This is a genomic window from Nocardia tenerifensis NBRC 101015, assembly GCF_000308715.1.
Classification (GTDB): domain Bacteria; phylum Actinomycetota; class Actinomycetes; order Mycobacteriales; family Mycobacteriaceae; genus Nocardia; species Nocardia tenerifensis.
Map to the genome: position 1 here is coordinate 1 of NZ_BAGH01000177.1, position 57671 is coordinate 57671.

56 protein-coding genes (1 of these 56 running past the window's edge) are annotated in these 57671 nt (G+C 67.9%); 29 read left to right on the forward strand and 27 right to left on the reverse strand.

Annotated elements, in window-relative coordinates:
• Positions 1–541 (forward strand): amidohydrolase family protein (locus ON39_RS14110; protein WP_040734414.1); only part of this gene is annotated, 541 nt, incomplete at its 5' end.
• Positions 529–1686, forward strand: coding sequence for an imidazolonepropionase (hutI, locus tag ON39_RS14115; RefSeq protein ID WP_040734415.1), 1158 nt, complete (start codon positions 529–531; stop codon positions 1684–1686). The genes ON39_RS14110 and hutI, both read left to right, overlap by 13 nt.
• Positions 1687–1969: 283 nt before the next feature.
• Here hutI and ON39_RS14120 read toward each other — a convergent pair whose 3' ends face one another.
• On the reverse strand, positions 1970–3088 hold the full coding sequence (locus ON39_RS14120) for a PQQ-dependent sugar dehydrogenase (RefSeq protein ID WP_051186596.1): 1119 nt from the start codon (positions 3086–3088) through the stop codon (positions 1970–1972).
• A gap of 118 nt (positions 3089–3206) precedes the next feature.
• On the opposite strand from ON39_RS14120, the gene ON39_RS14125 reads away from it, so the two are divergent.
• The 3 genes from ON39_RS14125 (at position 3207) to ON39_RS14135 (ending at position 6254) form a co-directional block, all read left to right on the forward strand.
• Positions 3207–4106, forward strand: a complete 900-nt coding sequence (locus ON39_RS14125) for a LysR family transcriptional regulator (protein ID WP_040734416.1) — start codon at positions 3207–3209, stop codon at positions 4104–4106.
• A 73-nt stretch (positions 4107–4179) separates the two neighbouring features.
• Positions 4180–4764 (forward strand): TetR/AcrR family transcriptional regulator, encoded by a 585-nt coding sequence (locus tag ON39_RS14130; protein WP_051186597.1) that lies wholly within the window; start codon positions 4180–4182, stop codon positions 4762–4764.
• A gap of 11 nt (positions 4765–4775) precedes the next feature.
• Positions 4776–6254 (forward strand): FAD-dependent monooxygenase, encoded by a 1479-nt coding sequence (locus ON39_RS14135; RefSeq protein ID WP_174412526.1) that lies wholly within the window; start codon positions 4776–4778, stop codon positions 6252–6254.
• Here ON39_RS14135 and ON39_RS14140 read toward each other — a convergent pair whose 3' ends face one another.
• The 4 genes from ON39_RS14140 to ON39_RS14155 form a co-directional block, all read right to left on the reverse strand.
• On the reverse strand, positions 6255–7160 hold the full coding sequence (locus tag ON39_RS14140; RefSeq protein WP_040734419.1) for a dienelactone hydrolase family protein: 906 nt from the start codon (positions 7158–7160) through the stop codon (positions 6255–6257).
• A gap of 53 nt (positions 7161–7213) precedes the next feature.
• Entirely contained in the window at positions 7214–8134 is a 921-nt protein-coding gene (locus ON39_RS14145) for an LLM class F420-dependent oxidoreductase (protein WP_040734512.1), read from the reverse strand.
• 252 nt (positions 8135–8386) lie between these two features.
• Positions 8387–8833: a hypothetical protein gene (locus tag ON39_RS14150; protein WP_083894435.1), complete on the reverse strand. Its 447-nt coding sequence runs from the start codon at positions 8831–8833 to the stop codon at positions 8387–8389.
• A gap of 125 nt (positions 8834–8958) precedes the next feature.
• Positions 8959–11436, reverse strand: coding sequence for an ATP-dependent Clp protease ATP-binding subunit (locus ON39_RS14155; protein WP_040734420.1), 2478 nt, complete (start codon positions 11434–11436; stop codon positions 8959–8961).
• 492 nt (positions 11437–11928) lie between these two features.
• On the opposite strand from ON39_RS14155, the gene ON39_RS14165 reads away from it, so the two are divergent.
• Positions 11929–13308 (forward strand): hypothetical protein, encoded by a 1380-nt coding sequence (locus tag ON39_RS14165; protein ID WP_157195462.1) that lies wholly within the window; start codon positions 11929–11931, stop codon positions 13306–13308.
• 330 nt (positions 13309–13638) lie between these two features.
• Here ON39_RS14165 and ON39_RS14170 read toward each other — a convergent pair whose 3' ends face one another.
• Entirely contained in the window at positions 13639–14751 is a 1113-nt protein-coding gene (locus ON39_RS14170) for an FAD-dependent monooxygenase (protein WP_040734516.1), read from the reverse strand.
• A gap of 135 nt (positions 14752–14886) precedes the next feature.
• On the opposite strand from ON39_RS14170, the gene ON39_RS45885 reads away from it, so the two are divergent.
• Positions 14887–15585, forward strand: coding sequence for a GntR family transcriptional regulator (locus ON39_RS45885; protein WP_169335883.1), 699 nt, complete (start codon positions 14887–14889; stop codon positions 15583–15585).
• Positions 15586–15696: 111 nt separating this feature from the next.
• Here ON39_RS45885 and ON39_RS14180 read toward each other — a convergent pair whose 3' ends face one another.
• The 3 genes from ON39_RS14180 to ON39_RS14190 form a co-directional block, all read right to left on the reverse strand.
• Complete coding sequence (locus ON39_RS14180; protein ID WP_051186600.1) at positions 15697–16044, reverse strand: hypothetical protein; 348 nt, start codon at positions 16042–16044, stop codon at positions 15697–15699.
• Between the two features lie 224 nt (positions 16045–16268).
• Complete coding sequence (locus tag ON39_RS14185; protein WP_040734426.1) at positions 16269–16655, reverse strand: hypothetical protein; 387 nt, start codon at positions 16653–16655, stop codon at positions 16269–16271.
• 280 nt (positions 16656–16935) lie between these two features.
• On the reverse strand, positions 16936–17373 hold the full coding sequence (locus ON39_RS14190) for a winged helix-turn-helix transcriptional regulator (RefSeq protein WP_083894436.1): 438 nt from the start codon (positions 17371–17373) through the stop codon (positions 16936–16938).
• A gap of 106 nt (positions 17374–17479) precedes the next feature.
• On the opposite strand from ON39_RS14190, the gene ON39_RS14195 reads away from it, so the two are divergent.
• Positions 17480–17947, forward strand: coding sequence for a TIGR03618 family F420-dependent PPOX class oxidoreductase (locus ON39_RS14195; RefSeq protein WP_040734427.1), 468 nt, complete (start codon positions 17480–17482; stop codon positions 17945–17947).
• Positions 17948–18325: 378 nt separating this feature from the next.
• Positions 18326–19447, forward strand: coding sequence for an alpha/beta hydrolase (locus tag ON39_RS14200; RefSeq protein WP_040734428.1), 1122 nt, complete (start codon positions 18326–18328; stop codon positions 19445–19447).
• 32 nt (positions 19448–19479) lie between these two features.
• Here the strand turns inward: ON39_RS14200 and ON39_RS14205 are convergent, their stop codons facing one another.
• The 3 genes from ON39_RS14205 to ON39_RS14215 form a co-directional block, all read right to left on the reverse strand.
• On the reverse strand, positions 19480–20040 hold the full coding sequence (locus tag ON39_RS14205) for a TetR/AcrR family transcriptional regulator (RefSeq protein ID WP_040734429.1): 561 nt from the start codon (positions 20038–20040) through the stop codon (positions 19480–19482).
• Between the two features lie 260 nt (positions 20041–20300).
• Complete coding sequence (locus tag ON39_RS14210; RefSeq protein WP_051186601.1) at positions 20301–20903, reverse strand: Clp protease N-terminal domain-containing protein; 603 nt, start codon at positions 20901–20903, stop codon at positions 20301–20303.
• An 88-nt stretch (positions 20904–20991) separates the two neighbouring features.
• Positions 20992–21984, reverse strand: coding sequence for an aldo/keto reductase (locus tag ON39_RS14215; RefSeq protein ID WP_040734433.1), 993 nt, complete (start codon positions 21982–21984; stop codon positions 20992–20994).
• Positions 21985–22386: 402 nt separating this feature from the next.
• Between ON39_RS14215 and ON39_RS48760 the strand changes: the two genes are divergently transcribed.
• The 4 genes from ON39_RS48760 (at position 22387) to ON39_RS14235 (ending at position 25018) form a co-directional block, all read left to right on the forward strand.
• Positions 22387–22545: a hypothetical protein gene (locus tag ON39_RS48760; RefSeq protein ID WP_157195463.1), complete on the forward strand. Its 159-nt coding sequence runs from the start codon at positions 22387–22389 to the stop codon at positions 22543–22545.
• A 14-nt stretch (positions 22546–22559) separates the two neighbouring features.
• Positions 22560–23456, forward strand: a complete 897-nt coding sequence (locus tag ON39_RS14225; protein WP_157195464.1) for a TIGR03621 family F420-dependent LLM class oxidoreductase — start codon at positions 22560–22562, stop codon at positions 23454–23456.
• Between the two features lie 189 nt (positions 23457–23645).
• Positions 23646–24113, forward strand: coding sequence for an NUDIX hydrolase (locus ON39_RS14230; RefSeq protein ID WP_040734436.1), 468 nt, complete (start codon positions 23646–23648; stop codon positions 24111–24113).
• A 167-nt stretch (positions 24114–24280) separates the two neighbouring features.
• Entirely contained in the window at positions 24281–25018 is a 738-nt protein-coding gene (locus ON39_RS14235) for a hypothetical protein (protein WP_040734437.1), read from the forward strand.
• 7 nt (positions 25019–25025) lie between these two features.
• On the opposite strand, the gene ON39_RS48765 is transcribed toward ON39_RS14235, so the two are convergent.
• Together ON39_RS48765 and arsM are read right to left on the reverse strand one after the other, a co-directional pair.
• Positions 25026–25265, reverse strand: coding sequence for a hypothetical protein (locus ON39_RS48765; RefSeq protein WP_146251293.1), 240 nt, complete (start codon positions 25263–25265; stop codon positions 25026–25028).
• A 187-nt stretch (positions 25266–25452) separates the two neighbouring features.
• Positions 25453–26262, reverse strand: coding sequence for an arsenite methyltransferase (arsM, locus tag ON39_RS14240; protein ID WP_040734440.1), 810 nt, complete (start codon positions 26260–26262; stop codon positions 25453–25455).
• A 105-nt stretch (positions 26263–26367) separates the two neighbouring features.
• Here arsM and ON39_RS14245 point away from each other — a divergent pair, with 105 nt between their 5' ends.
• The 3 genes from ON39_RS14245 (at position 26368) to ON39_RS14255 (ending at position 28035) form a co-directional block, all read left to right on the forward strand.
• Positions 26368–26742, forward strand: coding sequence for an ArsR/SmtB family transcription factor (locus ON39_RS14245; protein WP_040734441.1), 375 nt, complete (start codon positions 26368–26370; stop codon positions 26740–26742).
• A 76-nt stretch (positions 26743–26818) separates the two neighbouring features.
• Positions 26819–27565 carry a helix-turn-helix domain-containing protein gene (locus tag ON39_RS14250; protein ID WP_051186602.1) on the forward strand — a complete coding sequence of 249 codons (747 nt, stop codon included), beginning with the start codon at positions 26819–26821 and terminating at the stop codon, positions 27563–27565.
• Positions 27566–27618: 53 nt separating this feature from the next.
• Positions 27619–28035, forward strand: coding sequence for a VOC family protein (locus ON39_RS14255; protein WP_040734442.1), 417 nt, complete (start codon positions 27619–27621; stop codon positions 28033–28035).
• A 161-nt stretch (positions 28036–28196) separates the two neighbouring features.
• Here the strand turns inward: ON39_RS14255 and ON39_RS51415 are convergent, their stop codons facing one another.
• Both ON39_RS51415 and ON39_RS14260 read right to left on the reverse strand, forming a co-directional pair.
• Positions 28197–28622 carry a PASTA domain-containing protein gene (locus ON39_RS51415; protein WP_110293842.1) on the reverse strand — a complete coding sequence of 142 codons (426 nt, stop codon included), beginning with the start codon at positions 28620–28622 and terminating at the stop codon, positions 28197–28199.
• Between the two features lie 21 nt (positions 28623–28643).
• Complete coding sequence (locus ON39_RS14260) at positions 28644–29840, reverse strand: NAD(P)/FAD-dependent oxidoreductase (protein WP_040734443.1); 1197 nt, start codon at positions 29838–29840, stop codon at positions 28644–28646.
• A 95-nt stretch (positions 29841–29935) separates the two neighbouring features.
• Here ON39_RS14260 and ON39_RS14265 point away from each other — a divergent pair, with 95 nt between their 5' ends.
• The 8 genes from ON39_RS14265 to ON39_RS14300 all read left to right on the forward strand — a co-directional run bounded on the left by ON39_RS14265 (position 29936) and on the right by ON39_RS14300 (position 39407).
• On the forward strand, positions 29936–30817 hold the full coding sequence (locus ON39_RS14265; RefSeq protein WP_040734444.1) for a LysR family transcriptional regulator: 882 nt from the start codon (positions 29936–29938) through the stop codon (positions 30815–30817).
• Between the two features lie 56 nt (positions 30818–30873).
• Positions 30874–32313 carry a cytochrome ubiquinol oxidase subunit I gene (locus ON39_RS14270; protein ID WP_040734445.1) on the forward strand — a complete coding sequence of 480 codons (1440 nt, stop codon included), beginning with the start codon at positions 30874–30876 and terminating at the stop codon, positions 32311–32313.
• 70 nt (positions 32314–32383) lie between these two features.
• Positions 32384–33388: a cytochrome d ubiquinol oxidase subunit II gene (gene cydB / locus ON39_RS14275; protein WP_051186603.1), complete on the forward strand. Its 1005-nt coding sequence runs from the start codon at positions 32384–32386 to the stop codon at positions 33386–33388.
• Positions 33389–33441: 53 nt separating this feature from the next.
• Entirely contained in the window at positions 33442–35046 is a 1605-nt protein-coding gene (gene cydD, locus ON39_RS14280; RefSeq protein WP_051186604.1) for a thiol reductant ABC exporter subunit CydD, read from the forward strand.
• Positions 35043–36671 carry a thiol reductant ABC exporter subunit CydC gene (gene cydC / locus ON39_RS14285; protein WP_051186605.1) on the forward strand — a complete coding sequence of 543 codons (1629 nt, stop codon included), beginning with the start codon at positions 35043–35045 and terminating at the stop codon, positions 36669–36671. Before cydD ends, cydC begins: the two co-directional genes overlap by 4 nt.
• Before the next feature lie 94 nt (positions 36672–36765).
• Entirely contained in the window at positions 36766–37239 is a 474-nt protein-coding gene (locus tag ON39_RS14290) for an allene oxide cyclase barrel-like domain-containing protein (RefSeq protein WP_040734524.1), read from the forward strand.
• A gap of 389 nt (positions 37240–37628) precedes the next feature.
• The gene (locus ON39_RS14295; protein ID WP_040734449.1) at positions 37629–38747 is read left to right on the forward strand and encodes an FAD-dependent oxidoreductase; all 1119 of its coding nucleotides are present in this window, start codon (positions 37629–37631) and stop codon (positions 38745–38747) included.
• 153 nt (positions 38748–38900) lie between these two features.
• Positions 38901–39407 carry a gluconokinase gene (locus tag ON39_RS14300; RefSeq protein WP_211336432.1) on the forward strand — a complete coding sequence of 169 codons (507 nt, stop codon included), beginning with the start codon at positions 38901–38903 and terminating at the stop codon, positions 39405–39407.
• On the opposite strand, the gene ON39_RS14305 is transcribed toward ON39_RS14300, so the two are convergent.
• The 7 genes from ON39_RS14305 to ON39_RS14335 form a co-directional block, all read right to left on the reverse strand.
• Complete coding sequence (locus ON39_RS14305; protein ID WP_040734451.1) at positions 39402–39965, reverse strand: type 1 glutamine amidotransferase domain-containing protein; 564 nt, start codon at positions 39963–39965, stop codon at positions 39402–39404. The genes ON39_RS14300 and ON39_RS14305 overlap by 6 nt on opposite strands.
• 67 nt (positions 39966–40032) lie before the next feature.
• Positions 40033–40920: a DUF5995 family protein gene (locus ON39_RS14310; protein WP_083894438.1), complete on the reverse strand. Its 888-nt coding sequence runs from the start codon at positions 40918–40920 to the stop codon at positions 40033–40035.
• Positions 40908–41699, reverse strand: coding sequence for a M50 family metallopeptidase (locus ON39_RS14315; protein ID WP_040734453.1), 792 nt, complete (start codon positions 41697–41699; stop codon positions 40908–40910). Before ON39_RS14315 ends, ON39_RS14310 begins: the two co-directional genes overlap by 13 nt.
• Before the next feature lie 9 nt (positions 41700–41708).
• Positions 41709–43265 (reverse strand): AMP-binding protein, encoded by a 1557-nt coding sequence (locus ON39_RS14320; RefSeq protein WP_246003109.1) that lies wholly within the window; start codon positions 43263–43265, stop codon positions 41709–41711.
• A 46-nt stretch (positions 43266–43311) separates the two neighbouring features.
• Positions 43312–43596: a hypothetical protein gene (locus ON39_RS14325; RefSeq protein WP_040734455.1), complete on the reverse strand. Its 285-nt coding sequence runs from the start codon at positions 43594–43596 to the stop codon at positions 43312–43314.
• A gap of 555 nt (positions 43597–44151) precedes the next feature.
• Entirely contained in the window at positions 44152–45039 is an 888-nt protein-coding gene (locus ON39_RS14330; protein WP_040734456.1) for a bile acid:sodium symporter family protein, read from the reverse strand.
• 112 nt (positions 45040–45151) lie between these two features.
• Complete coding sequence (locus ON39_RS14335; RefSeq protein ID WP_040734457.1) at positions 45152–46201, reverse strand: Gfo/Idh/MocA family protein; 1050 nt, start codon at positions 46199–46201, stop codon at positions 45152–45154.
• Positions 46202–46780: 579 nt separating this feature from the next.
• Here ON39_RS14335 and ON39_RS14340 point away from each other — a divergent pair.
• From ON39_RS14340 to ON39_RS48775, 3 genes are all read left to right on the forward strand, one after another.
• Complete coding sequence (locus tag ON39_RS14340) at positions 46781–48292, forward strand: mannitol dehydrogenase family protein (RefSeq protein ID WP_040734530.1); 1512 nt, start codon at positions 46781–46783, stop codon at positions 48290–48292.
• Positions 48289–48981 (forward strand): HAD family hydrolase, encoded by a 693-nt coding sequence (locus ON39_RS14345; protein ID WP_040734458.1) that lies wholly within the window; start codon positions 48289–48291, stop codon positions 48979–48981. Before ON39_RS14340 ends, ON39_RS14345 begins: the two co-directional genes overlap by 4 nt.
• A gap of 97 nt (positions 48982–49078) precedes the next feature.
• A complete protein-coding gene (locus tag ON39_RS48775; protein WP_157195466.1) occupies positions 49079–49612 on the forward strand; it encodes an LppP/LprE family lipoprotein in 534 nt (177 codons plus the stop codon).
• Between the two features lie 7 nt (positions 49613–49619).
• Here ON39_RS48775 and ON39_RS14355 read toward each other — a convergent pair whose 3' ends face one another.
• Complete coding sequence (locus ON39_RS14355; RefSeq protein ID WP_040734460.1) at positions 49620–49964, reverse strand: winged helix-turn-helix transcriptional regulator; 345 nt, start codon at positions 49962–49964, stop codon at positions 49620–49622.
• Between the two features lie 70 nt (positions 49965–50034).
• Here ON39_RS14355 and ON39_RS14360 point away from each other — a divergent pair, with 70 nt between their 5' ends.
• Positions 50035–50607 (forward strand): carboxymuconolactone decarboxylase family protein, encoded by a 573-nt coding sequence (locus ON39_RS14360; RefSeq protein WP_246003110.1) that lies wholly within the window; start codon positions 50035–50037, stop codon positions 50605–50607.
• Positions 50608–50858: 251 nt separating this feature from the next.
• On the opposite strand, the gene ON39_RS14365 is transcribed toward ON39_RS14360, so the two are convergent.
• The 3 genes from ON39_RS14365 to ON39_RS45895 all read right to left on the reverse strand — a co-directional run bounded on the left by ON39_RS14365 (position 50859) and on the right by ON39_RS45895 (position 56371).
• Complete coding sequence (locus ON39_RS14365; protein WP_157195467.1) at positions 50859–52217, reverse strand: M64 family metallopeptidase; 1359 nt, start codon at positions 52215–52217, stop codon at positions 50859–50861.
• A gap of 185 nt (positions 52218–52402) precedes the next feature.
• Positions 52403–53209, reverse strand: coding sequence for a hypothetical protein (locus tag ON39_RS14370; RefSeq protein ID WP_157195468.1), 807 nt, complete (start codon positions 53207–53209; stop codon positions 52403–52405).
• A gap of 219 nt (positions 53210–53428) precedes the next feature.
• Complete coding sequence (locus tag ON39_RS45895) at positions 53429–56371, reverse strand: AfsR/SARP family transcriptional regulator (protein WP_051186610.1); 2943 nt, start codon at positions 56369–56371, stop codon at positions 53429–53431.
• A 285-nt stretch (positions 56372–56656) separates the two neighbouring features.
• Here ON39_RS45895 and ON39_RS14380 point away from each other — a divergent pair, with 285 nt between their 5' ends.
• Positions 56657–57671, forward strand: the 5' portion of a protein-coding gene (locus ON39_RS14380) for a M61 family metallopeptidase (RefSeq protein ID WP_040734462.1). The gene runs 899 nt beyond the window's last position; 1015 of the gene's 1914 nt are visible here — the first part of the coding sequence; it begins with the start codon at positions 56657–56659; its stop codon lies beyond the right edge, outside the window.

Consider the following 57671-nt stretch of genomic DNA (forward strand, 5'->3'; position numbering starts at 1 on the left):
TGACGCGGTCGCAGTGCACGCGACCCACCTCACCGACGCCGACATCGGCCTGCTCGCGCAAAGCCGCACCCGCGCGTGCTTCTGCCCGACCACCGAACGCGACCTCGGCGACGGCATCGGCCCGGCCCGCGCGCTGGCGGACGCCGGGGTCGGCCTGTGCCTCGGCACCGACAGCCACGCCGTGATCGACGCCTTCGAGGAGTGGCGCGCGCTCGAACTCGGCGAGCGCCTGGCCGCCCGCGCCCGTGGCCGCTTCACCCCGGCCGAGCTGTATCGCGCCGCAACCGATCACGCGTCCATCGGCTGGCCGGAAGCCGGGCGCATCGCCCCCGGCGCCGCAGCCGACCTGGTCACCGTCGACCTCGACTCGATCCGCACCGCGGGCACCGCGCCCGCGGCCGCGCTGTTCGCCGCGACGGCGAGCGACGTCCGCTCGGTGCTCGTCGCGGGCCGCCCCGTCGTCGCCGACCGCCGCCACCTGCGGGTGGACCATCCGGAAACCGTGTTGCGAGAGGAGATCGAGGCCCTGTGTCGACCCTGATCACCGGCATCGCCGAGCTCACCACCAATACCGGGGACGGCCCGCTGCGCGATGCGGCGGTGGTGCTCGACGACGCGCGCTTCGCCTGGATCGGCCCCGCCGGCGCCGCCCCGGCCGCCGACGAGCAGATCGACCTCGACGGCCGCGCCGCCCTGCCCGGCTGGGTCGACAGCCACACCCACCTCGTCTTCGCCGGCGACCGCACCGCCGAGTTCGAGGCCAGGATGGCGGGGCGGCCGTACCGGGCGGGCGGCATCGCCACCACCGTGGCCGCCACGAGAGCCGCCACCGACGACGAGCTGTCGGTCAACCTCGCCCGGCATATCGCCGAGGCCCGCCGTCAGGGCACCACCTGCCTGGAGACCAAGACCGGGTACGGGCTCAGCGTGGCCGACGAACTGCGCTCGGCGCGCCTGGCCGCGGCCGCCGCGGACGAGGTGACCTTTCTCGGCGCGCACCTGGTCCCGCCCGGCGCGAACGCCGACGAGTACGTCGATCTGGTGTGCGGCGACATGCTCGACGCCGTCGCGCCCCACGTGCGCTGGGCCGATGTCTTCTGCGAGACAGGCGCTTTCGACCGGGACCAGTCGGAACGGGTGCTGCGCGCGGCGCGCGAGCGCGGGCTCGGCCTGCGCGTGCACGGCAACCAGCTCGGCGAGGGGCCGGGGGTCGAGCTCGCGGTGCGCCACGGTGCGGCCAGCGTGGACCACTGCACCTACCTGACCGACGCCGACATCGAGGCGCTGGCCGCCTCCGACACCGTGGCCACCGTGCTGCCCGCCTGCGACCTGTCCACCCGGCAGAGCCTCGCGCCCGCCCGCGCGCTGCTCGACGCGGGGGCGACGGTCGCGTTGGCCACCAACGCCAATCCGGGGAGCTCGTATACGACCTCGATGGCCTTCTGCGTCGCCACGGCCGTCCTGCAGATGGGGCTCTCGGTGGCCGAGGCGGTGTACGCGGCGACCGCGGGCGGCGCGCGGGCGCTGCGCCGCGACGACGTCGGCGTCGTTCGTGTCGGTGCGCGCGCGGATCTTCAAGTGCTCGACGCGCCGTCGGTTACGCATCTGGCTTACCGTCCGGGCGTGCCGTTGACCTATGCGGTGTGGCGGCTGGGCCGGCCGGTCGTGGTGCCGGTGTTCGGCTGACCCGGGTGCGGCGGGCTGCTGATCGTGGGCGGTGGCCGCTGACCAGTGGGCGGTGGACCGTTGAGCGGTGGGCGGTGGACCGTTGGTCGGTGGACCGGTGGACCCCGGTGGACCGGTGGACCGGTGGACTGTTGGACTGTTGGGCCGGTGGGCCGGTGGACCGGTGGGCCGGTGGACCGTTGGGCCGGTGGACTGTTGGTCGGTGGACCGGTGGACCGGTGGACCGTTGGGCCGGTGGACCGTTGGTCGGTGGCCGGTGGACCGGCGGGCGGCGGGTCGACGGCTACCGGGCCGGGAAACGCAGGACGCGATCGTCACCGGGCCTGCGGTCGCCGCGTCCGTCGGTGTTGGACGTGGTGAGCCACAGCGCGCCGTCCGGCGCGACCATGACCGTGCGCAGTCGTCCGTAGCTGCCGCGCAACACATCTCGCGCCTGGCCGACCGCGCCGTCGCGCAGCGGCACCGTCCATAGTCGTTCGCCGCGCAGTGCCGCGGCGTACAGCGTGTCCCCGGCGATCGCTAGGCCCGAGGGGGAGGCCTCCGCCGTCGTCCAGGTGGTCAGCGGGTCGGTGAAGCCGCGATCGGCGCCGCCGATGCCCTCGACGGTCGGCCAGCCGTAGTTGTTGCCCGGCTCGATCAGATTGATCTCGTCGAACCGGTTCTGCCCGAACTCCGCGGCGAACAGCCGCCCGGCGCGATCCCAGGCCAGGCCTTGCACATTGCGGTGACCGACGCTGTACACGGGCGATCCCGCCGTCGGATTGCCCTGCGCTGCTTCACCTTCCGGGGTGAGTCGGAGGATCTTTCCGTTGGGGCTCGTCGGATCCTGTGCCCGCGCACTCTGTCCCGCGTCCCCGGTGCCGACGTACAGCAGGCCGTCCGGGCCGAACGCGATCCGCCCGCCATTGTGGATGCTGGACTTGGCGATTCCGTCGAACAGCAGCTCGGGCGTTCCGTCCAACCGGAATCGCACGAGCCGATTGTCGGACTCGGCGGTGAAATAGGCGTAGACGTACCGATTTTCGGCATATTGCGGCGACAGCGCCAAGCCGAGCAGCCCACCCTCGCCGCCCGCGACGACGCCGGGCACCCGATAGACCTGCTCCGGCGCGTGACCGGGACCGATGCGCAGCACGCGCCCGCTGTCGCGCTCGGCCACCAGCGCGTCGCCCTCGGGCAGGAAGGCCAGGCCCCACGGCGCGTCGATGCCCTGGGCGATCTCCTCCGCCGCGCCGAGATCGGGCGAGCCCGCCGGTTTACTCGGCGCCGTGCTGCGCACGGTCGAGGGGGAGGGCTCCGGCCGGTCGCTCGCGCATCCCGCGAGCGCGCCGAGGGCCACTATGACGGAGATCGCGACACCGGCGATGCGACGCCGCGCAGACCTGACTTCCGGATAACTCACGCGAGCACCTCCGACGATATTCCTGTGCACGCGGCGCGCGGGATGCGGCCGCATCGGTAGACCGCGCGCCACGAGCGGTAGCCTGACCCCAGTCTTGTCCCCGAACCACGCTGAGGTCATGGAACTTCGTCAACTGAGGTATTTCGTCGCGGTGGCCGAGGAGCTACATTTCGGCCGCGCGGCGGAGCGACTGATGATTGTGCAATCGTCGGTCAGCCAGCAGCTCGGCCGGCTCGAACGCGAGCTCGGTGTCGTGCTGTTCGAACGGTCGCCGCGTAGCGTCCGGCTCACCGAAGCCGGGGCGGCGTTCCTGCCTGCCGCGAAGAAGGTGCTGGCCGCCGAGCGCCGCGCCCGGACCAGCGTGGCCGAGTTCCTGACCCCGCCGACCGTGCTGCGCATCGGGACCAGCCGCGGCATGGGCGAGCGGCTCGAGCGGTTGCTCGTCGCGCTCAAGCGGCACGCGCCGGGGGTGAAGGTCGAGCTGACGTCGGCGGCGCTCGGGCAGCGGCTGCGCAAGGTGTCCGAACACGAGTGGGATGCGGCGTTTTTGCGCGGCGAGGTGGCGGCGCCGGAGGGCGTGCGCCAGATTCCGGTCTGGCACGACGAACTCGTCGTCGCGCTGCCCGCCGACCACCCGTCGGCCACCGACCGCTGCGTCGATCTGGCCCAGCTGGCCGAGCTGCCGCTCTACCTGACCAACCGGCTGAACAACGCGCTGCTCGACGATCTCGTGCTGACCGCCTGCGCCAAGGCGGGTTTCGAGCCCGTCTTCGGCCCCGAGCAGATCTCCATTCAAGACACCCTGGCCGCCCTGGGGGCGGGCGCCGCCGGCTGGACCGTGCTCTACGCGCCGCACGCCCGGCTGTTGCGCAGCAGCCGGGTGGCCTTCCTGCCGGTGTGCACGCCCGGCGTGCTCGCGCTGCCGACGGTGCTCGCGGTGCGCGACAACGCCATGGAGCGGCTGGAACCGCTGCTGGCCGCCTGCCGCGACGTCGCGCTCGGCGATCGAACCGCCTGATTCCGCTTGTCCTCCCGTTCGTTCTCCGCTATCGTCGAAGTGAACGAAACCGTACCGTTCACTTGGAGGGATCGTGATCAGGGGCGCGGAACGCGAGCAGGCGATACTCGCGGCCACGATCGAGCTGCTCGGCGAGATCGGTTACGCCGCAATGACAATGGACGCCGTCGCGGCGCGGGCGCAGGCGAGCAAGGCGACCATCTACCGGCGGTGGCCGGGCAAGCCCGCGCTGGTGAAGGCGGCGATGGACGCGCACGACGCCGCGTACGTCGCGGACATCCCCGACACAGGGACGGTGCGCGAAGACCTGATCGCGGCGCTGCTCGCCCTGACCGCGCAGGTCGACGACCACTACGTGACCATGATGACCGGCCTCATGCACGCCATGCGGGTGGACGCCGAGCTCGGGGCGGCGCTGCGCGAGCACGTCGCCGACGAGGACCTCGGCCCGTTCCGCACCGTGGTCGATCGCGCCGTCGCGCGCGGCGAGCTCCCCGAGGGCACGGCGACCGAACTGGCACACCAGGTTTCGGAGGGGCAGATCATGCGCCGGATGTTCCTCGGCGAGCCGCTCGACCGGGCGTTCCTCACCGAACTGGTCGACGAGCTGCTGCTGCCGATCCTCACCCGGACATTCTCGACGAAGGAAGATAAATGACGACAACGGAGCTGCCCGTGCTGATCGTCGGAGCGGGGCCGACCGGGCTGACCCTCGGCTGCGACCTGGCGCGGCGCGGGATCGACTGCCTGGTGGTGGACAAGGCGACGGAGCTGTTCGTCGGCTCGCGCGGAAAAGGCTTGCAGCCCAGGACATTGGAGGTCTTCGACGATCTCGGCCTGATCGAGGACGTGCTCGCGAACGGTGCGCCGTTTCCGTCGTTCCGCATGTACGCCGACACCGAGGTGCGATGGACGCGCACGCTGCACGAGATGCTCGGGGTCGCGCCGCTCGAGCGGGACCACGGCGTGCCCTATCCGGACGTGTGGCTGCTTCCGCAGTGGCGCACCGACGAACTGCTGCGCGACCGGCTGCTCGAACTCGGCGGCCGCCTCGAATTGGGCACGGAGGTGGTCGATTTCGAGCAGGACGACACCGGGGTCACGGTGACGCTGCGCCGCGACGGCGCGCTCGAGCGGCTGCGCGCGCAATATCTGGTCGGCGCGGACGGCGGCGGCAGCTTCGTGCGCAAGGCGCTCGGCGTCGGGTTCGAGGGCGAGACCTTCGAGACGGAGCGGACGTTGATCGGCGACGTCAGGGCCGAGGGCCTGACCGGCGACTACTGCCACATCCTCACGACCGGCGATGTGCTGGAACGCTTCTCGCTGTGGTCGATGCCCGGGACGGAGTATTACCAGTTCGTCGCCTCGATGACCACGGACGAGGTGCCGGAGCTGACGCTGGAAGGCGTGCAGAAGCTGTTGGACGAGCGGTCCGGTCGCTCGGACATCCGGCTGTTCGATTTGCACTGGATCTCGGTGTATCGCGTGAATGTTCGCATGGTCGACCAGTTTCGGGTCGGCCGCGTCTTCCTGGCCGGGGACGCGGCGCACGTGCACTCCTCGGCCGGCGGGCAGGGGCTCAACACCAGCGTGCAGGACGCCTACAACCTGGGGTGGAAACTGGCGGCCGTGCTGTCGGGCGGGCCGGACGCGCTGCTGGATACCTATGAGGCGGAGCGCTTTCCGATCGCGGCGCGGGTTCTCGACGTGACGACCCGGTCGCATCGGCGCGACTTCCGCGACGCCGAGCCGGGGCACGAGGCGCCGGATATCTTCCAGTTGAGGGTGAACTATCGTGGGGGACCGCTGGCGGTGGACGCGCGGGAGAAGCCGGGCACTGTGCGGGCCGGAGACCGGGCTCCCGACGCTCGGTGCGGTGATTCCACCCTCTTCGATCTGTTCCGCGGGACGCATTTCACGGTGCTCGGATTCGGTGCGGAGACTGACCGGGCGGTCGCCGAAATAGTTGGCGCGCAAGGCGAGCGGGTTCGGGGTCAGATGCTCGAAGTCGGCGACAGCGCGGCTTTCCGCAACTACGACATCGATCCGGCGGGCCCCGGCACGCTGGTGCTGGTCCGTCCCGATGGATACATCGGCGTGGTCGCCGCGGATCCGGGCCCGATCCAGGACTACCTCGCTACCTGGTGATCAGCCCAGATGCGCTGCGTACCAAGCGAGTACCCGCCGCCATGCCTCCTCGGCGGCGGCCGGCGCGTAACGCGGCCCGGTGTCGTTGAAGAACGCGTGGTCGGCGTTCGGCGCGACCCATATCTCGTGGGGCGCGGCGGTGCGTTGGAGGGCGGCCTCGGCGGCCGGGCGGGTGGCGCCGACGCGGGCGTCCGCCTCGGCGTAGATGCCCAGCACGGCGGCCTTGGCGGCGGACAGGTCGCCCTTGTCGGGGAACGGGCCGTAGAACGGCGTCGCCGCGTCGAGGGGAGACGGGCCCGAGGCGAGCAGCAGCCAGACCAGGCCGCCGCCGAAGCAGAAGCCGGTCGTGCCGAGCCTCCCGCCCGGCACCCGCCGCCCGAGTTCGTCGAGGCCCGCGCGCAGGTCGGCGAGGAACTGCTCCTGCGGGGTGTTGCTCAACTCGGCGGTGGCCTGCGCCGGGTCGGTGAACGCGGCGGTGCCGCCCTTCTCGGAGAGCAGGTCCACCGCCAGGGCCGAGTACCCCGCTCCGGCGAATCGTCCTGTCACCGAACGGATGTGGTCGGTCAGGCCCTTGTTCTCGTGCACGACCAGCACGCCGCCGCGCGGCTGTGCGGCCGCCGCCCAGGCGCCCTGGAGTTCGCGATTGCCGGGTCCCGCGAAGGTGATCGGCGTCGCCATTAGCGCGGTGCTCATCCCCGGCGGCGTCGAAGGTGTTGCGGCGGAAGGGGCTTGGGTGGTGACCGGCGGCTCGGTCTGCTCGCTCGCGCACGCGGCCAGCAAGGCGGCCGCCGCCGGAACGCCGAACCCGAGCAGGCCGAGCCGCCGCAGCGCCTCGCGCCGATTCAGCAGGCCGTCGGCGTGATCGGCGGCGATCTCCTCCGCGATATAGCGCTGCAGCGGCGTCATGCCCACCAAGGTAGGCTTCGACGCCGCCGCGCGCGTGGCTTTCGGCTCCGCGGCTAGAGCTTCGCCTGCACCTGGTCGGCGATCAGCTCCAGGTGGTCGAGGTCCGACAGGTCGAGGATTTGCAGGTAGATGCGCTGGGTGCCGATCTCGGCGTAGCGGCCGATCTTGTCGACCACCTCGGCGGGCGAGCCGGCCAGGCCGTTCGACTTCAGCTCGTCCACCTCGCGCCCGATCGCCGCGGCCCGCCGGGCCACCTCGGCGTCGTTCGCGCCGACGCAGGCGACCAAGGCGCTGGAGTAGACGAGGTCGTCGGGGTTGCGGCCGCGGGCTTGGGCGGCCGCGCGGACCCGGCCGAACTGGGCGGCGTTGTCCTCTATCGAGGCGAAGGGCATGTTGAACTCGGTCGCGTACTGGGCGGCCAGTCGCGGCGTGCGGGTGGCGCCGTGGCCGCCGATCAGCACCGGGATCGGATCCTGCACCGGCTTGGGCAGGGCGGGGGAGTTGCTCAGCTGGTAGTACTGACCGTCGAAGTCGAACGTGTCGCCCGGCTTGGTCGACCACAGACCGGTGATGATCGCGAGCTGCTCCTCGAAGCGCGCGAATTTATCGGCGGGGAAAGGGATTCCGTAGGCGGCGTGCTCCTCGGCGAACCAGCCGCTGCCGAGGCCGAGCTCGACGCGCCCGCCCGACATCTGGTCCACCTGCGCGACCTGGATCGCCAGCGGTCCGGGCAGCCGGAAGGTGGCGGCGGTGACCAGCGTGCCCAGCCGGATCCGCTGGGTCTCGCGGGCCAGCGCGGCCAGGGTGAGCCAGGCGTCGGTGGGGCCGGGCAGCCCGTCCGCGTCGCCCATCGCCACGTAGTGGTCGGAACGGAAGAACGCGTCGAATCCCAGATCCTCGGTGGCTTTGGCGACGGCCAGCAACGTGTCGTAGCTCGCGCCCTGCTGCGGCTCGGTGAATATGCGCAATTCCATGATCACCATGGTGCCCCAGGACGCTTCCGATCGGTACGACCGGGCCGTGTGGCGCATCCCCACTGTGCACCGCGCCACCGCGACTGTGCACCGCGCCACCGCGACTGCGCACCGCGCCACCGCGACTGCGCACCGCGCCACCGCGACTGCGCACCGCGCCACCGCGCGACCTGAGACCGCAGCTGCTGGCGGTCGATGCCGCCACGCGTCGAGAGATCGCCGAACTCATCGCCGCTGCCGACGGACGAGCCGTCAGCCGCAGCGAGGCGGCGGGGCAGGCAGATCCACCGCGCCGTCGATCACCTCGCCGGTCTCGTGACGTATCGCGTGGACCGTCATGTGATTCGGTATGCGCGTCACCGGATTCGGGTGCACCTCGCGGATTCCGGTGGCGGTCGACACGTCGTCGTCATTGGTGAAGAACGGTGTGCCGTTGTCGGCGAAGGTCACCGACCAGTGCTGGCCCGCGCCGGTGGTAGCGATCTCGAACTCTTCCCCGGCCACCAGCCGGTTCGGTGCCGGTCCGTCGTCGTCGTACATCGACTTCAGCGTCCACGGTGTTCCCAGGCTGCCTTTGCCGCTGTCGGACCCTCCACGACCACACGGACGGTCCATCGCTTGGGCCGCACCTCCGGTGACCACCCCCGCCGCCACCATCAGCCCACTCAGCAACACCACCGCTGGAACACGTACAGACATCGCGAATACCCCTCTCGGAATTGTTCTTTCACCAATCGATAGGGAGGGGGGTTACACGGTGCGGAACTGAAGCGGGCGGTCGAACTTTCCGGCCACCCGATGTCGCGATAGTCGCCGGCGGCGAATCACCTGCCGGCGGACGCCGTTTCGGTGGCGACGGATCGGCTCGTGCCGTCCGGGGCTTGCGCACTCACCAGGATGCCGGAATCGTCGGCGTCCACTCGCACGGTACTGCCCGCGGTCAGCTCCCCGCCGAGCACCATGGTCGACAGCCGGTTCTCCAGCTGCTTCTGCACGGTCCGCTTGAGCGGGCGGGCGCCGAACTCGGGCTGGTAACCGTTGTCCGCCAGCCAATCCCGCGCGGCGTCGCTGACGTCCAGGCTCATGTCCTGGGCGCGCAACCGGCGCCGCGGCCCGTCCAGCACCAGATCCACGATGTGCCGCAGCTGTTCCCGGTCGAGGCGGTGGAAGACGATGGTTTCGTCGATGCGGTTGAGGAACTCCGGCCGGAAGTGCTCGCGCAACCGCCGCATGAGTTCCGGGGTGATCGAATCCAGGTCCCCCGCAGGAGCTTTGAGGATCACCTCGGAGCCGATATTGCTGGTCATGATGACGATGGTGTTCTTGAAGTCCACCGTGCGGCCCTTGGAGTCGGTCACCCGCCCGTCGTCGAGCAGTTGCAGCAGCACGTTGAAGACGTCCGGGTGCGCCTTCTCCACCTCGTCGAACAGGATCACCGAATAGGGTTGGCGCCGAACCTTGTCGGTGAGTTGGGCCGCGTCGTCGTAGCCGACGTACCCGGGAGGCGCCCCGACCAGCCGCGAGACGGTGTGCTTCTCCTGGAACTCGCTCATGTCGAACCGGATCATGCGGTCTTCGTCGCCGAATACCGCCTCCGCCAAGGCCTTTGCCAGTTCCGTTTTACCCACGCCGGTGGGCCCCAGGAACAGGAAGGAGCCGATCGGGCGATTCGGGTCCTTCATCCCGGCGCGGGCCCGGCGCACCGCCTCCGCGACGGCGACGACCGCCTCCTCCTGCCCGACGACCCGCTCGCGCAGCACCTCCTCGAGCCGCAGCAGCCGTTCACGTTCCTCGGAGGTCAACTCCGACACCGGAATTCCGCTCTGCCGCGACACCACCTCGGCGATATCGGTCAGCGTCACCGTCGCCGGATTCTCGCCCCGGGTGTCATCGACCCGTTGCTCGGCCGCCTCGATCTCGGACTTGAGATCCCTGGCCTTCTCGAAGTCCTCGGCGGCTACCGCGGCGTCCTTCTCCCGCCGCAACCGCGCCAGCTCCTCCTCGGCGGCACGCACATCCGGATCGGGCATCCGGGTGCGCAACCGGACGCGCGCGCCCGCCTGATCGACGAGATCGATCGCCTTGTCCGGCATGAATCGGTCCGTGATGTAGCGATCGGACAGCTCGGCGGCCGCGACCAGCGCCTCGTCCTCGTAGCGCACCTGGTGATGTTCTTCGTAGGCGTCGCTGAGCCCGCGCAGGATCTCGATGGTGTCGGCGACCGAGGGCTCCGACACCATCACCGGCTGGAAGCGACGCTCCAGGGCGGCATCCTTCTCGATGTACTTGCGGTATTCGTCGATGGTGGTCGCACCGACGGCATGCAGCTCGCCGCGCGCGAGGGCGGGCTTCAGCAGATTGCCCGCGTCCATGGACCCCTCGCTCCCGCCGCCCGCGCCGACGATGGTGTGCAGTTCGTCGATGAACAGCACCAGCTCGTCGGAGTGCGCGCGCACCTCGTCGAGGATCTTGGTCAAGCGTTCCTCGAACTCGCCCCGGTATTTACTGCCCGCCACCAGCGAGCCGACGTCGAGCGCGATCAGTCGGCGATCGGCCAGGTTGCTCGGGACGTCACCGTTGACGATGCGCTGGGCCAGGCCCTCCACGATCGCGGTCTTGCCCACGCCGGGATCGCCGATCAGCACCGGATTGTTCTTGCGGCGGCGGGACAGGATCTCGACGGTCTCCTCGATCTCCTCCGCTCGCCCGACCACCGGATCGATCTTGCCCGCGCGCGCCTCCGCGGTCACATCGCGACCGTATTCGTCGAGGGTGGGGGTATCGCTCGGCGCGGAAGAACCACCACCGGGAAGTTTGGCGCCCATCAAGGCTTGCGCCGCCGGCGTCTCCGACATCGTGGCGATACCCAGCAGGATGTGTTCGGGCCCGATGTAGCTGCTGCCTGCCTCGGCGGCACCGCGTTGCGCGTGGCGCAGCGCAAGCTTCGCTCCCGGGCTCAACGCGACACCCCCGCCGGCCGTGGTCGCCGACGCCTGGCCGCTGCCCGCCGCAGCGCGCATCTGCTCGCCGATCTGGTCTGGATCGAGATCGAGCTCAGCGATCGTGCCGCGCGCGGGTTCGACCTGCGTGGCCGCGTACAGCAGATGCTCCGGCGTCACCTCGGCATTGCCCCAGTCGCGCGCCGCCTGCTGTGCCTTCGCGATCAGCTCCTTGGCGTTGTCGCTCAGCAGCCGGTTCAGATCGATGCGCTGCACCGGCGGCTGCGCGCTCATACCGGAACCGAAGAAGCGTTGAAAGATGTCGTCGAAGGAATCGAACGAGTTCGGCCAACCCTGGGTCATCTCCACCTCACTGCGTCGGCGGCGCCCCTGCCGGGATACGCCACGTGATCACGATCGGACAGGACGAGCTGGACCCGGCCCAGACTACGGGCCGAAAAACCAACCATCCGGTCCTGATGCGCGATAGCAATCGAACAGTGATGCGCGATCACGTGCCGGTTCGGATACACGCTGCTGTGTCGAGTAGTGACCTCCTCATCCCACTGGGTGCCCCACACGCCTGCGGCCGACATGACATGCTGCACGGTCAGCACGCCACGGGGCGGTGCTCGGTCGCGCCGGGCTGGCCCCGGCCTCGGGAAGGCGTGCAGCCGCGTCACCGACGAGCTACGTCCAGCCGCTTGATCTGCACGTAGACGGAGCACCGCCTGGTGGATGGGTCGGCCGAATGCTCGCCCGGCGGCGGTTGCCGGGAATGTCGCTGGCGCCCAATACGATCGAGCGGATCGCCTGCCGAGGCTTGCGGCAGGCGGAGTGTGACGTCAGGAGTAGATGGTGGGCGCGGAGTCGATGGGGGCACTGGATATCGGAGCTGCGCTGGCAGTGCTGGGCGACGGTACGCGAGGTGCCGAATGGGCTCAGGCCGAGACGGTCTTGCGGCAGGCCGGCCCCGCGGCGTGGCCTGGTTTGGCCGAATTGATTGTGGTCGGTGCCGATGAGAGCGCGCAACGCGCTGGCGCGTTGCTCGGATTCACACATATCACCGACGAAATCCGCATGCGAGTGTTGTCTCTGCTGGACGAGGACCCGGGCGAACGCCGCGAGAGCGTCATCGATTTCGGCCTAGGGGGCGCCGCGATGGTGCCGTTCGCGCGTGTGCTGGCCACGAGTCTCGACGATCCGGACCCGTCCGTGGTCGCTGCGGCTGTGGGCGCGTTCGCGAGCATCGGTCGCGCGACAGTGCCGGTCCTGAGGGAAGTCCGGCAATCGAGGCTGCGATCGCGGCGCGCGGCCTTGGCGGCGCTCGCTGAAATTGGTTGGGATGCGATCGATCCGCGTGACGCGCGCCTACTCACCCGGCTGATCGCAAGCAAATCCCGGACCGAGATCCCCCAATCGTTCTATCCCAACGCCGAGTGGTACGCGCTGCGATCCACCGACCGCGATGCGGTGTTGCGTGCGTTCGATCTGTCGGATCCGGTGCCGGTCACCATGCGCGCCGGATTCGAACGCTGGTCCACCCGGCGCACGAAGCCGTCGGGGCACTGGCTTTTCGGCGGGTGGGCCGACCACCGTCAGTGCGGCCAGATGTTCGTCTCGCCGGCTATCGACGGTTGGACATTGGTCTTCGGCAAGCCGAAACAGATGTACCACGAGTATGAGTACGAGCACGACGCCCAGCAACGCCGATGTGTGGATTTGAGCCGTGAGTTCGGGACGGTTTACTGGTATGTGCAGATCCAGAACGGAGGCTGCGGTGACTGGATGAGCTGGTGCGCGGCCGAACATGGCGCGCTGACTCGCTACTACCACCACGATTTCTACGGAGACGCTGTCGAAGTCGGTGAACCGTTGGCGGCCGAAGCAGGTCTGAGAGACCCCGATGCTGCCGGGTTGTGGGGCCTGATGAACAGCCATCTGCCCCACGAGCGGATGCTGTCGCTGATCCGCGCACAGCCCGATTATGACGATCAAGACCTCGATGACGCGGCTTTCGATGCGGCGCAGCAGATCTGGGTCGGCCGGGTACGGGCCGCGCTCGCCGAGGTCGGCATAGATATTCCGCCGACCCGCAGCGCCGCCCTCATCGCGCAACGTACGACCGTCGGCCTCGGCGAGCTCGGAGCCGACTCTCAGGTCGAGGGCCACGGCGTCTTGGCCCTGACCGAATGTGGAAGACGATGGGGGCACCGCGGCGCGTTCCCCCTGTAGCAGGGGGCGCATCCCCGAAGTGCTGTCGGCATTCCCATCGATTCGGTCTTCGTCTGGTACATCCGGACCGCCACCTGGCCTCGCAAACGATATCGTCTGCTCCGCGGCGATTCATCTGACCCGATAACCCTGCGGGACAAAGGTTCTCGAACGAGTGAGCACGGGCGTGACCTGCGCAGAGCAGCCCCGTCGACGCACCGTGTCGCCGCGACCCGCGCGGACCGAAGTGGTCGGCGCGGGCCTGCGGAAGATCAACGGGCGGACCGCATCTCAGCGTCCGCGATGTACTGAAATGCCGATGAGCGAGTTCATGTAATAGCGAAGCTGCAATCACAGTATCGGGGGCCACTGCCGGTTGCGGGCTTCGATCGCTTCCCGGTTTGCAGGCAGGAGGCGGTCCCGTGCCTGTGGAACGCCGCCCTGGGCGCGGTCCACCTGAGGTCGCATCGCCTGTTCGTAGCGGCCGAACGCTTGGGCAATGTTTCCGTCGCAGGTGGCCCATGCGGTGGCCAGGACGTCGGCGCCGATCATCGCCAGCGATGTTCCCTGGCCGGAGAAGAACGACGGTGCGAACGCCGAGTCACCGAGCAGCACCACCCGGCCACTCGACCACCGGTCCATATGCACCTGGCTGGCCGAGTCGAGATAAAAGTCTTCGGACCTTTTGAGTGCGTCCAGCAGCTCGGCGACCTTCCAGCCCCGCGCGGAGGAGTACTCGTCGAACACCAGCTGCCGTTGTTGCTCGACGTCGTGGTAGTCGTAGGCGATTTCCGGAGAACGGAAGAGGAAGCCGCCCATCGTCCGGGCCGCGTAATCAGCGATCAAGACCGACCGGCCGGGCATGCTGAACAGGAAGGCCTCTCCGTCGGCACCGAGTTCGGCCGGCAGGGAAAGGATGGCGTAGTACACACCCAGGTGCCGCCGGAACCGCTCCTCCGGCCCGAAGACCAGACGCCGGGTGCCGGAGTGGATCCCGTCCGCCCCCACCAGCACCTCGTACCGGCCGCGCCGGCCGCTGGCGAATCCGACCGCCACCGCGTCACCGGTGTCGGTCACCTCCTGGATGGAGTCCTCGTAGATAAAGGTGGCCTCCGAGCCGACCGCCCCATGCAGGATGTCGATGAGGTCGCTGCGGAAGATCTCCAGGTCGTCCGGGCTGTCCTGGGGAAGTTCGGTCGGCAGTGCGCCGACCTTCTCGCCGTTCTCGTCCACGATGTGGGTGAACGCGCTCCGCTGGGCGGCGCCGGTCTCATGGGCGGCGAGTACGTCGAGGATGCCCATGTCGGCTGCCACTTGGAGTGCGGCACCCCGGACATCGATCGGTGCTCCGCTGCGGCGCAGCTGCGGCGCCCGTTCCACCACGGTGACCTCGACGCCCCGTGCGCTGAACCGCTGCGCTGCGGCCAAACCTGCGACGCTGGCTCCGCTGATCAAGATGGACATGAAGACCACTCCCTTCATAGAATTGCATGCAATCTAGTCCATATTGCATGAAAAGTGGTGTGTGGTCGACTTACGGTGCTCAGGGCGAGCGCAGGCACGGTCGATACGCGAGTGATGATCGAGGAGAGGGTGAGGATGTCGGACAACGACCGCACGCGGCAGAGTGTGCAGATCGTCGAAGACCTGACGGCATCGCTGGCGGACCGGATCGCCAACGGGGAGTTCCCGCTCGGTACCTGGATGCGCCAGGCGAAGGTGGCGCAAGACTACGGCGTGAGCCGGACGCCGGCGAGCCTGGCGCTGAGCAGGCTCGAGGCAATGGGTGTCCTGGAACGCGTGCCCAACCGCGGGTTCCGGGTCCGTTACCCGTTAGTCCAGGAGATCATGGAGCTGTTCGAGGTTCGCGCGGTACTGGAGGGACACGCCGCTTACCGCGCGGCGAGCCGGATCACCGATGCGCAGCTCCAGCAACTCTGGGACCAGGTAGCCGGCTTCCGGTGGGCCGTGCAGATGATTCGCGACGGTGCGGACCCCGAGGCCGTCGGCGCGCCATGGCAGCAGTCGTTCAGCACCTTTCACCGAATGGTCTTCGAGGCCGCGGGCAACAGACAGCTGCACGAGGCGGCCGACGCGTTGTACCGCAAGCTGCCACGCATGGTCTCCTGGCGGGCACTGCGAGGCGACCCCAGGTCGCTCGCCCAGCACGCCGACGAGCACGAACACATCGCCAAGGCCATCGAAACGCGCGACGGGGCGCAAGCCCGGGAACTGACCGTCGCGCACATCGAGGCAGCACGCGAGCTCATCATCGCGCACCTGCCGATTCCGGACTGAACCGCCCGTCCAGATCTGCTGCCCGGCAAGGCCTTCCAAACGCGCTTTCGTGCCGATTATTTGATGTAGTAGATGCAGTATGTAGAAGTCTCCGACTTCGGGGACGACACCTCACCACAGATGCAAGAAGCTGCGGACATCGTCGTAACCGTCGAGCGCTCGACCGTCGACATCCGAAGGATCGGCCTCGGCCCGGGCCGCTAACAACTGCACCAGCGCCAAGGCTTCGTCGCTGAGATACCCGAAACGACGGGCGGTGTGTCCCAAACACAAACCGGCGAGGCCCAGCAGCGGACTACCGGAGACAGCCCGTGTCCCGACTTGCACACACCAGTGCTCGATGAACTGCGCGTCCGCACAGTTCAATGCGGTCCCGACCAGGGCGGTCGCAGCCTCTCCTTCGGCCGTGCGGTCGCGCAAGGCCCGCTCCAGCGTCTCGATCACCGCGGCGTGCGTCATCGCGGGAGGGTTCTCGAAACGCGGCTCAGAGGGCACTGTGCGAGGTTACGTGCCCGGTCCGCGCCGCATCAGATGCGGTGCCAGGCAACCGCTTCGAACATCTTGTATCGCCACCTATCGCGCGGTCCCGAACACGCGCTTTGCCGTAGAGTGCCCGGCTGGTTGGCTTGAGCCGCCGCGGTGGCGAATCGATGTACGCGCCGCCGAGCGAACGCGGGGCGAGATCAGAGACCGCAGGGTGTGCCGGCCGCGTCCAGGGCGGCGGTGAGAGCGGGATCCTTCATCACCGTGTCGAAGTCGTCGAGGTTTGTCGCGGTCTCGAGCCGACTCAGGTGTGTCGCAGCAGTATTCAGCGCGTCTTTGAGCGCGCCCGGGTCTGCGGTGTCCGCCACGGCGCGGAGGTCTCCGGCGGTGTCGAGGTAGATCTGGCGCAATTCGGAGAACGAGCCCGCGCCGCCGAGTGCTCCGAGCCGGTTGTTCAAATCGGTCCAGGCCTCGTTGAAGGCAGCGCACGTCGCCTCGTCGTCGACCGCTCCCGCGGTACTGGCAACCGCGGTGAGTCCGCAGGTGACGACCATCAGCGCCGACACGACAAGAGTGGTTCCTCGCATGGGTGTGTCCCTTCTCCCGAGGCGATCCCCGGCACCGGACATCTTCTCAGCACAGCGAGCTGGTGGTTGGGCCTTACCGACGCTGTTGTGCCACCAGATCGAGAAACGATGCGACGAGCGTTCTGGTCCGAAGACGCAGTCGACCCGTCCCGCTGCTCGCCGATCGGCTCGAATCGGACACGGATGTCCGTCGGCAAACGGACTGTATTGCCGCTGGGCGGGCGTTCCGCGCGCCGAGATCGACTGCCGCGCAGGACATCCGGCATTGCCGATGAGCGAATCATGCTGATCCGGTCGATGTGACACCGGATGCGTCCCGATCGTCGTCGTAGGTTCTGCGGGCCGCGGCGATCGCGTTACGGTTGCGGTCGGCCCACCCCGTCAGCGCCAGCAGAGTCTGATACAGCTCCCGGGCCATCGGTGTGGCTTCATACTCGGTCTTCGGAGGAGCCACGGGATACACCGTGCGGCTCAGCAGGCCGTCACGTTCGAGGTTACGCAGCGTCAGTGTGAGCATGCGCCTACTGACACCGTCGATTTCGCGTTCGAGTTCGGTGAAACGCATCGGCCGGCGAGAGGTCAAGAGCAGGACTCCGATAGCCCATTTGCCACTAACCCGGTTGAGGACTTCCAGCACCGAACAAGCCTGCCCGAGCGGCGAATCATCCTCGCCAACCGCCTCGACCTGCACTGGAACATCGCTGTCACCGTGGAACATGAAAGTGCCTTCTTCCGCCCGGCATGACCGTGACAGATCATGCTCTCAGTAACAAATAGTGCACCAAGACAACGGAAGGGGCACCATGTCCGATATCCGAGAACCGATGTATGAACCAGGTCGGGGAGCGGCTCCGACCCGGCTACCCGCGGAGCGGCTGGACCGGCTTCTCGCCGAGCATCGGATGGGAGCGCTGGTGACCGTCAAGCGCGACGGGAACCCACACTTGTCGACCGTTGCCTACCAATGGAATCCGGGCACGCGTGTGATTTCGATCGGCTCGACCGCCGATCGTGTCAAAGTCCGTCACCTCACCCGAGATCCACGCGCCGCGCTGTATGTGAGCCGTTCGGATCATCTCGGCTTCGCGGTGGCCGAGGGCATTGCGGAGATCTCTCCGCTCAGTACGGTTCCCGGCGACGCGACAGGCCGCGAAATGCTGGCTATGTTCCCTGAATTCGACAACCCCGACGACGCCCCGACCTTCCTTCGGAACATGGTCACCGACAACCGGCTTGTGATCAGGCTCCGGGTCGCGAAGCTGTACGGCGACACACTTGCTGCCCAGCTCTGACCTGCAGCAGCTCAATTGTCAGGAACTGTCGGCCAAATCGGAACATACGACGGTTACGGGGCTGCTGGATCCGACGGTGACTGCGAGGTGGGCGTTAGCTTCGTCGGAGACGCGGCTCCCGGTCATCACGAGCCGACCGTGCGGGATCGGCGAAACGAGGACGGCGCCCGCACTTGATCGTCCGTCCGGATCCATTGCCCGGCACGGCTTTCCAACGCGCGCTCATGCCGATTGCAACGCGATTCGGGTTTGGGGCCGATGCGGATCTGCGGCCCGCCTCCTTCTTGACTGACGTCCAAGAAGCCTTTACCGTAGCCGCGACCGCCCTTCTTGGATGACGTCCAAGAAGGGCGGCGGTGAAGCGGAAGGACGCGAATCGTGGAAATCAGTGGGCAGGCCGATCGGCGCGAGGCGGTCGCGGTACGGCGACGTGAGGTCTCGTTCCGCTCGGGCCAGGACGAGTGCGCGGCATGGCTGTACACCGCACCTGAACTGGACGGCCCGCGTCCGATGGTGATCATGGGACACGGGCTCGGGGCGGTGCGGGAGATGCGCCTGGACGCCTACGCGCAACGGTTCGCCGAGGCGGGGTGGTCGGTGCTGGTGTTCGACTACCGTCACCTCGGGGCCAGCGGCGGAATGCCGCGCCAGCTGCTCGATATCGACCGCCAACGCGCCGACTGGCATGCCGCACTGGCCTTCGCGCGCACGCTACCGGAGGTCGATGTCGACCGGATCGCGTTGTGGGGCAGCTCTTTCGGCGGCGGCCATGTTCTTCAGGTCGCTGCCGAAGACACCCGTATCGCCGCGGTCGTGGCGCAGTGCCCCTTCACCGACGGGCCGGCGTCGTTGCGCGCACGTATCCGGACCGGTCCATTGAGCGTGGTGGTGTTGACAGTGGCCGGTGTCCTCGACACGGTCGGTTCCTGGTTCGGCGCGAAACCGATCCTGTTGCCGATGGCGGGCACGTCCTGGATGCCCGCCTTCGTCGCCTCACCCGACGCACTCGCCGGTGCTTCGGCACTGCTGCCCGCGGGGACTCGGCTCTCGCGGCGCACCAGCGCGTTGCTGAAACGGCTGCCCTCGGTGCGGGCTCAGGTGTCGAAGAACATCGAGCTGACCGAGAACGACGGTGGGGAAGAACCTCTGACCGGTGTCGGTCGCGACAGCATGTGGGGTGTCTTGCGCGGCCCGGCAGAAGAATTCGATGCCGCCAACGCCCTGGCCGCACGGCTGGTGCTGCGCCTTCCGCTCGATCGGCCCGGTCGCGCACTGGCTCGCTTGCGCACCCCGACGCTGCTGTGTGTCTGCGATCATGACGCGGCCGCGCCCGCGACGGCCACCAAGCGTCACGCGCGGGGCCTGGCGCACGTGCACGTCCAGAGCTACCCGTGCGACCACTTCGGTATCTACGTGGGCGAGCATTTCCAACGCGCCGTGCGTGACCAACTCTACTTCCTGGCAATACAATTCGACTACACCGCGCGCACGACGCAGTAGGCCGCCGGGGTCGTCGACGCGGGGCCAGGCACTCAGCCGGCGGCTGCGGCGAGACTCCGAGCGCTGTTGAGCAACGTCTCGATCACCGCGCGCCGCTGGGCCTGCTCGCTCGGATGCGTCAGCATGCCCTCGACGACGAAAACGCCGATCGCGACCAGCGGATCCACCTCGTCGGCAGGCACGCCGAGCTCGATCAGCTCTGCCCGGAACAGTCCCTCGGACAGCGCGTGGAACTGCTCATGCCATTCCTGGATGGCCGCGGATTCCCCGGCGCGGGTGTGCACCGTGCTCACCAACCGGCCCAGCTGCTCCAACTCCTCGACCAGCCACAACAGCCGATCGGTCAGCTCGGAGTCCAGTACTTCGCGGTAGGAGGCCATCGAGTCGGCCAGGACCGCGTCCAGGACCGCGATCAAGACCGCGTCCTTGTCCTGGAAGTACCAGTACAGCGTGTTCGACACCACCCCGGCCTCGCGGGCGATCCGCGTCATCGATGCTGCGTCGTATCCCTGCTCGACGAACAACCGCCGGGCGGCTGCCACGATCTCGGAGCGTTTCTCTTCCCGATCTTGCGGACGTCTGTTGCGAGGCATCTCCAGTCCCGACCTAGTTCCTGCCCCGATGCTATCTTGGCCAGCCCCCAAGAACAGCCGGGACCCGATCCTGACACCAGTCTCGAGTAGCCGCTGGCCGCGCGCTGGTCGGCCGCCCGAGTTGGCTGGCTGCCAGTGCTTCTCGACGCGTGCCCATGCCGTTTCCGATCATCGGAAAGCAGATTCGGACACTCTGCTCCCGTTGTGGTTCGATTCGTTTGCTGATCGAGCGGACCGATCGGGCTACGGGGCGTGTGCGGTCAGCCTGCCGCTGCGGGCGGTTCCGCACCGAGTCGGCGGGTGATGAACTGTCGGAGCCGGTCGACCTCCTGGCGCAGCAGCGCGTTCTCCTTCTCCAGCGAACGGATGACCATCCGAGCCGTCGCGGAGGAATCGAGTGGGGCGGGCGGCGCCGAGGTGGGGCCCGCCGCGCTGGACATGCTTCTGATGCGGGCGCGCATGGCCGGCAGGTCGGCGCCCTTGCTCAGCACGACCGCAGCGGCCACACCTTCGGTCTGGCGGAGCAAGGCGAGCAGGATGTGCTCGGCGCCGATGTAGCTGTGGCCCAGTGCCATTGCCTCCCGCAGGGACAGTTCCAGCGCCTGCTTGGCTCCGGCAGTGAACGGGATGTGCCCCGATGACGCTTCCATGTCCGCGCGGCCGACGGTCTCCTCGATGTCGGCGCGGATCGTCTCCGGCTCGATGCCCAGCGATCGGAGTGCCCGAACGCCCACGCTCTGCTCGTCGCTGAGGAGGGCGAGCAGAAGGTGTTCGGTGCCGATGTGGTCGTGTCCGCGGCCGCGGGCCTCCTCTTGGGCCCGAACCACCGTCGTGCGAGCCTGATCGGTGAAGCGTTCGAACATTTCACCATTGTGCGCGTATTACGTTGCAGAACCACCGGTTTCGTGGGGGCGTCAACGAGCTGGACGTCGTGCACGTCGAGCTTACCGGCTAACCCTGAGCGACCTCAGCGGTGTGCACGGGGATGTAGCGCTCGCCCATCACCTGGTCGCTCAGCGGGTCCAGCGCGGTCAGCGCCTCGATGTCGAGGGAGAGTTCTAGCGCGGCCGCGTTCTGCTCGAGCCGGGCCGGGCTGCGGGTGCCCGGAATGGTCACCACCGCCACCCCGAGCCGCTCGGCCTGGGCGTACACCCAGGCCAGCGCCACCTGGGCCGGGGTGGCACCCAGCCGGTCGGCCACCTCGCGGACGGTCTGCGCGATCTTCTCGTTGGCCCTGCCCGCCTCGCCGGCGAAGCGAGGGTTGGTGCGCCGGAAGTCCTTCTCGCCCAGCGTGGATCGGTCCAGGGTGCCGGTCAGGAAGCCCCGCCCCAGCGGCGAGTACGGCACCAACCCGACCCCGAGCTCGGCCATCACCGGGGTGAGGGTCTCGACGTCGCGGGTCCACAGCGAGTATTCGCTCTGCACCGCGGTGATCGGGTGTACCGCGTGCGCGCGGCGCAGCAGCTCGCCGTCGACCTCGGACAGACCCAGATGGCGGACCTTGCCCGCCTCGACCAGCTCGGCCATCGCGCCGACGGTTTCCTCGATCTCCACGTCCTGGGGCGGCCGGTGGGCGTAGTACAGGTCGATCACTTCGACGCCCAGCCGCAGCAGCGAGGCGTCGCAGGAGCGCAGCACGTAGTCCCGGGCACCGCGGATGCGGCGTGCCTGGTCGCCGCCGCTGCGGTCGATGCCGAACTTGGTGGCCACCTGAACCTGGTCCCGGCGACCGTGGATGGCCCGGCCCACCAGCACCTCGTTGTGCCCGGCGCCGTAGGCGTCGGCGGTGTCCAGGAACGTGATGCCCAGCTCCAGGGCCCGCCCGATGGTGGCCAGGCCGCCGTCCCAGTCGGCGGCGCCGTAGCTCTCGCTCATCCCCATACACCCCAGACCCATCGCGCTGACGATGAGACCTGGCGAGCCGAGCGTAGTTCGGGTGATCATGCGCGGATACTCCTCCTGCCCGGCGGACCGGGCGGTACCTCGAGAGCTGACGAACGCCTCCGACGCTAGGACCTGGAGTGCACTCCAAGTCAAGCCGGAGAACCAGCCCCGCCGGCGGGTCAGGCGCGGCGGGTGAACAGGTCTCGCGCGGGACCGCGTCAGTGAGGAGCGTGCCGCCGTCGAGACCCAGCAGTGGGACGGGACTGTCCAGTTGGGCTTCGGCCAGCGCGGATCCGCTGTAGCCACAGAGGATTTCGGCCTAGCCGCGTGTCCGACCAGGCCGGTGTAGCCGCCGCCTGATCCGCCACGCGGTCGATCGTCCACGTGTCCTGGGCGATCCAGGTTGACGTAGGTAGCGTGCTCACCGCCGCGCCCGTCGCGACGGAGGCAATCGTGCCGGCGGTGTCGAGGCAGACATGTGCCAGGATCTGCTCACCGTTCCATTCCCGGGCCGGGCGCGCCCGAATCGACCACGGCGGCAGCGGCTTCCAGCAGGGCACGGTAGGCCTCGCGCTACGCGGTGGTGCCGAGCACGGTCCCTCCCACGGCGCGCCGGTGTGAGTACTGTCGATGGAGTGAATGAAGATCGAAATAGTGTGACACCGCGGCCATTTCGGTTCTCTGTCGGCTTCGGCGGCGCTGATTCGCGTACCGAGTGGCAGAAGAAGGCACAACAGGCCGAAAGCCTGGGCTACGACGTGATCACGGTGCCCGACCATCTGGGCATGATTTCGCCGTTCCCCGCATTGATCACGATGGCGGAGGCGACCAATCGCGTGCACGTCGGCACCATGGTGCTGGACGGGGCCTTCTACCGGTCCGCCTGGCTGGCCCGCGATGTCGCGAGTGTGGCGCAACTGACCGACGGGCGGTTCGAGTTAGGGCTCGGTGCCGGACCGGATTTCGCGAAACCCGAGTTCGAGGCCCTGGGACTGCCGTTCCCCAGCGCGCGGCGACGCATCGAGCACCTGCGCGAGCTCATCATCGAGACCAAGGCGCTGTTCGCAGGCGATCACCAACCGCCGGTGCATCACCGCATTCCGCTACTGGTGGCCGGAAGTGGTGACCGCCTCCTGCGGGTAGCCGCCGCACACGCCGACACCATATCGCTGGCCGGGATACCCGTCGGCGCCGATATCGACTCCGACGAGATCGGCGACGCCGCGCTCGCCCGCCGCTCCCAGTTCGTCCGTGACGCTTCCGGAACACGTTGTGCCGAAATCGAATTGGGGCTGACGGTGCAGGCGGTAGAGGTCGAGGGACACGACGCGGTCGATCTGACACTCGCCCGCATGTTCCAGCCCACCTTCTCCGATGCGCAGCTGCGCCACCTTCCCGGGTTCCTCCACGGGTCGGCCCACGGCATCGCCGACACCCTGCGGCGTTACCGCGACGAATACTCCGTCAGCCATTTCTCGGTCAACGAGACACAGATGACGGCGCTGGCGAAGGTGATCGAAGAACTTCGGTAAATGCTCGGAGCGAAAACAGTTCCTCATGGCGCTCTTCCGCGCGGCGTGTGACAGCCGCGCGGACCGCCGGAAGATCGACGCGCCGACATCATCTCGGCTGACCGAACAACCGGTATTGCCGAATTTCGGGCGACAGTCTCGGAGACACGTTCGCCGCTTAGCGATCCGAGCCCGGCATAAGGTTTGGGGGTGAGTTTCAGAATCGCGGCGTACGGCGTCTGCCTCGAACAGGGCAAGGTGTTGCTTGCTCGCCATGTGACCGAGGGTGGCGAAACCTCTTGGACGCTTCCAGGCGGGAGGGTCGAGCACGCAGAAGATCCCTTCGATGCTGTGACTCGGGAGATCCGGGAGGAGACCGGTTACGAAGGCGTCGTCGACCGCCTTCTGGGCGTGGATTCGAGGGTGATCCCCGCAGCTGTCGCCCATGCTGGAGTGGACCATCAGAATATCGGGATCTTTTACCGCGTCCGCGTCACCGGCGGTCGGCTGAGAGCCGAGCCGAACGGGGACACCGTGGAGCCGACGTGGACGCCGATCGGGGAGGTTGCCAGTCTGCGCCGATCATCGCTTGTCGATACCGGGCTGGCACTGGCACAGATTCTTCCGGCAACTGGTCACGTGCGGCCGACTCCGGTGGGCGGCCTGATTCAGCACTGAAGTTCAATGCTCAAACATCCTCTTCTGCCGCTTCCGGGCGGCAGTTGAGTCGCAGGCGTTGGCCTCCATTCGATCTCGCAAACATCCGATAGTGCCGATTATCGAGTGGTGGGCGTCGAACGGACGTTGCTACCGTGCAAGCGTTCGATGTTCATGAAGGGACGAATATGCCCGTGGTGCGGCGGTTCTGGATCGAATTCGATCGGGACCGCGAACCGGCTTGGCCCGGATCGTACGTCGGTGTGACCGGCTACGGCGAGCAGGACTGTCTTACTATGGTGACCGATCTGCTCCCCGACGGCGCGGAGTCACGCCGGGTGCGCCGCATCACGCCGGATATCGTTGTGGACGAGAACCTTTCGGTGAACATTCGCGCTCTCGGAGTCCCGGTGTGGCGCGGGGTTTGGTATCCGCCCAGCAATCTCCGGACCGGGCCGACGTGGCGTCCCCGCGGCGTCGGCCGAAATCCTGCCGCACCCCTCTCCGGCCCGGAACGTCGCACAGATTCACCCACACAGCCAGGGGCCGCGGTGCGCCCCGATCCACTGCCGGAGTGGTGGGACGAAATCCCGCATGTCGACAGTTTGCTGTGGCCGGCCGGTAACCTGCCCTACACCTATCTGGGCGATCAGATGTGGCGGTACGCACCAGAACTGCGCCGCGCCATCATCGAGGAGCCGAGCTATGGGGACATGGTGCGCGAAGCCCTCGACTACGTGATCGCGCGACGTCCGACACCGAGCGATTGGTTCGATCCGAACACGACCACGTTCCTCGATCAACAGCATCAGAACGAATATCTGCGAACCTTTCGCGACTACTTGTTCGGACACCACCCGCATCCGATCTACCCTCCTCGCAAACCACTTGCACCCGACGCGGACACCACATCGTTCGACGAATGAGCACGGGCTATGAGGGCTCCGAACAACCTGTAATGCCGCGGGTGAGGATCGCCGCGCGCTCGTCACCTCGGCGCAGCACGCCGAAGTCAGTGTGCACAGCAGGATGAGCTCGCCGGAATGCGACCACGAAACCCGCGTTACCGCCGTGACGTTCAGCGGGATCGCGACGAAAACCGATACCGAAGGAAAACCCGTCGAGTCGCACCACATCGACGGGAAACTGACGCGAGCGGTCGAATGAACCCAACGGCGCGCCGATAGGTCCGACGTCGTCAACCGCGATGACTCACGATCGCGAGGCGAGACCGTGGCATCTCGACTCGGTTGGCCCGTCCGGGTCCACCGCCATCCCCATGAACTTCACGCCGTCCAGCCGAGTGGAGCACGTGCGTCCGCGCATTGATCACTGTCGCGGACCACGAGTCCAAGGAGATCTACGAGCAGCAGCTCGGGCCGCAGCACGGAGTCGTCGGCTCGCCGGCCGCCTGCTCAGCTGGTTTGACGGCCTTCACAATCGCCGAGTGCATGTCATCGGCGACCGAATGCGTTGTGGTGATTTCGACGTCGGTGAACCCCGCCGCCTCCAGCCCGGCCCGGTACTCAGCGAAAGACAACGCGCCTGCGATGCAGCCGACGTACTCACCGCGCTCGGCCCGCTGTGCGGGGGTGAGGGCGTCGTCGGCGACGACATCGGAGATCCCGATCCGCCCGCCCGGCACCAGCACTCGCGCCATCTCGGCGAAGACGGCGGGTTTGTCGACCGACAGGTTGATCACGCAGTTGGAGATCACGACGTCGATGCTTTTGGCGGGCAACGGGATCGACTCGATCGTGCCTTTCAAGAACTCCACGTTCGTCGCTTCGGCCTTGGCGGCATTCTCCTGTGCCAGGGCCAGCATCTCCTCGGTCATGTCGACGCCGTAGGCCTTGCCGGTCGGTCCGACCCGGCGTGCGGAGAGCAGCACATCGATCCCGCCGCCGGAACCGAGGTCCAGGACGCGTTCACCTTCACGAAGGTCGGCGACCGCAGTTGGATTGCCGCAGCCGAGTGAGGCGGTGGTGGCTTGAATCGGGAGCTGGTCGCGGTCGGCGGCGGTGTAGAGGCCGGCGCCGAAGTAGGCGTCGATCTCGACATCGGAGGTACCGCAACAGTCGTTGGCGGCTCCGCCTGCGGCGACGGTGACCGCGGCTTCGGCGTAGCGGGCGCGCACGGTTTCGCGGAGTTCGCTGTGCTGCTGTGTCATGACATACCCCTGACTGGGAGACTCGGGCGGCTGCTCCGACCGGGCTGTATTGATGGATACCGATACAGCTTGCGACACTGCATCGACGAATGTCAATATAGAAGTGTGTCGAAACAAGAACTGCCCGTCGTAGCCACCACCGGCTGCTGCGGCCCCACCCTGACCACACCGCTGTCTGCCGACACCGCGGCGGAGCTGGCTGCCGCTTTCAAAGCCCTCAGCGACCCCGTCCGTTTGCGGCTGCTCTCGCTGATTGCCTCGCGTCCCGGCGAGGAGGTGTGCGTGTGTGAGCTGACACCGCAGTTCGAGCAATCCCAACCCACCATCTCCCACCACCTGAAGGTGCTGCGCGAAGCCGGGCTCATCGACTGCGAGCGCCGCGGCACCTGGGTGTACTACTGGGTGATCCCCGAAGCGCTGCAACGTCTTTCGACAGTGCTGATTCCTGGTGTCGCCGCGCCGGCTGGCGCTTCGGCGTGAGCGCTGCCGTGGGTGAGCGCTGCCTCCAGCGGTTTCCGGCGCGGCGGCGGACGGCTGCCGGTGCTAGTTTCTGGCCGTGACCTTCGACGCGGGCGGTGGCATCGAGCAGCACCTGTCCGATTCGCCTTATGTGGAGCGGATCTATCGGGCCGGGTCGATCACTGGGCCGGTAGCGTCGCGGATGCGGTCGGTGGCCAATTCGAATTGGGAGCTCGTTGTCTGGCGCGATCGCGGGGACACACACGTTTCGCTCCGTGGCCCCGAGACCGGTCCCACGGTGCTGGAGCTGGGCTCGGGTCCGGGCGAAACACTCGGGATCATTTTCCGGCATGGTGCGTTTCTGGCGCCGATGCCGATGTCAGCGCTGGTGGACACCGCGGTGTCGAGTTCGCACGCCACGGCCCGCTCGTTCGTGTTGCAGGGCGAGGAGTGGGAGATTCCGACCTACGGCAACGCCGATGTTTTTGTGGACCGTTTGGTCCGGGCCGGACTGCTGGTGCGCGATCCGCTGGTCACGGATGTCCTGCGCGGAGATGCGACAACGTTGGTCACTCCGCGGTCGGTGCAGCGGCGGGTGGCGGCGGCGACCGGGCTGACGCAGGGTGCGATCCGGCAGATCGAGCGGGCCAGACAGGCCGTGCTATTGCTGCAGCAGGGGATGCCGGCGATCGAGGTTGTTCAGCGGACGGGTTATCACGATCAGCCGCATCTTGCGCGTTCGCTGATCCGGTTCATCGGTTGCACCGCTTCCCAACTGCGGCACGCCGACGATGGCGAGATGCTGTCGCTCCTGTACAAGACCGAGGTCGAGGTGCGCCCCTAGCTTTGTGGTGTCGCGGGAACACCCTGCACATCGAACATTTTCGGAGGCACGAAATGGCATTCACGCAGATCTACGTCAACCTGCCGGTCACCGACCTCGAGGCGAGCAAGAAGGTATACACGGCGATGGGAGGCACGATCAATCCGGATTTTACCGGGGACACCTCCGCTCAGGTTGTCTTCGCCGAAACGCTTGTGGTGCAACTGATGACGCGCGAGACGTTCGCTACCTTCACCAAGCGAGACATTGCCGAGGGCCCGATCGAGGTGATCAACGCGCTGGCCGCCGGATCGCGTGCAGAAGTCGACCGTCTCGCCGACGCGGCGCTGGCAGCAGGAGCCACCGAACCGCGGGACGCCCAGGACATGGGCTGGCTGTACAACCGTGCGATCGACGACCCTGACGGCCACTGCTGGGAGCTGCTGGCTTACAACGCCGAAGCTCTGAACGAGGACGCCACGACCTCCTGACAAGCTGACATCGGTGGTGTGCCCGGTCACGGAGCGGGGTGGTAGGGACGTCCAATCGATCGCTGCACAGCTTCTCCCATAGACAACATCCTCGATTGCCGCGACCCGGGCATTGTTCGGCCGTCCAAACCGGCTGGCCGACAGCGCTTCCCGGTGCGCGTTCATGCCGATGAGCGACTGCCCAAGCAGTGCCGGGGGACTGGGTAGTGAGATCGCGTGGGCTCTCGATGAGCGACAGCGTTCGACCGTTCGATAGCCTGCATCATTCCCCGCAGATCGGGCCCTGACCGGGCCCACCGTCGGGCCCGATGGATGCCTCGCGGGTGCGCAGCGTGCATCGCGGTTCCGGAGGGGACCAGTGCGCCGCCTTTCGGGTGTACCTCGGTGACCACGCAGGAGACGTCGTTCGGGCCGCGTCCGACGCCGCCCTGCGTGATCACTCGAAAACCCGCGTGCTCCAACAACTCTCGTGCCTCGACGGGACGGTCTCCGATGACGTCGGGGACCGTCGGAGCCGATTGCGGAGGGCCGCTGAAAATATCGTCCGAGCCGCAGCCCGCGGATGCCGCGACAGCCACGGCGAGCACTGTGGGGCGGGGTTCTCGCGGTTACAGCGAGGCGAGCACGTCGTCCATGCTCGGCTGATCGGCGATCATCCCGCGCAGGCGCTCGAATTCCTCGCTCCGGCCCACGCAAGCCGCGCCGACCAGTCGGTCTCCCTTCCAGAAGAGGGCGGAGAAGTCCAGTTCGGCGGGTTCACCGCGCAAGGTGTGTCCCCGTTCGTCGAAGACATCGGCGGCGGCGGGCCACCCGCACACTGCCAACTGCACGCCGTACTGCTCCGACGTCGACGACGGAACGGGCGTGTACGGCGTCTCGATGCCGAGCAGATTGCGGGCGGCGGCGCTCGCCTGCTCCATCGCATTGCTGTAATGCTCGATCCGGTACCGCCCGCCGAGTAGCGGATGCGACTGGGAGGTCACATCACCGGCCGCGAAGATCCCGGGCGCGGAGGTGCGGCACAGCTCGTCCACCACAATCCCGCCCTGCACCGCCAGTCCGGCGCGCACGGCGAGCTCGGTCTCCGGGACCATGCCGAGCGCGGCGACGGCCACCTCGGCAGACCAGCTGCGGCCGTCCTCGGCGGTGGCCACGACACCGTCGGCGGTTTCGGTGACCTCGCTCAACCGCACACCCAAGTGCAGATCGACGCCATTGGATCGGTGCAGTGTCGCGTACACGCCGCCGAGCCACGGCGGGGCGATGCGGGCCAGTGGCACACCCGACATCTCCAGCACAGTCACCTCGCAGCCGAGTGACCGCGCGGTCGCCGCCACCTCCAGACCGATCAGCCCCGCGCCGATCACCAGCAGTGACGGCTTGCCCGCCAGCTCCTCGCGCAACGCGAGCGCCTCGGCCTGCGTGCGCAGGGTGCGCGCGCCGTCCATACCGGGCACCCGCCGCGCCCGTCCGCCGGTGGCCAGCAGGAGGCGGTGGTAACGCAGCCGTGAGCCATCGTCCAGATCGAGCGTCCGGGTGCCGGGATCCAGTTCTCGCACACCGATTCCGGTCCGCAGCTCGATGTGCCGCTCGGCCCAGCTCGACTCGGCCGCGACGGCAATGTGCTCGGGCTGCGCGAACCCGGCGAGCAGGCCCTTGGACAGCGGCGGCCGCCAGTAGGGCCGCTCGGGTTCGTCGCCGATGACGACGATCGGACCGTCGTGGCCCTCGGCGCGCAGGGTCTGCGCGGCGGTGGCTCCGGCCAAGCCGGCACCGACAATGACGATGGGTTCGGTGGAAGTCATGATCGGACGCTAATCTCGGAGCGCTCATGTCTTCCAAGACCTATTGCGCCATAACATCATTCTCCAAGAGGCATAAGACGAGAACGAGGGGTTCCATGGACCTGTTGCAGCTGCGGTACTTCCAGACCGTTGCCCGCCGCGAGCACATCAGCCAGGCCGCCGAGGAACTGCTGGTCGCGCAGCCATCGGTGAGCCGGACCATCGCGCGGCTGGAGAAAGAGCTGGGCGTCCCGCTCTTCGACCGGGTGGGACGGCAGGTGCGGCTCAACGCCTTCGGCGCGGCCTTCCTGCGCCGGGTGGACCGGGCGCTCGGCGAACTCGACGACGCCCGCCGCGAACTGGCCGACAGCGCCGGACTGGACCACGGGCGGGTGGCGGTCGCCGCGGAAACCCTGCTGACCATCAGCGGGCTGCTCGCGCGGTTCCGGGTACGGCATCCGGGCGTCGATATCCGGCTGTTCCAATCCAATGCCGAGGGTATGACCCGCCAGCTCGCCGACCGCGAGGTCGACCTCTGCTTCGCCTCACAACCCCTGATCGGCCCGGAACATCGGTCCATGACCCTACGTCGCGAGGAGGTCGTGCTCGCCGTCCCGCTGGCGCATCCGCTGGCGGCGCGCGACCGGGTGGGGATCGCCGAATTGGCCGACGAGCCATGGGTGACCTGCCGTCCGGGGTATTGGCCGCGGGAACTGCTGGACCGCTTGTTCACCGCCGCCGAACTGCGTCCGAAGATTGTGTGCGAGGCCGACGAGCCCGGGGTGACCGGCGATCTGATCGGTGCCGGGCTCGGGATCGGGTTGGTGCCGAGCACATCCCGGCAGGTACTGCCGCGCACCTCTCCGGTGGCCTGGCTACAGGTGGACGCCCCGGGCTGTGAGCGGACGCTCAGTGTGGTGTGGCGAGACGACGCCTACCTGTCGGTGGCCGCGCAGCGGCTCCGCGATTTCGCCATGGTCATGGCGGACGAGGCATGATCTTATGGCTGAGTTGGTCGTTGATGTAATGGGTTGGGGCTCTTAGCGTCCCATTCATGGATGTTCTAGATCTGGCTCGTGTGCAGTTCGCCGGGACGACCTCCGTCCACTGGCTGTTCGTGATCCTCACGCTCGGGCTGGTCCCCGTGGTGGCGGCCATGCACACCTGGGCGGTGTGCACCCGCGACCCCACGCGCCGGGTAGCCCTCGAGCGGAGCACTCGCTTCTGGGGCCAGCTCTACGTCATCAACTACGCGCTGGGCATAGTGACCGGCCTGGTCATGGAGTTCCAATTCGGTCTGAATTGGAGCGGGCTCAGCAAGTTCGCCGGGAATGTCATCGGTGCGCCGCTCGCCCTGGAGACGCTGGTGGCCTTCTTCGCCGAGTCCACCTTCCTCGGTATGTGGATCTTCGGGTGGGGCCGGCTGCGGGCCCGCTGGCATGCCGCCCTGATCTGGCTGGTCGCGCTGACCGCGTACGCCTCGGCCTACTTCATCCTGGTATCCAACGGTTTCATGCAGCACCCCGTCGGATATGAGGTGCGCGACGGCGTGGCCTACCTGACCGATGTCGCCGCGGTGATGACCAACCCGAACGCCCTGCTGGCGCTGGCGCACGTCGCTGTGGCGGCACTGCTGACCGGCGGGGTGTTCATCGCCGGGGTAAGCGCCTACCACATCGCCAAGCACACCGCCGATCACGCATTCTTCACTCGATCGCTGCGCTTGGGGGTGGGTATGGCCGCGCTCGCGTCCTTCCCCGTATTCCTGATCGGGGTGAAGCAGTACCCGCTGCTGCGGCGGACACAGCCGATGAAGTTCGCCGTACTGGACGGCGGTGACGAGGCGGCGGAGTTGCAGAAACAGCTTGTCGCGCAACACGGTCCGGGGAACTACACCCCGCCCAGCTGGATGAATATCGGCCAGTACGTCATGTTGTATCTCGGCGAGGTCGTGGCGATCGTCGCACTGATCGCCGCCCTGGTGGTATTCCGCGAGTGGCTGGTGCGGTTCCGTGTGGTCGCGATCCTGCTGGCCCTGGCCTATCCGATGGTGCTCGCCAAATTCGTGGGTTCGCTGCTGTACGGGGAGCCTGGGCCGAACGAGGGGATCCTCTATGGCGCGATGTTCGTCATGGTCGTGGCCCTTCTGGTCTACGGCCCGCGGGTGGCGCGCTGGCGGCAGGGGGCCTGGCTGCTGGTCGCCATGATCCCGCTGCCGTTCATCGCATCCATCGGTGGCTGGGTGTTCCGCGAGACCGGGCGGCAGCCCTGGCTCATCTATGGCGAGCTCACCGTCGACCAGGCCGTCTCGCATGTATCCGCCGCGAATCTGTGGGTGTCGTGCGTCGGGTTCATCGCCGTGTTCGTCGCGCTCGCCATCACCAACTGGACGCTTATCGCGCGGTTTGCCCGTCGCGGTCCCGACGCCGTCCAACTGGGCGCGGTCGATCCGGTTCGCCCGCGTCCGGACGATGAACTCGTCGCCGTCCTCTGAAGACCGCACGGGACGCGATGCGCCCGTGCCCCTGTCGCCGACGCAAAGAATTCTCGAGGAGTTGTCTGTCGTGAGTGTGCAGATTGTGTGGCTGGTGCTGTTGGGGCTGATGCTCAGCGGCTACTTCGTGCTCGCCGGTTATGACTACGGCACTCAGATGCTGTATTCGCTGGTAGGACGAGACGCATCCACCCGCCGGGTGACGCGCGGCGCGCTCGGTCCCTTCTTCTTCGGCAACGAAGTCTGGCTGGTCGCCTTCGTCGGGGTGCTGTTCGGGGCATTCCCGCTGCTGGAGGGCGAGCTGCTCGCCGGCCTGTATCCCCTGCTGATCCTGCTCCTGGCGGGACTGGTCGTCGGTAAGGCCGCCGTACAGCTGCGCGGGCGGATGGAGAGCCCGTCGGCCGGTCGCCTCTTCGACCTCCTGATCGTGTTCGGGGGGCTGGTTCCGGCGATGGGCTGGGGTCTGGTGGTCGGCCTGCTGCTGCGCGGTGTTCCCCTGCGGGACGACGGCACATTCACACTCGGATGGTCGGAGGTGCTCGATCCGTTCGTCGTGTCGGCCGGACTGAGCAATGTGCTGCTGCTGGCCGCGCACGGGGCGACCTTTCTGTCCATGCGGGCGCGTGGTGAGGTGGCTCAGCGGGCCCGGAATCTGGCTCGCCCGCTACTGATTTCGGCGATCGTGGCCGTTCTGGCGACCGCGCTGCTCGGCGGGCGCACCGCGGTGACCAGGCCGGTGATCGCGCTGGCTCTGGCAGGAGTCCTGGTCGCCGCATTGCTGGGCGCGCTCGTCGCGGCGGCGCTGGGACCGCGGGGATCGGCGTTCGCGGCGACCTCGGTCGCCGCACTGCTGCCGGTTCCGCTGATTTTCGCGAGTCTGTACCCCTTCATCCTGGTTTCCCATGCGGACGGCGGCCCGGGGCTGACCGTGGCCGAGGCCGCAGCCGACTCCGGCACGCTGAGGATGCTGCTGCCGGTCGGGGCGGTGGTGATTCCGGTGGTCATCGCCTGCCAGGTGATGAGCTGGTGGCTGTTCCGCGGCCGCGTCGGCCACCAGACGCCCAGCTACTTCTAGGACGGTGCCCGGTGAAATCGACGGAAAGACGTCTACTGCGCGAGGCGCCCGCGATGCGGAGACACCTCGGCGTGACCGGGCTGGCGGCGCTCGCGACGGGGGTGGCGGTAATCCTCCAGGCGGACCTGCTGGCCCGGGTCCTGACCGGCGGGTCGACCGCGGTGTTCCTCGCGCTGGGGGCCGTGGTTGTCGCCCGCGCCGCACTGGTGTGGGGGCAGATGATCCTTGCCCGCCGTGGCGCGACCGAGATCAAGACCGATCTGCGTGCTCGGCTGCTCGGTCACATCGCGCGATCGGGTCCGCTGCGGTTGGGTCGCGAACGACAGGGGGAGCTGACCACGCTGGTCACCCGGGGGCTGGACGCGCTGGATCCCTACTTCACCGGCTATCTGCCGAAATACGTTGCGACCGCGGTGATTCCGGTGCTGGTGCTGACCAGGCTGGCCTTCGCCGACTGGGTCTCGGCCGCGATCATCGCGGTGACGCTGCCACTGATCCCGATCTTCGGCGCGCTGGTCGGTCTGCACACCCGGCAACGCACGGAACAGCAGTGGGCGTTGATGTCTCGGCTCGGCGGCCACTTTCTCGATGTCGTGACCGGATTGCCGACGCTGCGGGCGTTCGGCCGCGCGCGACACCAAATCGGTGTGGTGCGGCGGATTTCCGACGCCCACCGGCGCGCCACCATGCGCACGCTGCGCGTGGCATTCCTGTCCTCGCTGGTGCTGGAGTGGGTGGCCACCCTGTCGGTGGCGCTGGTCGCGGTGCCGATCGGACTGCGGCTGATGGGGGGCGGGGTGGAGTTGGCGACCGCACTGCTGGTGCTGTTCCTCGCCCCGGAGGCGTACCTGCCGCTGCGTGCGCTGGGCACCGCTTTCCACGACAGCACCGAGGGGATAGCGGTGGCGGAGCGGGTATTCGCCGACCTCGACACTCCGGAAGCGGACCCGACGTCCGGCCGCGCCGTGCCGGACACACGACGCGTCGGCCTCGTGCTCGACCGCGTGATCGTGCGATACCCGAGCCGGGACCGGCCTGCGCTCGCGGGAGTCTCGCTGCGGGTGCGCCCCGGGGAACGTGTCGGCCTCGTCGGACCGAGCGGCGCGGGAAAGTCCACTCTGCTGTCGGTGCTGCTCGGCTTCACCCGTCCGGAGTCCGGAAAGGTGCTGGTGGGCGACGAAGACCTCGCCGAGCTGTCCATGGACGCGTGGCGCGAACGCATCGCGTGGATTCCCCAGCGTCCGCACCTGTTCGCCGCGTCTGTCGCGGACAATATTCGCCTGGGCCGACCCGCCGCCTCCCACACACAGGTGCGCGCCGCGGCGTATGCGGCGGCAGCCGACGAATTCATCACCGCACTGCCCGACGGGTACGACACCGTGCTCGGAGAACGGGGCGCAGGCCTGTCAGCCGGTCAGCGTCAGCGCATCGCGATCGCCCGCGCCTTCCTTCGCGACGCCCCGATCCTGCTGCTGGACGAGCCGACCGCGCACCTCGACCCGGAGAGCGAATCGGCGGTTGTCGCCGCTTCCGCCCGGCTGATGGTCGGCCGCACGGCCCTGATCGTCGCGCACCGCCCAGCCCTGCTCGAGCATGTCGACCGCGTGATCACGGTCGAGGACGGCCGCGTCCGCGCCGTGGCGAGGAGTGTCGCGTGACCACCCGTCTGCTGACCTCGCTGTTGCCGCACTGGCGACGACTGCTGCCCGCCGCGGCGACCGCGGTCGCCGCGGAACTGGCCGCGGTCGCACTGATGGCCACCGCCGCCTGGCTCATCGCGCGGGCCGCCGAGCAGCCGCCGATATCCGCTGTGACGGTGGCCATTGTGGCGGTGCGGGCGCTCGCGCTGGGGCGCGGCGTGCTCCGCTACGTCGACCGGCTGCTCGGCCACGATGGTGCGCTGGCGGCAGTGACCGACCTTCGGGCGACGTTGTACCGGGCGCTGGAACCGCTTGCACCGAACGGTATTTCAGCGTTCCGCAGTGGTGACCTGCTCACCCGGCTGGTCGACGATGTGGACGCGGTGCAGGACCTGCTGCTGCGCTGCCTGGTGCCGGCGACCGTAGCGGCCGGGGTGACGATCGCGGCGGCGGGTACCGCGGCGGTTTTGTCGCCGACGGCAGGGACAGTGCTGGTGACCGGGTTGCTCATCGCCGGCGTGGCCGTACCCGGGGCGGTGTTCGCGTCGACGGGACGCTCACCCGCCGAGAAGGATGTCCGGGGTGCGCTGGCCGCGCGGACCGCCGATCTGCTCGACGGTGCCGCGGATCTGGCCGCGTACAACGCGATCGGCTCGGCACTGGCCGCGGCGCGGGAACTCGATGCCGAGCTCGCGCGGCGAGAGCGGGCGAAGGCGTGGACGGCGGGACTGGCCGGCTCGGCGGTGTTGCTGATCCAGGGCGGAACCACGATCGCCGTCGCCGCCCTGGCCCAGCGGGCCGGGCTGTCGTCGATCACCGTGACCGTGCTGGTCGTGCTCGCATTGACCGCATTCGAAGCGATCACGCCGCTGCCTGCCGCCGCGCACCGATATGCCGAGGTACGCATGTCCGCCCGTCGGCTTTCGGCGATCCTGAATGCCGCGCCGGCCGTGGTGGAGCCGTCTCGCACCGTCGTGGCGTCCGACCACACCGTCCGGATCCGGGGTCTGCGAGTACCCGGCCGTCTCGACGGCCCTGTCGACCTCCTCCTCGAGCCCGGGCGGCGGGTCGCGCTCGTCGGACCGAGCGGGTCTGGGAAGTCCACGGTGCTGGCGGTGCTGATGCGGTTCGTCGAGTATCAGGGCAGCGTCACCATCGGCGGGCGCGAGCTGAGATCGCTGCCCGGCGACGAGGTGCGCCGCCTCATCACCGGAGTGACCCAGGACGCGCATATCTTCCACACGAGTATCCGGGAGAACCTCGCCTTCGCCAAACCCGATGCGCCCCACGAGGAATTGCGTGCGGCAGCGCGACAGGCGCGACTGCTGGACTGGATCGAGTCACTGCCGAACGGGTGGGACACTCCCGTCGGCGCGGGCGGCGCGGCCATGTCGGGCGGTCAGCGGCAACGCCTGGTGCTGGCGCGCGCCCTGCTCGCCGATCCACCGGTGCTGGTACTGGACGAGCCAACGGAGGGCCTCGACCCGGACACCGCCGAGGAACTTCTAGCCGACGTCCTGGCCGTTACTCGACACCGCACCACGTTGCTGGTAACCCACAATGCGATGGCACAGGCCGCCGTAGACGAGATCCATTCGACGGCGGGGACAAAGTCTATTTCCGTCATAACTCCGCTTCTATAACTCCATAGCAATATCGGTCTTAGATTCGATACTTCGTGCGGCATAGCTTGAAGGGGTGAGAAATCAATACTCCGCGAATCCGATGAGAACAATCATGATGGCCGCTACCGGTGCGCTGCTGGTCGGCAGCGGGCTCAGCGCCTGCGGTGAGGATGCCGGCGCGGCGAGCATGCCGGATGATCGAATCGAGATTCTGGAACTCGCGGTCGAGAACGACCAGTTCGGGGCTCCAGACCTTGCTCCAGCAGGCGCGAGCGTCGGCGATGTGTCCGCCTACACAGGCTGGCTGACGAAGGACGGCCGTCGGGTCGGACAGGGTGGGGGGTCATGCCAGAACGTCCGTGTCGACGGTGCCGAGATCACCAAGCAATGTGTGATCACGGTGCGGCTCGAGCAGGGATCCCTGACAATGCAGGCCCTCGGGCAATTGGATGAGAGTCCGCTCGACATGGCCATCACCGGCGGCACCAGCGATTACCGCGGGGCACAGGGCATCGTTCGATACTGGGATATCGCGAAACCGACCGAGCGCCTACGAGCCGAGATCACGCATCCGACGCGGGATTGACCTCGCTGCCGGGTCGATTGTCGTGGGATCGCGAAAATTGCTTTGATACCAGGTGTTTTCACGGCGGCGGAATTGTTTTCGCACGGCGGGGGAGAATGCCCCCTCGGGACATTTATGTGGCGTTCGTTATGAGGACTACCGAGCCGTCGAGGACCCGGCGGGCGCGGTGCGTCGCAGCGTAAGCGACCCCGGCTGCCGCGAGCCGGGATGCCGGGCTATAGTCGCTGGGTCGCGAAAAGCGATGTTCGGCGCGAGTTTTCCGCTGGCATCGTTCGTACATCGATACAGATGGTTCTGATCGTTGAGCGTCTCCGTGCCAGGCCGGGCATCCCGCCCGCTCCAGGCACCGACCGTCGCCGACGCGTGTCGGCGCAACAGAGGAGCGCAGCATGCAGAAGACCATCGCTATTGTCGGAGCCGGACTGGGCGGGTTGACGCTCGCGCGGGTGCTTCAGGTGCACGGGGTCGCCGCGACGATCTATGAGGGTGAGGCTTCGGCGGACAACCGTGAGCAGGGCGGTCTGCTCGACATCGAGGAAACGACCGGGCAGGTCGCGCTGCGGGCAGCCGGTCTGTTCGACGAGTTCCGCACTCTGGTCCGTCCGGGTGAGGATGCCAAGCGGGTGGTCGACCAGCACGGCACCGTGCTGTTCGACAGGCCCGCGGACCCCGGTTCGGCTCGTCCTGAGGTGGACCGTGGCGAACTCAGGCGTCTGTTCATCGACTCGCTGGCGCCGGGGACGATCAGGTGGGGTCACAAGCTCGACTCAGTCCGCCGCCGGGAGGGCGGCTACGACCTCACCTTCGCGAAAGGTTCCGCCGCGCGCGCCGACATCGTCATCGGCGCGGACGGTGCGTGGTCGAAGGTGCGCCTGCTGCTCACCCCCGCCGAGCCGCTCTACAGCGGAACCTGCTTCATCGAGATCGCCCTCACCTCATCCGGCCACAGGTGTCGGGCGAGCGTGGCCGCGATCGGCAGTGGCACGCTGATGGCGGTCGCGCCGGGCAAAGGCATCATCGCCCATCGCTACGCCGACGGGCACGTGCGCGGATACGTGGCCCTGAACAAGCCCGAGGAGTGGGTGAGATCGATCGACTTCGGCGACCCGTCCGCCAGTCTGCGTCGAGTCGCCGACGAGTTCGATGGCTGGTCGCCGCTGCTCACCGACTTCGTGACGGAAAGCGATGCGCAACCGTGGCTGCGACCCATCTATGCCCTTCCGGTCGGGCTCGAGTGGGACCGGGTGCCCGGCGCGACGCTCGTCGGCGACGCAGCGCATCTGATGTCGCCCTTCGCCGGCGAGGGCGCGAACCTGGCCATGTACGACGGCGCGGACCTGGCGAGCAACCTGGTCGAGCAACCCGACATCGAGGCCGCGCTCACCGTCTACGAACAGCGGCTATTCCTGCGGGGCAGCGACGCCGCCGGCCGCTCGGCGCAAAACCTGAAGGACTTCTTCGGCCCGGAAGCACCGCACAGCGTAGTCACTCTCTTCGATCACTCCTGATGGCGCAAACTCGGCGAGTAAGTCGAATCGCCTGGCAGCTACCGTCCGCCCATTCGCGGCGTTCGTGCGGCGTGTCCGGTGGAAAGCGGGCGATGCCTTAAGGTCGGGACCGCGCGTCCACTGGCGGGCGCTGCGCGAGGAGAAGGAGCCGATGTGGCGCAGCGAGGGCTGCCTGTCGTGGTGGTGATGGGGGTGTCAGGGTCCGGGAAGTCGACGGTGGGCCGGGCGCTGGCCGCGGAGTTGGGCGTGGAGTACGCGGAGGGCGACGAGTTTCATCCCGAGGCCAATATCGCGAAGATGGCGGCGGGGATTCCCCTGGATGACGCGGATCGCGCACCCTGGCTCGATCTCGTGGCGGCCTGGATGGGGGAGCGGACCGATGGCGGTGTCGTCACGTGTTCGGCGCTCAAGCGCGTCTACCGTGATCGGCTCCGGGCCGCCGCGCCCGACGCGTTCTTCCTGCACCTGGCCGCCCCGCGCGACGAACTCGCACACCGAATGGCCGACCGCACTGGGCATTTCATGCCATCGAGCCTGCTCGACTCGCAATTGGCCGCGCTCGAACCCCTCGCGGAGGACGAGCGCGGCCAGACCGTCGACGCGACTCGCGACCCGGCGGACCTGGCCCGCGAAACGGCCGCGGAACTGCGCGAACTATGACTTCGAGGTGAGTTCCTGGGTGATCGCGCCGCAGAAATCGTCGAGGTCATCCGGGTTGCGGGAGGTGATCAGGGTCCAACCGTTCTCGGCCGAGCGCACGACCGGCTCGTCGACCCACCGCCCGCCCGCGTTGTTCAGGTCGGTGCGCAGCGAGAAGTATGAGGTCAGCGTCTTGTCGGGGGTCAGCTCGGCCTCGGCGAGCAGCCACGGCCCGTGGCAGATCGCCGCGATCGGCTTGCCCGCGGCGGCGAACTCCTTGGCCAGCTCGACGGCGCGGTCCTCCGCGCGCAGCTTGTCGGCGTTGACCGTGCCGCCCGGCACGACGAGCACGTCGTAGTCGTCGACCGAGACGTCCTCGAACGCCGAGTCCGGCTGCACCGCGACGTCCTTCTCGGTGTCGTGCTCGAAGGTCTGCACCTGCTCGTTCTTGGGTGCGGCATGCACCACGGTGGCGCCCTTCTCCTTCAGATTCTTCTGCGGTACCAGCAGCTCATCGCGCTCGACGCCGGTGTTCGACGTGATGATCAGTACGCGCGTCCCGTTCAGCTCTTCTGTCATGCCGACTACTCCCTTCCATCATTCGTCCCAGGAGTAGGCGTGCCGCGAAACCGCGAAGCTAAACCTGCTAGAGCGCACCGAGTCGGGTGAGCACCTCGAAGGCGACGTCCGCGCTGCGCCACAGCGCGTCGATCTCGGCCGTCGTCGCGGGCGCGAGCGCGGGGTCGGCCAATGCGAGGCCGTTGCCGAAGATCACCACATTGGCCCCCACGTCGGCCAGACGCAGCAGCTGCGGCGTGGCCACGCCCTGGCCGAAGACCAGGTCCAGCCCCTCGCCGACGAAGTAGAAGCGCCACAGCGGGCCGAGGTCACCGTGGTAGACGTCCTTGGTGGCCTCGATGATGAGCGAACCGTGCTGCGCGATCGCGTCGACGATCTTGAAATAGTCGGCGGCGTTCGACGGCGTGCTACCGATGGCCGCCACCGCGTAGGACAGGTCGACCGTCAGGTGGGCGTTGTACCCCGCCATCGCGATGCGGGCGGGGGAGAGGTCGCAGTGGCGGGTGAGCTCGAAGTAGTTGGCCCACTGCGGATCCGTTGGCGCGCCGGTGAATTCGGCGTGCACGTTGCGCAGGAACCGCGACAGCAGTTCGAGGCTGATGCGGTGTGCGAACTCCGGATCGGCGAACGCGGCGGGGTCGCGCTGCAGCGGCATCACAGCGGCCTGCTCGACGGCGTCGAGCCCGAGCGCGAAGACGCCGCGCAGGTCCCGATGCTCGACCAGGATCCGGGTGAGCTGCCGATGCCGCTCGACGGCTTGCTCCAGTCGCTGCGCGGATGATCCGGCGAGGGCGGTGGTGTCCGAGAGCGCGACGAGGGAGGCCACCTCGGTATCCGATAACGGTGTGCCACAAGCGGAGTCGGCGGCCGCCGGGCCCGCGCCGAACAGCGTGGCGTAGCCGAGAACCAGCGCCGAGACGACGGCGACACGAATGATATTGCTCAGGGTGCGCATGTTCCTCCGGACAGGGTGGCCAGGCAGACTCCGGAGATATCGGAGATCAGCAAACCCGCGCCGACGACCAGCGAGGCGACCGCGATCGCCCCGAACAGCCCGACCCACAGCAGGCCGGGCAGGTGGGTGAGCCGGGCGAGCTGGTCGGCGTCGGACGCGACGTCCTCCTGATAGCGGCTGCGCAGCTGACGCGAGCGGCCGCGCTGCAACTCGATCACCGGCCGCGCCCCGGCCAGCAGCAGGAACCACGCGCCGAGATAGGCGAAGCCGGCCTGGAGCGTGTCGGTGCCGAACCAGGACACCGCGAAAACCGTGGCGCCGAGCGCGAATACGGTCAGCATGCCGTAGACGTTGCGCGTCATGATCAGCACCGCGGCCAGCAGCGCGATGGCGACCCAGAGCATGAGCGTGATCCGGCTCGCGCCGAGCAGCGCGGCGAAACCCAGTCCCAGCAGCGGCGGTCCGGGATATCCGGCCATCGTCGTGAGAATCATGCCGAGGCCGTAGGGTTTTCCGCTCGACACGGTGAGACCCGAAGTGTCCGAGTGCAATCGGATACTGTTCAGCCTGCGCCCGGTGAGCAGGGCGACCAGCGCGTGCCCGCCCTCGTGCGCGATGGTGACGATATTGCGGGTGTAGCGCCAGAGGGGCGTGTATCCGACCAGCACGAGCGCGACCACGCCCGCGCCGGCCACCAACCACCACGGCGGCTGGGTCTGGGTTGTCGTCAGGCGGTCGGCGATGGAGGCGCCACGCTCGACCCATTCGGCTCTGTCCACCGCCGCACCTTATCCGGCGTCGGACATCCGCGCGCGCAGCCGGCGTTTGTGGATCTTGCCTGCCTCGTCGCGGGGCAGTTCGGCCACGATCCGCAGCACCCTCGGCACCTTGTGCGCGGCGAGCTGCGCGGCGAGGCCCGCGCGGACACCGTCCTCGGTGAGTTTCGCGCCCGGCCGCGGAAGAATGTGGGCGGCAACGGCTTCGCCGAGATCGCCGGGGTGCGCGACGCCGAACACCGCGACGTCCTCGACGCCGCCCAGCGCCATGATCGCGTTCTCGATCTCGGCGGGGTAGACGTGCACGCCGCCGGAGACGATGACCTCGCTGGTCCGGCCGGTCAGATAGAGGTAGCCCTCCTCGTCGAGGTAGCCGCGATCGCCCGTGGCGAGGAAACCCGGTATGGCACAGTCGGGTTCGCCGGTGTCGTGCAGATAGCGGCACTTCGGCCAGTAGTCGGCACCGCGCACCAGCACCTGACCGGTCTGCCCCGCGGGCAGCGGGTCGCCCGCGTCGTCGGCGATGAGCACGGCCGCGCCGTCCGTCGGGCGGCCGACGCTGCCGGGGTGCGCGAGCCACTCCTCGGCGCGGATCCAGGTGATGGTGCCCGCCTCGGCGCAGCCGTAATACTCGATCAGCGCGTCGCCGAACCAGTCGATGGCGGCCCGCTTCACGGCGGGCGGGCACGGCGCGGAGGAGTGGATGAGGTGGGTGAGGCTGGAGACGTCGTAGCGAGCGCGCACGTCCTCGGGCAGCGAGAGCAGCCGCGACAGCATGGTGGGCACCACCTTGGCCTGGTTGATCGCGCGCTCGTCGACGATGCGCAGGAATTGTTCGGCGTCCCAGCGCGGCATGATCGTGAGGTGAGTGCCGACTCGCAGTGCGAGCGTGGCGATTCCGTTCGGGCTCGCGTGATAGAGCGGGCCGGGAATCACCGCCTGCCCGCGCGGGGTGAGCCCGAGCCGCCTGGCCGCGCCGCCCGCGACCGACAGCCACTGGTGCGGCGTCATCTTCTCGCGCAGAACGGCTTTGGGGCGGCCGGTGGTGCCGGAGGTGTAGATCAACCCGGTCGAGTCGTCGCGCGAGGCCTCGATGCGGCCGAGCGGCGCCGGGTGGGCCTCGATCCACTGTTCCAGGGTCGCGTGCCTGCCGGTCGGCTCGGCCAGCGTCGCGTCCAGGCCGGTCTCGGCGAGCAGCTCGGCGGGCATGGTGATCTCGAGGATGGTCGTATCCTCGTGCGGCACAGCCTGTTCGACGGTCTCGATGAACTCGGTGTGCGCGATGACCAGGCGCGCGCCGCTGTCGGCGAGCACGTGCGCCACCTCGGACGCCCGCCAATGGGTGGCGATCGGCACCGAGTTCGCACCGCAGACGGCGACGGCGAGGGACACCTCGAGGAACTCGATGTCGTTGCGGATCATCATCGCTACGCGATCGCCCGGCCGCACGCCCGCCTCGGCGAGCGCGGCGGCGAGGCGCCCCGCCCGCTGATGCGCCTCGGCCTGCGCGCGCACGCGACCCGCGCAGGTAATGGTTGGTGGTGACATGCTGCCCGAAGCGTCGCCCATGTTTCGCAGTCTGCCACTTCCTCAGCTACCTTGTAGCGCAAGCGGGTTACGAGGTTTTCGTGGGGATTCCGGTCATGTCGCCGATGACGCTGCGGGCGCGGTAGGCGAGGGTGCCGTTGGGTTTCAACAGCATCGCGGAGCGGTTCCGTGGGGGTGACGGGAGCGCGAGGTGTGTGGTCGAACCGTTGTCGTTGCGGCCGTCCGCGTCCTCGGTGAGCCGGGCCGTGCGGGTGAGTTCGTCCCCCGCGGCAGCCGTCAGGGTCTCCGCCCGGCCACATGTCAGGCCGACCAGTTTGCCCGTGTTGGACGAACTTCCGAGCTCCTCGCCCACCGAGCCCGCGCAGCGTCAGCACGATGTCGTAACCCGCCAGCTTGTCCTGGGCAACCCCTTTCCACTCGCCGACGAACGCCTTCGGCAGTGCGGCTGCGGGACCGCCGGCCCCGCCTGAACCGGTGAACTGCTGAGTGATGATGAAGGCGGCGACCGCTATCACGAGGCACAGCACGAGCGCGCCGGCGACGAGTGCGATACGCCGACGCGAGGAACACCTGGCGGCGACGCGAGGAACGGTTGGGCGGCGATGCGATCTGCATTGTTGCGAACCATCTTGCGGCCCACGGGTATCCGGCTGACCCACCGAGTAAGCGAGCCGGGCACGCCCTCCCCCCCACAATCCCGGTGTGACCTCGCGCGCCCCAGCTCCCGGCAGGCTCGACGTCGACGAGCAGAGTCATATGGTTGCCCAGGAAGATCAGTTAGCGACCTTATGACTCTGCTCGGCGTCGAGGAGCGGGTTGGTGCACTGCCTGCCGACGCATCGTGGGATGTTGGCTCCCCTCGAGTGTCGAACTGCGAAGGGCACCTGCCGCGATAGACGGTGTCGGGTCAGTTGGGGGCTGGGCTCGGCGTCGAATGTTCTTGCCGCACATACCTGGCCAGCAGGTAGGCCGCGATGGCCGCCGGGATGTTCATGAGCACCCCGTAGACCGCGCCGGGCACGGCCATCGCGTTGTTGTGCAGCACCGAACCCGCGACGGCGATGGCGATCGCGCCGTTGTGGATGCCGATCTCCATGGCCGAGGCGATCGCCTGGTCGGCGTCGATGCTGAGCAGCCGTGGCACGAAATAGCCGACGGCCAGGCTGATCACGGCGAACAGCAGGCTGAGCGAGGCGAGCTTGCCGATGTTCTCGGTGAGCGTCTCGAAGTTCTTCGCCACGGCCGCGAGGACGACCAGCGCGAGCACCACGATCGAGAGGATCTTGACGTTGCCGCGCATCCGCTCGGCCCACCCGGTGTACCGGCGGTGCACCACCATGCCGATCGCGACCGGCACCAGCACGATCGCGAACACCTGCGCGAACTTGTCCGGCCGCAGCCCGAACGACCCGTCGGCGTCCATGAACCGGCTGTAGGCGAACGCGACGATCAGCGGCATGGTGAACACCGCGAGCACCGAATTGATCGCGGTGAGCGTGATATTCAACGCCACATTGCCACCGGCGATGTGGCTGAACAGGTTTGCCGACGGCCCGCCGGGCGACGCGGCGAGCAGGAGCATGCCGACGGCGAGGGCTCCCTCGAGCCGGAACAGGTAGATCAGCCCGAGGCAGACCGCGGGCAGCAGCACCATCTGGCACAGCAGCGCGATCACCGCGGCCTTCGGGTAGCGCAGCACGCGGGCGAAATCGTCCACGGCCAAGGTCAATCCGAGCCCGAACATCACCAGGGCCAGGGCCAGCGGCAGGAACACCGCGAAAATCGTGGAACCCACGCCGGGTTCTCCTCTCCGCCGAACGGCCCGCGCACACACCGCGGGCGCCGAGGGACGACGTTATCGATCTCCGGCGTGGGTCGCCAGTCTTATCGCGGAGGTCGGCGTCGGATCACACCGCGACGACCTGACCGTCGGCGGCCGAGCGGCGCGCGGCCTCGAGCACGCGCAGCGTGGCGACGGCGTCGCGGGGGTCGACCGGGACCGCACCGCCGTCGAGCAGGGCGGCGGCCAGTTGGGCATAGAAGGCGGGATAGTCGCCCGCGAGGGTCGGTGTCGGTTGTACGTCGGGCTCGGCGCCGATGGTGCCCCAGTGCTCGGATTCGACTGTGCCCCAAGGCTTGCCGTCGTCCGGTCGGCGGCCCTCGCGCAGCGCGGCCTCCTGCGGGTCGAGGCCGTGGGTGACGTAGGCCGCCTCCGTGCCGAGCACCCGGAATCGTGGGCCGAGTTGCGGCGCAACGGCACTCATCCAGAGGTGGGAGCGCACGCCCGAGTCGTGCGTGAGGGCCAGGAACGCGTCGTCGTCGCTGCGCACACCCTCGCGTCGCCGATCCAGTTCGCAGTACACCGATTTCACCGGTCCGAACAGGGTCGTCGCCTGGTCGACGAGGTGGCTGCCGAGGTCGAACAGCAGGCCCGCGCCGTCGGCGGCGTCGCCCAGTTCCCGCCAGCCGCCCTTCGGCACCGGACGCCAGCGCTCGAACCGGGACTCGAAGCGCCGCACCGCGCCCAGCCTGCCCGCCTCGGTGAGGGCGCGCACGGTGCGGAAGTCGGCGTCCCAGCGGCGGTTCTGGAACACCGTCAATGCCAGGCCCGCCCGCTCGGCGCGCGCGACCACGTCCGCGGCGTCGGCGGCCGTCACGGCGAACGGCTTGTCGACGACCACCGGCAGGCCCGCGTCGAGGGCCTGCGCGGCCAGTGCGGCGTGCGTGCGGTTGGGCGTCGCGATGACCGCGAGGTCGATCCCGGTGGGGTCGGCGAAGAGCTCGTCGGCGGAGGCGACGACCCGCACGCCGGGGTGCTCGCGTTCGGCCTGTGCCGCGCGCTCGTCCGAGGAGGTGACCACGGCCGCGACCCGCATGCGCGGCTCGGCGGCGATCAAGGGGGCGTGGAAGACCGACCCGGCCAACCCGTATCCGACTACAGCGACGTCCAAGGTCATGTCTCGACGCTAGCCGATGGGTGCCGGGGGAGTTCGGCAACCGTGAAGCAACTTCGGCTGTGGTCGTTGTCGATGCGGGATGGTTGCTATCGGCTCTGGCCAGTGCGTTGTTGCTTCCGATCAGAAGTGATTATGCCTCAACGCCTCTGGCGTACGGTCGACCTGCCCTGGCCTGGTTCACGCTGTATTTCCCCCTCGAGAATCGGCAATTGATCGGCAAATCTTAGAGCAGTCTTTAAAGTGTTTCCTATCGGGCAAATCGGAGATGTCCGCGCGTGATGGACGTCACGAGCATGTATTTATGCGTCGGGCATTTCCGGCGGCCGTCAACGATTCTCACGTCCTGAAGTGCGCCTTTACGGAATATTTGCAATATGGCTTCTGACCTGCTGCAACGTGCCTTCAGTTGGTCCACCAGCGTTTAGCCGTCGAAATCTCGGCAATGCTCACCTACCGTTTTGAAACGGCGCTCAGTCAATGCTGATGAGGCGTTCCGTATCGCTCCCTCTCGCATACCCCCAACGGAGGCCGCACATGCGTGTGCCGCTGATTACGGCGAAGAAATCTCGCATCGAATCGATGTCTCGGATACCCGGCGCGGTGGTACCGCGCCTCTCGGCCGACATGCTCACCCGGCTGCCGGCCTCGGTCGCCAGGCCGGAGTTTGCCCCGGGTGGTCTGCGCGCGGGCATTCTGCATCTCGGTTGCGGCTCGTTCCACCGGGCGCACCAGGCCCTGGCCACCCAGCACGCGATGAACGAGACCGGCGACCCGCGCTGGGGCATCACCGCCGTCGCGATCAACCGCCCGACCGTGGTCGACGCGCTGCGCGCGCAGGACCACCTCTATACGACGCTGCTGCACGAGGACGGACGGGCGCGCGTGGAGGTGGTCGGCTCGATCACCGAGGCCGTGCACGCGCCGTCGGACCTGGTCGGCGTGCCGCGGCGGATCGCGGATCCGCGGGTCGAGATCGTCACGCTCACCGTCACCGCGAGCGGCTACTGCGTCTCGCCGGTCACCGGCCGGTTGGAGGCCGACTGCCCCGGCCTCCGCCACGACGTCCGATCGCCGACCCGGCCGATCACGCCGATCGGCATGCTCACACAGGGCCTGGAGCTGGTCCGGCGGCGAGGCGGCACACCGCCGGTGATCATCAGCTGCGACAACCTCTGCGCGAACGGCAGCACCCTGCGCCGCGCCGTGATGGACTTCGCGCTGCTGCGCGACGACCACCTCGCCGAGTGGATCGCCAGGCACGTGCAGTTCCCCAACAGCGTGGTCGACCGCATCGTGCAGCCGACCGCGCCCACCGACGCCGCGGTGGCCCGCAACTGGCTGGGCGGCATCGAGGACCTCGCGCCGGTCTCGGCCGAGCCGTTCATGACCTGGACGATCGAGGATTTCGACGGCGAGCGCCCGCAGTGGGAGCTCGGCGGCGCCCAATTCGTCTCCAACGTCAGGGATTACGAGCTGGCGAAGCTGCGGTTGCTCAACGGAACGCACATGCTGCTCGCCTATCTCGGCGGGGTCGCCGGCCACCGCACCATCGCCGAGGCGACGGCCAGCCCGGCGCTCGCCGCGCTCGCCAGGCAGTTCATGCTCGACGAACAGGGGCCGACGCTCGCGCTGGCGAAACCCGAATTGCACAGGACCGTGGACGATTTGATGCGCCGGTTCCGCAATCCCGCTATCGCGCAGTGCATGACGCGCATCGGCCGCAACGGCTCGGACAAGATGATGCCCAGGGTGGTCGACGCGCTGCGCGACAATATCGCGGCGGGGCGGCCCACGCCCGGCGCGACCCTGCTGATCGCCGCGTGGATCCGCTGGTTCACCGCGAGCCGTGAGCCCGGCGCGGTGATGGAGTTGATCGACCCGAGGGAGGACTCGCTCGCGGTCCTGGTCGACGCCGACCCGCACCGCTGTGCGCAGGCGTTCTTGCAGCGCACCGATATTTTCGGCACGCTACCCCGGTTGGCGGACGTACAGCGGCAGGTCGGCGACGCCCTGGCCGAGATCGCCCGCGACGGGGTGGAGGCCGCGGTCCGGCGCAGGCTCGCACCGCGGTCGGAGAGGAGCAACGGATGAACGCCGAGAGTCCGGTTCGCGCGGTCGTTTTCGACATGGACGGGCTGCTGATCGACTCGGAGAGCCTGGCCATGGAGTCGTTGGTCAGTGCCGGGGCCGAACTCGGGTACGAGATGCCGATCGATTTCTGCCGCAGCATGATCGGCGTGCCCGCCGACCGGTGCCGCACCCTCGCCGCGGCCGCCTACGGCCGGGGCTTCCCGCTCGACGAGTACTTCGACCTGCACGACGAACATCTGCGCCGGCTCGTCGACGGCGGCAGGCTGGCGACCAAGCCGGGCGCGGTGGCGCTGCTCGACGCGCTGGACGCGCAGGGCGTGCCCAAGGCGATCGCCACCTCGTCGTCGCGGGAACGCGCCGACCACCATCTCGAGCTGGCCGGCCTCGCCGGTCGTTTCGACGCGGTCGTGACGCGCCAGGACGTGACCAAGGGCAAACCCGATCCGGAGCCGTACCTGAAGGCGATGGCCGCACTCGGGGGTGAGGCGGAAACGACACTCGCCCTGGAGGATTCGACCAACGGTCTGCGCGCCGCCTGCGCCGCCGGCCTGCGCTGCATCCTCGTCCCCGATCTCGTGCAGCCGACCGAGGAGTCCCGGCGGCTGGCGCACCGGCTGTATCCGGACCTGCACCGGGTCATCGAGTACCTCGCGGCGGCCAACGCGCCGTCGCCCGCGCCCACCGCCTGAGTTTCGCGTCGAAGTCCCCTTCGGCGCCGGGCTTCGACACAGGGCCTACTCTGGTCCGAGTTCGATCCTGTCGGCGGACCTGAAGAGGACTCTCGTGGTGCGAATAGCTCGACCCGCGTTGGTGCTGTGCGCCGGACTCGTCGTGGCGGTCGCCGGGTGCGCCGACGACGGCGGGTCTACGCCGACCCACGCCCACAGCGCGGCCGCGACCACGTCTGGGGTGCCGACCGCGTGCGGCGTCGACCTGACCGCGCCGGTGATCCAGTCCGCGGTCGCGGCGCTGCCCGCCGAGCCGGTCACGCACGCGGCGTGGTCGACCGATCCGCGGGGGTTCGAGGGCAACTTCGATCCGTGCGCGACCCTGTCTACGGTGATCATCACGGTGCAGGGGGCGACGGGGAGTTCGCCGAATCAGGCCCTGCTGTTCCACAAGGGTTCCTATATCGGCACCGCGACGCCGGAGGCGCACGGATTCACCTCGCTGGACGTCGACCGCACCACCGACGACACGGTCGGGTTGACCTACAAGACGCCGGGCAGTTGCAACGCCTGCACCGACGGCACCGTCACCCAGGTCCAATTCCGTTGGGAGGGGCAGAAAGTGCGCACGATCGGTACGCCGCCCAAGTAACGCGGCGTCAGTCGGACCAGCGCTGCACCCACACCTGTAGCGGTGCGAGCGCCGCGACGAGGTCGAGGCCGTCCGCGCTGAGCTGATAGCCGGTCGGGTCCGCGGCGATCACCCCCGCCTCACGCAGTTCGCGCAGCCGATCGTTGAGCACGCTGGCGGACACGCCGCCGCACAGCTTCTGCAACTCCCGGAACGTCACCGCGCGTCCGTCGCGCAACTCCCAGAGCACCCGCAGCGCCCACCGCCTGCCCAGCAGGTCCAGCAGCACCATGATCGGGCGGCCGGTCCGCGAACCGCGCACCGGGCCACCGATCGCCGGGGTCTTGTTTGCTTCGGATTCCGAAGCTACCATCGTCACCGTCCTTGCTCTTATTTCCGAAGCAAGAGTACCTCGCCATTTGCTGAAAGCACGAGGAAACACCGTGATCGACACCAACCTTGTCCCGCGCATCCCGCCGCTGAATCCGCCGTATGCTCCGGAAATCGAGACGCAGCTGCGCAAGTGGATGCCGCGCGACTCGGCCATCGAACCGCTGGCCTTGTTCCGCACCCTCGCAATCCACGCCGACCTTTTCAGCCGCATGCTGCCCCTCGGCGCGGGCCTGCTCGGCCATGGCCACGTCCCACCCCGCGACCGCGAGATCGTCATCCTCCGCACCTGCGCCCGCGCGAACGCCGAGTACGAATGGGGCATTCACGCCGTCCTCCAGGCGCCCGAGGTCGGCCTCACCGCCGCCCAGATCGATGCGACGGCCATCGGCGACCCCGCCGACCCCGCCTGGACCCCCGCCGACACCGCTGTCCTCCGCTTGGCCGACGAAATCTACGACACCGCAACAATTTCCGACACCCTATGGGCCGAACTGAGCCCCCGCTACCTTGACGACCAAATACTGGAACTGATCACCACCACCGGCTGGTACCGCCTCCTCAGTACCGTAATCAACACCGCCCGAATAGAACATGAGCCCTGGGCCCGTCGCTTCCCGTCCTGACTTCGCCCGGCAACGAAACGCAGAACCCCATGTCGTGGTTCCGCCGACCACGCTGCGGCCGGCCCCCAATGATCGCGACCACCGAGATGGCGACTCACCTGCTGACGCGCTGTGAGGCACGATCGGCGAACTGTCGGCCCAGATCGCCGACGATCACGAGCCCTGTTCAGCCACAGCGGTATTCGCAGATCAGCGCTGAATGGAACTCCGGACATCGACCTCTGACGTTCTTGGCGTGGTCGACGTGTCGATTACTCGGTCTCGATGATCCGACGCAACGACTCCGGTAGATCGGCTGCCGCCAGGGTGTATGTGGTGGCAATCAGTGAGGCGTCCAGGGGTGGGCTGTCGGGGAGGAATGCGTTGTCGGCGGCGATGGTGAAGGGTGCGTTGACCGAGATGAGGTTGAGAGTCAGGTGAGGGGAGTCGGTGCCGCGCAGATCCGCTGTGGGTACGCGTACGACGAAGTCGAAGGCGTCGGGCTGCTCGATCCGATGCGGGCGAGGGCCCTCGGGGCCGATCGTGCTGAAAGACCGGTCCACACCGACGTCGGGATGCGAGCCGACCGATATTCGGCGGTCTCCCAAGAACAGTTCGTGCGCGTATCCGGCGCTGATGGTGTCGAGCTGCCTCAGTGGCCCGTCGACCTCGTGTGCTTCGACGATGGTCAGTTCGCCGTGCTGCATGCGGACCAGCAATCTGAGGTAACTGTCGTTCTCGCCTGCTTCCACCGCGGGTTCGGTCCTCTCGTGCCCGCTCTCGCTCACCGCCGCGATCTGACGGCGTGGAACGAGGTGTGTCGCCATCGCGCGCTCACACACCGGGCAGAATGCGGGCACATTGCTGCGCATCCGGCAGTTGACGACCGGCCGGAATATTCCGCGGGCGAAGTCGCCTCCGCCGCCTTCGAAAAGCCCGACGTCCCTGGTGTCATTCCACCATGATGGTTTGGGAAATTTGTAGTCATCACCACCGGTGGGGATCGGGGTGGTCGCGTGGATGTCGGCCGCCCATTTGAGGGTGGCGCGGTTGATGTTTATCGTCAGATTCGGTTCATTGGGTTCGTCTTGGCGGGTGAACCAGTTGTCGCGTCGGTGGTATTCGTCGCCGAGGCCGCCCAGAGCATGGCCGAACTCGTGGGCGACTGTGTCCCATGTTTCACCCACCGCTAGCGTCGCTCGGCCTCTGCCACCGCGCCCGCCGACCCCCGGATTGTTCAGTAGCACCACCACAAGGTGATGCTCGTCGACCCAGGTCGAGACGGCGCGAGCTAGCCGTGCTGCGGTCTCGGCCCCGTCTTCGAGCCAACTATGGGCCCAATCACCGTTGTAGAACGCCCCGAGAGCGGTATTGCGATTGACTTGATTCACAGTGCCGTTGGCGTTGTAGGTCCTGGTACCGACGCCGGAATCGACCGACTCCAGATTGATCCGCAGCAGGTTGAACGAGGGTCTGTTGGCCGCGAAAAAATCACGGGCGAATACCCCGTTGGTCAGCAGTCTGTCGACTGCCTGGTTGTAGGCTTGCTGATCCCTGGGCCCGAATCCATCACCGACAACGACGATGGTGGTTCTTACGCCGAGTGGCCCGTTCTGGAACAACGTGGTCATCGAGTTACCGATCCACGGAACTGTGGCTGCCGCGGCGTCGGTCCGCAACCAGTTGCGAAGGCTCGGCTGATGGGCCTGGTGCATCGGCTGGCGAAGCCGACCACCGAGGCGATGACTCCTCAGGAAAGTTCTGGCACTCAACATCTGCTGCGCTCCCGTTCTAGCAAATCGGCTGGCCGAGAGCGTCAGCGCGGGCTGACCAGGACACGGACGTAGCCTTGGCCGCTGCTCAACGATGTGAGGGCTTTGCCGATCACCGCACCGAACGCGCGCTCGGGCTCGGTGACCCTGCGGCAATGACCGGAGGTCGCCGAGGTGGTGAGCAGGTCACCGGGGCGGATCGGCGCCATGTCGGCGTCGGCCGCGCACCATACCTTGCCCATCAACGCGACATGGGCGCTGTTGTCGTGGCGGTCGAGCACAATGGCCGGCTTCACCCCGCCGGCGCCGGAGACGATGCCCGCCACCGCGGTGTCGTAATCGCTTGTACAGGGGTGGACTTCGCCGTCCGCGCCGAGCACCACCACCAGACCGGCCTCGACCGCGGCATCGGTCGTGCTCAGTGCTTCCGCGTAATCCGCGCCCTCGAGCAGTAAGTCGCCCCGGACCGTGATATTACCGGTGACGTAGACGTTCCCCTGGAAGTTGCCGGCATCGCCACCGCCGGTGTTGACGCCCACGACCGCGCCGTGGTTGGGGTTCTTCGACCAGCCGCGGACACCCTCGCCCTCGGCGCTTTCGAAGAAGCCACCGTTGCCGCCGCCGGTGTTGACCCCGACTACGCCACCATGATTCGGGTTCTTCGACCAGCCGCGGACACCCTCGCCCTCAGCGCTTTCGAACCAGCCGCCATTACCGGGCGTAGCGGAGTTGTTGACCCCGACCACTGCGGCGCCCGGACCTTCACCGTCACCGCGGACGCCGAACCCCGTGCTGCTGGTTCCGTGCACGCCGATGCCATCGGCCTTATGTGCTCCCGCGACCGCCGGCACACCGGTGACCGTCGAGTCACCATTGAGATTGCCCATGTCGAATCGTTCCCCTCGTGATAATCCTGCGACCAAAGTTATTGGCCCCCGGGCTATCAGCAGACTGTCGCAGTATCAGGCGCACGGCTAGCTCCGGGTCCGGCCACCGAACCATCACCTAGTGCGTCGTCTTCCGTGGTCGCTTGCAGCGACAATGGGTATGGACCGGGGTACGGCGAGTAGTCACGGCTTCACCAGATCGGCGACGGTGCTGGTGAACAACTCGACCATCGCCGACCAACTCGGTGCCGGACCGGGCGGATGGGCGTCTGCGAGACCGTCGACCTTCCGGCTCGCCAACTGCTGTCCGATCGAGCGCAGATAGCGGCACGGATCGGTGCCGATCCGGGCGGCGTGGGCAAGCACCGCCGCGTGCAGCCGCTGCGCGATGTCTTTGCGCCCCAGGCAGATCAGAGCGCAAACGCCGGCATCGAGGCACACGAGCATCTCGGCGCCATGGGGTTGCCGTTCGAAGATGGTAATCGCCGAGGTGAGGTAGCCGAGAGCCTCTCGTACCGATGCGGGATCGGGGGAGACCTGCCCGAGCAGCGTCCAGGCCAGCACCGTTTCGATCCTGCCCCTAGCCCGTAAATTCCCGTACTCCGTCACTGTTTCGCGGCATGCGAGTATGTTCTGCACCGCGCTGTCGATCTGTCCGTCATACAGTTGCAGCATCGCCGCTCCCAGCTTTGCGTTCACTCGCATCGACTCCGGGGCGTTCGGGCTTTCGGTGGCGACGCGAAACCGCTCGTGCGCCAACCGGAAGGCCGCCACCTCGTTCAACTGGATCAACGCGTTGCACCGACTCGAGCATGCTCGCAGTAGCAGGAGTTCGTGCTCCGGGTTCGTTCCGTCGAGCAGCTCGATGGCCGATTCGGCCGAACGGAGCGCGGCTGTGTGATTTCCGGCGTGCAGTTCAGCGGTCGACAGGGCGATAGTGGCCTCGACACGATCGATCAACGCCGCATCGGAGCAAGCCGTCAACGCGGCTTGGATACCGCGGGTCGCCTCTCGCAACGTGCCGACCGTCATCGACACGGCGGCGAGCGCACCGGCCGAACGCAGCGCTTCGCGCGGATGGTGGGCCAAATCATGCTGGAAACCAATACGTATGTTGCCGATTTCGGTCGCGAGGACTTCAGCTGCGTCCGCTGAGTGAGATCTGCTGAGCAGGCCCGCTTGTTCTCGCATGAGTCGGCGAACCCATTGCGCGTGGGCTTGCTGTGATGCCGCGGGATCCGGGTCGTTGTCACGGCAGTAGCGCCGGATGGTCTCCAGCATCCGGTATCTGGCGCTGCCGTTCGTGACGTCCGCGATGACCACCGACCGATCGACGAGCGTCGAGAGCCGGGCGAGCACCGCACCGTCACCGTCGCGCCACACCGATTCGGCTGCCTGCCAAGTGAATCCACCGCCGAAAGGCCATAGTCGCAGCAGCAGTGCTCGATCGGCGGTGTCGAGCTGCTCGACGCTCCAGGCGATGGCCGAGGTGAGCGAGTCGTGCGGGGACAGCGACCCGTGCGGAGTCGGCGCGAGCACATCGGTGCGCTCGGGTAGCAGGGTGGCGATGCCGGACAGTCCGAGTACGCGCTCTCTGGCCGCGGCCAATTCGATGGCCAGCGGCAGGCCGTCGAGCGCGCGGCAGATGGCGTGGGCGGCCCACTCGTCGTCCGGGGTGGCCCGCCAGTCGGCGCGGCCGGCGCTCACCCGCTCGTACAGCAATTCGACGGCGGGCCCGGCGCGGCCGTCGGAGGCGTCGATCGTCAAGGGATGCAACGGTATTACTCGCTCGCCCGCGATGCCGAGCGGGCGGCGGCTGGTGGTGAGGATGTGCACTCCGGCGGTGTGGGCGAGCAGGTCGCGCACGATGGCAGGCAGGTCGTCGACGAGGTGTTCGCAGTTGTCCAGGATCAGCAGACCGGGCTGATCGCGCAGCGCGTTGCGCAGTGTGGTCATGGGATCGCCGATGACGCTGGGGATTCCGAGTGCCGCGGCGATCGACGGCGCGATGTCCGCCGCGCTGCGACTGTCGGCCAACGGCACCGGCCAGGTGTCTGGTCGTTCGGCGGCGTACTCGATGACAAGGCGTGTCTTGCCGACGCCTGCGGGGCCGACGACGGTCACCAATCGATTCGCGGTACGCAACTCGTGGAGCAGGTCCAACTCGGCGCGGCGGCCGATGAAGGTAGACAGCGGTCGCTCCAGTCTCGAAACCGGCGCGGTCCCACCACTTCCCGCTCGGCCTGCGGCTCGCACGCTCCGAGCTGACCGCGATGCTGCCGTCATCGGCCTCGTCGGCGCCGCGCTGCTCGCCCTCGGCGCGTACGGCTGGCCGGCGCCGCGGCTCAGCTCCGCTGGTCCGGAATCCGGCACGATCATTAGGCGCGGGTCATGGGCGAGCATCCGGTCCGCCAATTCCCGCAGCGCGGGCCCCGGTTCGATGCCGAGTTCGTCGACGAGGAGATCGCGCACCCGCCGCAACTCGGCCAGCGCCTGTGCCTGCCGTCCGCTCCGATACAACGCCAAAGCCAGCAATTCCCAGCGTCGTTCGCGATAGGGCGCCTCGGTGATGGTCGCGCTCAAAGCGACCACCGCCGCGGTCGCGTCCCCGCACTCCAGGCGGGCCGCCTGCAACTCCTCGAAGCCGACCTCGTACAGCTCCAGCAGTCGTGCCCGGGCCGCGGAAACCGCTGCCATTTCATCGAACTCCGGCCACGGCCGACCGCGCCACAGCGCGAGCGCCGACTCCAGCGACCCGATCGCCGCCGCCGCGTCCCCGGCGGCCAAGGCCTGCAATCCGGCCGTCACCCGCTCGGTGAACAGGCCGTGGTCGGTTCCCGCCGGACCGACCGCGAGCCGATACCCACCGGGCGCCGACACGATCCACGCCGCCCCGCGCGGCCCGAGTGCCGTCCGCAACCGATGCACCGCCACTCGAACCGATTTCGTCGCATCGCGCGGCGACTCGTCACCCCACACCAGATCCGCCAGCACCGAATGGCCCACCGCAGCGCCCATTCCGGTCGCCAGCGCCGCGAGCAATCGCCGCGCCACCGCCCCACCCAGATCGACGACGACGCCGTCCACCTCGACCGAGACCGGGCCGAGGATCCGACAGAGGATCATCGGACAACGCTACCGGCATACAGCCGACAGCGGCATCGCATCACGCGGCATCTCGCGGGCAGTCCGGCACTGAATCACAGGCCGTTGGACATGCGCCAGCGCGGTCATGGTCGGGGACCACGTCGCGCGACGGGTATGACGCAGCCCACACTCGCTTCTCGCGCGCTGCGATACCGACTCTCGTAGGATGAATTATCAGTTCAGCAACTAAGGGACTCTCGCCGGCCGTCGGGGCGGGTATTGCGTTTGATTCGTGGTGTCGACAAGATCTGTGTGACTCGGGGAGTGTTGTTGTCCAAGACTCGTATTTTCGGCGCCCTCGGCGTCGTCGTTCTCCTTCTCCTGGCAGGCGCACTCTACCTGGGATTGCGCGACAAGCCTGATAAAGCTCCGGCGAATCAGAAAGCGATCTCGGTGTCGGTCGACGCGACCAATCTGCCGCAGCGCGTGATTCAGGTGAAGCAGACGATCCCCGTTCAGTCGGGTGAGGTGGATCTTCTTTTTCCGCAGTGGCTGCCCGGCAACCACTCTCCGTCCGGCCCGATCGACAAGATCGCGGGCATCACCTTCACCAGCGCCGGGAACAAGCTGGCGTGGAAGCGCGATCCGCTGAACGTCTATCAGTTCAAGGTTACGGTGCCCGACGGCGTGGACTCGATCGACGCGAGCTTCCAGTACCTCACCCCCACCGACTCCTCACAGGGGCGCGTGGTGATGACGCCGAACATGCTGAATGTTCAGTGGAATGCCGTGGTCCTTTATCCCGCCGGTCCGCCCGCCAGTGAGATTCCCTTCACCGCGAGCGTCACCTACCCGCCGGGATTCGAGGCCGGAACCGCGCTGGACGTCGCCGGAAAGGCCGGCGACACCGTGAATTACAAAACCGTTCCGTTGGACATCCTCGTCGACTCGCCCGTGTACGCGGGGCGCTATCACAAGGAGTTCGACCTGGCTCCGGGCGCGAAAACCCCTGTGCGCCTGCAAGTATTCGCGGACGCACCGGAGCAGCTCGAAGCCAAGGCCGAGCACATCGAACTGCACAAGGCTCTGGTGCGGCAGGCTCTGGCACTGTACGGCTCGCAACACTACGACCACTACGACTTCCTGCTGTCGTTGTCGGATCAGCTCAGCTCCAACGGTTTGGAGCACCAACGATCCAGCGAGAACGGCCAACCCACGGACTACTTCACCGCGTGGGACCCCGCGGTCGGCAGCGCCGATCTGCTCGGGCACGAGTACACCCATTCCTGGAACGGCAAGTTCCGACGGCCGGCCGACCTGTGGACACCCAACTACAACG

Excerpts from the sequence above, each read along its gene's own strand:
- ON39_RS14170 (WP_040734516.1), bottom strand. The coding sequence starts at position 14,751 with ATGTCCATCTTGATCAGCGGAGCCAGCGTCGCAGGTTTGGCCGCAGCG.
- ON39_RS14355 (WP_040734460.1), bottom strand. The coding sequence starts at position 49,964 with ATGGTAGCTTCGGAATCCGAAGCAAACAAGACCCCGGCGATCGGTGGC.
- ON39_RS14205 (WP_040734429.1), bottom strand. The coding sequence starts at position 20,040 with ATGCCTCGCAACAGACGTCCGCAAGATCGGGAAGAGAAACGCTCCGAG.
- ON39_RS14145 (WP_040734512.1), bottom strand. The coding sequence starts at position 8,134 with ATGGAATTGCGCATATTCACCGAGCCGCAGCAGGGCGCGAGCTACGAC.
- ON39_RS14340 (WP_040734530.1), top strand. The coding sequence starts at position 46,781 with ATGTCTCGGATACCCGGCGCGGTGGTACCGCGCCTCTCGGCCGACATG.
- arsM (WP_040734440.1), bottom strand. The coding sequence starts at position 26,262 with ATGACACAGCAGCACAGCGAACTCCGCGAAACCGTGCGCGCCCGCTAC.
- ON39_RS14125 (WP_040734416.1), top strand. The coding sequence starts at position 3,207 with ATGGAACTTCGTCAACTGAGGTATTTCGTCGCGGTGGCCGAGGAGCTA.
- ON39_RS14335 (WP_040734457.1), bottom strand. The coding sequence starts at position 46,201 with ATGACCTTGGACGTCGCTGTAGTCGGATACGGGTTGGCCGGGTCGGTC.
- ON39_RS14260 (WP_040734443.1), bottom strand. The coding sequence starts at position 29,840 with ATGACTTCCACCGAACCCATCGTCATTGTCGGTGCCGGCTTGGCCGGA.
- ON39_RS14345 (WP_040734458.1), top strand. The coding sequence starts at position 48,289 with ATGAACGCCGAGAGTCCGGTTCGCGCGGTCGTTTTCGACATGGACGGG.
- ON39_RS14320 (WP_246003109.1), bottom strand. The coding sequence starts at position 43,265 with ATGGGCGACGCTTCGGGCAGCATGTCACCACCAACCATTACCTGCGCG.
- ON39_RS14290 (WP_040734524.1), top strand. The coding sequence starts at position 36,766 with ATGATGGCCGCTACCGGTGCGCTGCTGGTCGGCAGCGGGCTCAGCGCC.
- ON39_RS14235 (WP_040734437.1), top strand. The coding sequence starts at position 24,281 with ATGCCCGTGGTGCGGCGGTTCTGGATCGAATTCGATCGGGACCGCGAA.
- ON39_RS14270 (WP_040734445.1), top strand. The coding sequence starts at position 30,874 with ATGGATGTTCTAGATCTGGCTCGTGTGCAGTTCGCCGGGACGACCTCC.
- ON39_RS14155 (WP_040734420.1), bottom strand. The coding sequence starts at position 11,436 with ATGACCCAGGGTTGGCCGAACTCGTTCGATTCCTTCGACGACATCTTT.
- ON39_RS14185 (WP_040734426.1), bottom strand. The coding sequence starts at position 16,655 with ATGCGAGGAACCACTCTTGTCGTGTCGGCGCTGATGGTCGTCACCTGC.
- ON39_RS14195 (WP_040734427.1), top strand. The coding sequence starts at position 17,480 with ATGTATGAACCAGGTCGGGGAGCGGCTCCGACCCGGCTACCCGCGGAG.
- ON39_RS14295 (WP_040734449.1), top strand. The coding sequence starts at position 37,629 with ATGCAGAAGACCATCGCTATTGTCGGAGCCGGACTGGGCGGGTTGACG.
- ON39_RS14150 (WP_083894435.1), bottom strand. The coding sequence starts at position 8,833 with ATGTCTGTACGTGTTCCAGCGGTGGTGTTGCTGAGTGGGCTGATGGTG.
- cydD (WP_051186604.1), top strand. The coding sequence starts at position 33,442 with ATGCGGAGACACCTCGGCGTGACCGGGCTGGCGGCGCTCGCGACGGGG.
- ON39_RS14210 (WP_051186601.1), bottom strand. The coding sequence starts at position 20,903 with ATGTTCGAACGCTTCACCGATCAGGCTCGCACGACGGTGGTTCGGGCC.
- ON39_RS14265 (WP_040734444.1), top strand. The coding sequence starts at position 29,936 with ATGGACCTGTTGCAGCTGCGGTACTTCCAGACCGTTGCCCGCCGCGAG.
- ON39_RS14305 (WP_040734451.1), bottom strand. The coding sequence starts at position 39,965 with ATGACAGAAGAGCTGAACGGGACGCGCGTACTGATCATCACGTCGAAC.
- ON39_RS14140 (WP_040734419.1), bottom strand. The coding sequence starts at position 7,160 with ATGACGCCGCTGCAGCGCTATATCGCGGAGGAGATCGCCGCCGATCAC.
- ON39_RS14165 (WP_157195462.1), top strand. The coding sequence starts at position 11,929 with ATGGTGGGCGCGGAGTCGATGGGGGCACTGGATATCGGAGCTGCGCTG.
- ON39_RS14190 (WP_083894436.1), bottom strand. The coding sequence starts at position 17,373 with ATGTTCCACGGTGACAGCGATGTTCCAGTGCAGGTCGAGGCGGTTGGC.
- ON39_RS14310 (WP_083894438.1), bottom strand. The coding sequence starts at position 40,920 with ATGCGCACCCTGAGCAATATCATTCGTGTCGCCGTCGTCTCGGCGCTG.
- ON39_RS45885 (WP_169335883.1), top strand. The coding sequence starts at position 14,887 with ATGTCGGACAACGACCGCACGCGGCAGAGTGTGCAGATCGTCGAAGAC.
- ON39_RS45895 (WP_051186610.1), bottom strand. The coding sequence starts at position 56,371 with ATGATCCTCTGTCGGATCCTCGGCCCGGTCTCGGTCGAGGTGGACGGC.
- ON39_RS14215 (WP_040734433.1), bottom strand. The coding sequence starts at position 21,984 with ATGATCACCCGAACTACGCTCGGCTCGCCAGGTCTCATCGTCAGCGCG.
- ON39_RS14365 (WP_157195467.1), bottom strand. The coding sequence starts at position 52,217 with ATGACCACGTTGTTCCAGAACGGGCCACTCGGCGTAAGAACCACCATC.
- ON39_RS14255 (WP_040734442.1), top strand. The coding sequence starts at position 27,619 with ATGGCATTCACGCAGATCTACGTCAACCTGCCGGTCACCGACCTCGAG.
- ON39_RS14180 (WP_051186600.1), bottom strand. The coding sequence starts at position 16,044 with ATGACGCACGCCGCGGTGATCGAGACGCTGGAGCGGGCCTTGCGCGAC.